This is a genomic window from Massilia brevitalea (genome assembly GCF_030711405.1).
GTDB lineage: Bacteria > Pseudomonadota > Gammaproteobacteria > Burkholderiales > Burkholderiaceae_D > Telluria > Telluria brevitalea.
In genome coordinates, this window is sequence record NZ_JAULSI010000021.1 from 57,672 (window position 1) to 106,525 (window position 48,854).

Annotated in this window: 47 protein-coding genes (1 of these 47 only partly in view); 21 read left to right on the forward strand and 26 right to left on the reverse strand. The window is 63.5% G+C overall.

Going from position 1 to position 48,854, the window contains the following annotated elements:
• The 5 genes from QWL29_RS14785 to QWL29_RS14805 form a co-directional block, all read right to left on the reverse strand.
• On the reverse strand, window positions 1-272 hold the 5' portion of the coding sequence (locus tag QWL29_RS14785; RefSeq protein WP_305823645.1) for a glycosyltransferase family 9 protein. 826 nt of this gene lie to the left of the window's left edge; 272 of the gene's 1,098 nt are visible here — the first part of the coding sequence; it begins with the start codon at window positions 270-272; its stop codon lies beyond the left edge, outside the window.
• Window positions 269-829 carry a D-glycero-alpha-D-manno-heptose-1,7-bisphosphate 7-phosphatase gene (locus QWL29_RS14790; protein WP_305823646.1) on the reverse strand — a complete coding sequence of 187 codons (561 nt, stop codon included), beginning with the start codon at window positions 827-829 and terminating at the stop codon, window positions 269-271. Before QWL29_RS14790 ends, QWL29_RS14785 begins: the two co-directional genes overlap by 4 nt.
• Before the next feature lie 134 nt (window positions 830-963).
• On the reverse strand, window positions 964-1,917 hold the full coding sequence (locus tag QWL29_RS14795; RefSeq protein WP_305823647.1) for a glycosyltransferase family 4 protein: 954 nt from the start codon (window positions 1,915-1,917) through the stop codon (window positions 964-966).
• A 1-nt stretch (window position 1,918) separates the two neighbouring features.
• Complete coding sequence (locus QWL29_RS14800; protein ID WP_305823648.1) at window positions 1,919-2,950, reverse strand: glycosyltransferase family 2 protein; 1,032 nt, start codon at window positions 2,948-2,950, stop codon at window positions 1,919-1,921.
• 379 nt (window positions 2,951-3,329) lie between these two features.
• The gene (locus QWL29_RS14805; RefSeq protein ID WP_305823649.1) at window positions 3,330-4,250 is read right to left on the reverse strand and encodes a hypothetical protein; all 921 of its coding nucleotides are present in this window, start codon (window positions 4,248-4,250) and stop codon (window positions 3,330-3,332) included.
• Window positions 4,251-4,623: 373 nt separating this feature from the next.
• Here QWL29_RS14805 and QWL29_RS14810 point away from each other — a divergent pair, with 373 nt between their 5' ends.
• From QWL29_RS14810 to QWL29_RS14830, 5 genes are all read left to right on the forward strand, one after another.
• Window positions 4,624-4,902 (forward strand): KGG domain-containing protein, encoded by a 279-nt coding sequence (locus tag QWL29_RS14810; protein WP_229438950.1) that lies wholly within the window; start codon window positions 4,624-4,626, stop codon window positions 4,900-4,902.
• A 244-nt stretch (window positions 4,903-5,146) separates the two neighbouring features.
• A complete protein-coding gene (locus tag QWL29_RS14815) occupies window positions 5,147-5,509 on the forward strand; it encodes a hypothetical protein (protein ID WP_305823650.1) in 363 nt (120 codons plus the stop codon).
• A 94-nt stretch (window positions 5,510-5,603) separates the two neighbouring features.
• The gene (locus QWL29_RS14820; protein WP_305823651.1) at window positions 5,604-6,725 is read left to right on the forward strand and encodes a M14 family metallopeptidase; all 1,122 of its coding nucleotides are present in this window, start codon (window positions 5,604-5,606) and stop codon (window positions 6,723-6,725) included.
• 4 nt (window positions 6,726-6,729) lie between these two features.
• Complete coding sequence (locus tag QWL29_RS14825; RefSeq protein ID WP_305823652.1) at window positions 6,730-7,206, forward strand: CYTH domain-containing protein; 477 nt, start codon at window positions 6,730-6,732, stop codon at window positions 7,204-7,206.
• The gene (locus QWL29_RS14830) at window positions 7,203-8,348 is read left to right on the forward strand and encodes a serine hydrolase domain-containing protein (RefSeq protein ID WP_305823653.1); all 1,146 of its coding nucleotides are present in this window, start codon (window positions 7,203-7,205) and stop codon (window positions 8,346-8,348) included. The genes QWL29_RS14825 and QWL29_RS14830 overlap by 4 nt, the downstream gene beginning before the upstream one ends.
• An 82-nt stretch (window positions 8,349-8,430) precedes the next feature.
• Here QWL29_RS14830 and QWL29_RS14835 read toward each other — a convergent pair whose 3' ends face one another.
• Window positions 8,431-9,687 carry a DUF2863 family protein gene (locus QWL29_RS14835; RefSeq protein WP_305823654.1) on the reverse strand — a complete coding sequence of 419 codons (1,257 nt, stop codon included), beginning with the start codon at window positions 9,685-9,687 and terminating at the stop codon, window positions 8,431-8,433.
• Between the two features lie 344 nt (window positions 9,688-10,031).
• Between QWL29_RS14835 and QWL29_RS14840 the strand changes: the two genes are divergently transcribed.
• Together QWL29_RS14840 and QWL29_RS14845 are read left to right on the forward strand one after the other, a co-directional pair.
• Complete coding sequence (locus tag QWL29_RS14840) at window positions 10,032-12,356, forward strand: TonB-dependent receptor (RefSeq protein ID WP_305823655.1); 2,325 nt, start codon at window positions 10,032-10,034, stop codon at window positions 12,354-12,356.
• Between the two features lie 76 nt (window positions 12,357-12,432).
• A complete protein-coding gene (locus QWL29_RS14845) occupies window positions 12,433-13,113 on the forward strand; it encodes a Fe2+-dependent dioxygenase (RefSeq protein ID WP_305823656.1) in 681 nt (226 codons plus the stop codon).
• 87 nt (window positions 13,114-13,200) lie between these two features.
• Here QWL29_RS14845 and QWL29_RS14850 read toward each other — a convergent pair whose 3' ends face one another.
• Window positions 13,201-15,639 carry a TonB-dependent receptor plug domain-containing protein gene (locus tag QWL29_RS14850; RefSeq protein WP_305823657.1) on the reverse strand — a complete coding sequence of 813 codons (2,439 nt, stop codon included), beginning with the start codon at window positions 15,637-15,639 and terminating at the stop codon, window positions 13,201-13,203.
• 419 nt (window positions 15,640-16,058) lie between these two features.
• Here QWL29_RS14850 and QWL29_RS14855 point away from each other — a divergent pair, with 419 nt between their 5' ends.
• Window positions 16,059-17,090 (forward strand): alpha/beta fold hydrolase, encoded by a 1,032-nt coding sequence (locus QWL29_RS14855; RefSeq protein ID WP_305823658.1) that lies wholly within the window; start codon window positions 16,059-16,061, stop codon window positions 17,088-17,090.
• A 71-nt stretch (window positions 17,091-17,161) separates the two neighbouring features.
• On the opposite strand, the gene pepA is transcribed toward QWL29_RS14855, so the two are convergent.
• The 5 genes from pepA to QWL29_RS14880 form a co-directional block, all read right to left on the reverse strand.
• On the reverse strand, window positions 17,162-18,040 hold the full coding sequence (gene pepA, locus QWL29_RS14860) for a flocculation-associated PEP-CTERM protein PepA (RefSeq protein WP_305823659.1): 879 nt from the start codon (window positions 18,038-18,040) through the stop codon (window positions 17,162-17,164).
• A gap of 249 nt (window positions 18,041-18,289) precedes the next feature.
• Window positions 18,290-20,998, reverse strand: a complete 2,709-nt coding sequence (gene acnA / locus QWL29_RS14865; RefSeq protein WP_305823660.1) for an aconitate hydratase AcnA — start codon at window positions 20,996-20,998, stop codon at window positions 18,290-18,292.
• A 91-nt stretch (window positions 20,999-21,089) separates the two neighbouring features.
• Window positions 21,090-21,632 (reverse strand): hypothetical protein, encoded by a 543-nt coding sequence (locus QWL29_RS14870; protein WP_305823661.1) that lies wholly within the window; start codon window positions 21,630-21,632, stop codon window positions 21,090-21,092.
• Window positions 21,632-22,636 carry an HpcH/HpaI aldolase/citrate lyase family protein gene (locus QWL29_RS14875; protein ID WP_305823662.1) on the reverse strand — a complete coding sequence of 335 codons (1,005 nt, stop codon included), beginning with the start codon at window positions 22,634-22,636 and terminating at the stop codon, window positions 21,632-21,634. The genes QWL29_RS14870 and QWL29_RS14875 overlap by 1 nt, the downstream gene beginning before the upstream one ends.
• A 117-nt stretch (window positions 22,637-22,753) precedes the next feature.
• Entirely contained in the window at window positions 22,754-23,743 is a 990-nt protein-coding gene (locus QWL29_RS14880) for a malate dehydrogenase (protein ID WP_305823663.1), read from the reverse strand.
• 326 nt (window positions 23,744-24,069) lie between these two features.
• On the opposite strand from QWL29_RS14880, the gene QWL29_RS14885 reads away from it, so the two are divergent.
• From QWL29_RS14885 to rnk, 8 genes are all read left to right on the forward strand, one after another.
• Complete coding sequence (locus QWL29_RS14885; protein ID WP_305823664.1) at window positions 24,070-24,837, forward strand: GntR family transcriptional regulator; 768 nt, start codon at window positions 24,070-24,072, stop codon at window positions 24,835-24,837.
• Between the two features lie 432 nt (window positions 24,838-25,269).
• Window positions 25,270-25,692, forward strand: a complete 423-nt coding sequence (gene sdhC, locus QWL29_RS14890; protein ID WP_305823665.1) for a succinate dehydrogenase, cytochrome b556 subunit — start codon at window positions 25,270-25,272, stop codon at window positions 25,690-25,692.
• Window positions 25,693-25,694: 2 nt separating this feature from the next.
• Window positions 25,695-26,063, forward strand: coding sequence for a succinate dehydrogenase, hydrophobic membrane anchor protein (gene sdhD / locus QWL29_RS14895; protein ID WP_305823666.1), 369 nt, complete (start codon window positions 25,695-25,697; stop codon window positions 26,061-26,063).
• A 2-nt stretch (window positions 26,064-26,065) separates the two neighbouring features.
• Complete coding sequence (gene sdhA, locus QWL29_RS14900) at window positions 26,066-27,844, forward strand: succinate dehydrogenase flavoprotein subunit (RefSeq protein WP_305823667.1); 1,779 nt, start codon at window positions 26,066-26,068, stop codon at window positions 27,842-27,844.
• A 59-nt stretch (window positions 27,845-27,903) separates the two neighbouring features.
• Window positions 27,904-28,614: a succinate dehydrogenase iron-sulfur subunit gene (locus QWL29_RS14905; RefSeq protein ID WP_305823668.1), complete on the forward strand. Its 711-nt coding sequence runs from the start codon at window positions 27,904-27,906 to the stop codon at window positions 28,612-28,614.
• 337 nt (window positions 28,615-28,951) lie between these two features.
• Window positions 28,952-29,254 (forward strand): FAD assembly factor SdhE, encoded by a 303-nt coding sequence (locus tag QWL29_RS14910; protein WP_305823669.1) that lies wholly within the window; start codon window positions 28,952-28,954, stop codon window positions 29,252-29,254.
• A 55-nt stretch (window positions 29,255-29,309) separates the two neighbouring features.
• Window positions 29,310-30,611, forward strand: coding sequence for a citrate synthase (gene gltA, locus QWL29_RS14915; RefSeq protein WP_290423126.1), 1,302 nt, complete (start codon window positions 29,310-29,312; stop codon window positions 30,609-30,611).
• A 509-nt stretch (window positions 30,612-31,120) separates the two neighbouring features.
• The gene (gene rnk, locus QWL29_RS14920; protein ID WP_305823670.1) at window positions 31,121-31,543 is read left to right on the forward strand and encodes a nucleoside diphosphate kinase regulator; all 423 of its coding nucleotides are present in this window, start codon (window positions 31,121-31,123) and stop codon (window positions 31,541-31,543) included.
• Between the two features lie 14 nt (window positions 31,544-31,557).
• Here rnk and QWL29_RS14925 read toward each other — a convergent pair whose 3' ends face one another.
• Entirely contained in the window at window positions 31,558-31,959 is a 402-nt protein-coding gene (locus tag QWL29_RS14925; protein WP_305823671.1) for a hypothetical protein, read from the reverse strand.
• Window positions 31,960-32,080: 121 nt separating this feature from the next.
• On the opposite strand from QWL29_RS14925, the gene QWL29_RS14930 reads away from it, so the two are divergent.
• The gene (locus tag QWL29_RS14930; protein WP_305823672.1) at window positions 32,081-32,575 is read left to right on the forward strand and encodes a nuclear transport factor 2 family protein; all 495 of its coding nucleotides are present in this window, start codon (window positions 32,081-32,083) and stop codon (window positions 32,573-32,575) included.
• Window positions 32,576-32,627: 52 nt separating this feature from the next.
• The gene (gene gluQRS, locus QWL29_RS14935) at window positions 32,628-33,551 is read left to right on the forward strand and encodes a tRNA glutamyl-Q(34) synthetase GluQRS (protein ID WP_305823673.1); all 924 of its coding nucleotides are present in this window, start codon (window positions 32,628-32,630) and stop codon (window positions 33,549-33,551) included.
• Here the strand turns inward: gluQRS and QWL29_RS14940 are convergent, their stop codons facing one another.
• The 6 genes from QWL29_RS14940 to QWL29_RS14965 all read right to left on the reverse strand — a co-directional run bounded on the left by QWL29_RS14940 (window position 33,552) and on the right by QWL29_RS14965 (window position 40,169).
• The gene (locus tag QWL29_RS14940) at window positions 33,552-34,136 is read right to left on the reverse strand and encodes a CHRD domain-containing protein (RefSeq protein ID WP_305823674.1); all 585 of its coding nucleotides are present in this window, start codon (window positions 34,134-34,136) and stop codon (window positions 33,552-33,554) included. It lies immediately after the preceding gene.
• Between the two features lie 214 nt (window positions 34,137-34,350).
• Window positions 34,351-34,812, reverse strand: coding sequence for a DUF421 domain-containing protein (locus QWL29_RS14945; protein ID WP_305823675.1), 462 nt, complete (start codon window positions 34,810-34,812; stop codon window positions 34,351-34,353).
• 83 nt (window positions 34,813-34,895) lie between these two features.
• A complete protein-coding gene (locus tag QWL29_RS14950) occupies window positions 34,896-35,375 on the reverse strand; it encodes a hypothetical protein (protein ID WP_305823676.1) in 480 nt (159 codons plus the stop codon).
• 78 nt (window positions 35,376-35,453) lie between these two features.
• Window positions 35,454-36,119: a response regulator gene (locus QWL29_RS14955; protein ID WP_305823677.1), complete on the reverse strand. Its 666-nt coding sequence runs from the start codon at window positions 36,117-36,119 to the stop codon at window positions 35,454-35,456.
• A complete protein-coding gene (locus tag QWL29_RS14960) occupies window positions 36,116-37,729 on the reverse strand; it encodes an ATP-binding protein (RefSeq protein ID WP_305823678.1) in 1,614 nt (537 codons plus the stop codon). Before QWL29_RS14960 ends, QWL29_RS14955 begins: the two co-directional genes overlap by 4 nt.
• Window positions 37,730-37,883: 154 nt before the next feature.
• The gene (locus QWL29_RS14965) at window positions 37,884-40,169 is read right to left on the reverse strand and encodes a catecholate siderophore receptor Fiu (protein ID WP_305823679.1); all 2,286 of its coding nucleotides are present in this window, start codon (window positions 40,167-40,169) and stop codon (window positions 37,884-37,886) included.
• A 431-nt stretch (window positions 40,170-40,600) separates the two neighbouring features.
• Here QWL29_RS14965 and QWL29_RS14970 point away from each other — a divergent pair, with 431 nt between their 5' ends.
• Window positions 40,601-41,605, forward strand: a complete 1,005-nt coding sequence (locus tag QWL29_RS14970) for a hypothetical protein (protein WP_305823680.1) — start codon at window positions 40,601-40,603, stop codon at window positions 41,603-41,605.
• Window positions 41,606-41,646: 41 nt separating this feature from the next.
• On the opposite strand, the gene QWL29_RS14975 is transcribed toward QWL29_RS14970, so the two are convergent.
• Window positions 41,647-42,654, reverse strand: a complete 1,008-nt coding sequence (locus QWL29_RS14975; RefSeq protein ID WP_305823681.1) for a serine hydrolase domain-containing protein — start codon at window positions 42,652-42,654, stop codon at window positions 41,647-41,649.
• Between the two features lie 182 nt (window positions 42,655-42,836).
• Between QWL29_RS14975 and QWL29_RS14980 the strand changes: the two genes are divergently transcribed.
• On the forward strand, window positions 42,837-43,061 hold the full coding sequence (locus tag QWL29_RS14980) for a hypothetical protein (protein WP_305823682.1): 225 nt from the start codon (window positions 42,837-42,839) through the stop codon (window positions 43,059-43,061).
• Between the two features lie 113 nt (window positions 43,062-43,174).
• Entirely contained in the window at window positions 43,175-43,630 is a 456-nt protein-coding gene (locus QWL29_RS14985) for a YbbD-related protein (protein ID WP_305823683.1), read from the forward strand.
• On the opposite strand, the gene QWL29_RS14990 is transcribed toward QWL29_RS14985, so the two are convergent.
• The 6 genes from QWL29_RS14990 to QWL29_RS15015 all read right to left on the reverse strand — a co-directional run.
• The gene (locus QWL29_RS14990; protein ID WP_305823684.1) at window positions 43,627-45,186 is read right to left on the reverse strand and encodes a hypothetical protein; all 1,560 of its coding nucleotides are present in this window, start codon (window positions 45,184-45,186) and stop codon (window positions 43,627-43,629) included. The two genes, QWL29_RS14985 and QWL29_RS14990, sit on opposite strands and share 4 nt — an antisense overlap.
• Window positions 45,187-45,340: 154 nt before the next feature.
• The gene (locus QWL29_RS14995; protein WP_305823685.1) at window positions 45,341-46,045 is read right to left on the reverse strand and encodes a hypothetical protein; all 705 of its coding nucleotides are present in this window, start codon (window positions 46,043-46,045) and stop codon (window positions 45,341-45,343) included.
• A gap of 277 nt (window positions 46,046-46,322) precedes the next feature.
• Window positions 46,323-46,577, reverse strand: a complete 255-nt coding sequence (locus tag QWL29_RS15000) for a PAAR domain-containing protein (RefSeq protein WP_305823686.1) — start codon at window positions 46,575-46,577, stop codon at window positions 46,323-46,325.
• Window positions 46,578-46,721: 144 nt separating this feature from the next.
• Window positions 46,722-47,717: a DUF6396 domain-containing protein gene (locus QWL29_RS15005; protein ID WP_308635490.1), complete on the reverse strand. Its 996-nt coding sequence runs from the start codon at window positions 47,715-47,717 to the stop codon at window positions 46,722-46,724.
• A complete protein-coding gene (locus QWL29_RS15010; protein WP_305823687.1) occupies window positions 47,653-48,342 on the reverse strand; it encodes a tetratricopeptide repeat protein in 690 nt (229 codons plus the stop codon). Before QWL29_RS15010 ends, QWL29_RS15005 begins: the two co-directional genes overlap by 65 nt.
• Window positions 48,343-48,345: 3 nt before the next feature.
• The coding region (locus QWL29_RS15015) for a phospholipase D-like domain-containing protein (RefSeq protein WP_305823688.1) at window positions 48,346-48,854 on the reverse strand (509 nt) is incomplete at its 5' end.

Below are 48,854 nucleotides of genomic sequence, written 5' to 3' on the forward strand. Positions count from 1 at the left end.
TCGGCCAGGGTGGCCACGATTGGATCGCGCTGCTGCTCGGGCTGTAATGCAGCGCCGCTTTTCATCCACGGCGCCTCGTAGGCGATGACGGCGTCGACATCGTCGAGGTAGGGCGCAAGCGCCGCGCCGGCGGGCGACGTGAGCAGGGTCAGGCGGCGCTCGGGGTGCTGGGCACGCAGCGCGCGCATGGCCGGCGTACACATCAGCACCTCGCCGAATGCGTCGAGGCGCACGCACAGCACGTGCCGGGCCTGGTTCCAGAGGTGTGTCATTCGTTGTCGTGTCCGGCAATGAGCACGGCGGCCGAGTACAGGTCGGGCGCCATGCGGGTAGGGATGCGGCGCGGTCCGAGCCGCCATTCGCTTTCGTTGCCGTTGTCGAGCAGGATGGTGCGGCAGCCGGCGCGGTTGCCTGCTTCGACGTCGTGCAGGATGTCGCCGATCATCCAGGACGAGCGCAAATCCACGCCGTGCTCGATTGCCGCCTTCAGCAGCAAACCCGGCAGCGGCTTGCGGCAGTGGCATTCGATGGCATACGGCGCCACCGTGCCGCCGGGGTGGTGCGGGCAATAATAAAAACCGTCGAGCATCAGGTTTTCGCGGAACAGCAAATCGGCGATGCGGTCGCCGACCACGTGCATGGCGTCTTCCGGAAAACGGCCCTCGGCAATGCCGGACTGGTTGCTGACCACGAACAGGCGGTAGTCGAGTTTCGCCAGCAGGCGCAGCGCCGGGCCGGCGCCGGCGGCCAGGCGGATGCGGCGCGGTTCCACGTTGTACGGCAGCTTGTCGATCAGCGTGCCGTCCTTGTCGAGAAAGATTGCTTTCATCGTTGAGCATTCTTGCCGCGCAATGCAGTGCTGCCATTCGCCGTCCGAGCGGTTTGCCGCATTCTTGTGTGCCTTGCTGCCATATCTGCTCCTGGAAAAGGGGAAATCCGCTTGTGTCGAAAAGAGTGCCTGGATCAAGTGCCCGTTACCTGGCGCAGGGCGGCATCCCAGTCGGCGCTGAAACGCTCGATCGAGAAGCGTTCCTGGGCGCGGCGCCGGCCGGCCTGGCCGATGTCGCGCGCCAGCGAAGGACTGCGCAGCAGTTCGCGCATGCAGTCGGCCAGGCGCTCGTAGCGGGTGTCGGAATAGCCGTTGGCGCCGTCCTCGATGACGGTGGCCATCTCGGCGGTGGCAAAGGCCACCACGGGAATGCCGGTCATCATGGCCTCGATCACGGCCAGGCTCAGGCTGGCGTAGCGAATCGGGCTGAACAGGAAGCGGTAATGGGATGCAAAGGCCGGCAACTGCGCATGCAGGACTTCGCCGATGCCGCCCAGCTCTTCGGCCGCCATGCCGACCAGGTCGAGCGGCACTTCGGCGCGTGCGCGCAGGAACAGGTCGGCCCCCATGCGCCGCCCGCGCCGGCCCAGGTGGTTGCTGACGGCCAGGCCACGCTCGAGATCGCCGCGGTAGCGCACGTTGTCGGGCACCAGCACGCCGTGCTCGATGACCGCGGTGGGCGTGCGGCCGTTGTCCCACATGAGCGCGTTGAAGGGCGTGACGTGCACCAGCAGCACGTTCGGATCGTCGACCGGATGCGGGGTATCGGTTGGGTGGGCGCGCGGCGGATCGTGCTCGAGGTAGATGCGCGGCAGCGCGCGCTGGGCGGGCGTGAGGAAGGCGTACTGGTCCTTTTCCCATTGGTGGTCGTCCTGGAACAGGATGCAGTCGAACTCCTGGCCGCGCAGCTGCGCCAGCGGCAGGTCGTGCACGTTGTCGCTCCAGGGCATGTGGCCGCAGCGCCCGCCATAGCCGGGCGGGCGGCCCGGCTTGGACAGGACGTAGAAGTCGTGCGGCGCCTGCGACAGGTAGTACAGATAGCTGCCGTGGGTATGCCAGGTCAGGACCTTGAGTCGGCGCATAGACACCTCAGGTGAAGCGGACGCGGTAACGGACGGCTCCGGCCAGGCGCCAGAACACCGCCAGCGGAGGAATCAGGGCCGAGGTGACGATCATCTCGGCGATATGGGATGCGGTTTTCGCGGTGCCGCGCAGGCGCTGCAGGCACAGGCGTGCAGTGAGCACCAGCCAGGCCAGGCCGGCCACGCCGAATACCGGGGCGCTGCCGGCCAGCCAGCCGGCCAGGGCCAGCAGCAGGGCGGCCACGGCCAGGTAATGGTCCCAGCGCGGCGCGGGCTCGACCTTGGCGCGGTACAGGCCGGGATGCTTCTTGTAGAGCAGGGCGTCGAACACGGCGCGCCGCGTGTGCAGCAGGCTTATGCCCCAGGGAGCGGGGCGCAGCGGATGCACCACCAGGGCCTGCGGCGCGCGCACGATGCGGGCCTCGATGCCGAGCAGGCGGAAGTGCAGGTCGGCATTCTCGCGGCAGGGTTCGGTGAAGCGTTCGTCGAAGCCGTCCAGGCGTTCGAGGATGCTCTTGCGGCAGAAGCAGTTGGCGGCCACGAACTCGGCGGTTTCGAGCAGGCGCGCGGTGCGCTGGTAATCGGTGGGCGTGGCCGGCAGCGGCATTTCCACGCGCCCGCAGAGGACGTCGACGTGTTCGCCGAAGGCGGCCAGCCCCTGTGCCAGCCAGGTGGGCGAGGGCACGGTGTCGTCGTCGGTAAAGGCGATGATCGAGGCTTGCGCCGCGCGCCAGCCGAGGTTGCGCGCCGCTGCCGGGCCGTGCTGGCCGGAATTGGCGATGTACACCAGGCGCGGCCCGCGCTCGACGGTGCGGGCGCGCCAGCCCGCCACCAGGTGCAGGGTGTTATGGTTCGGTTCGTCGTCGACGACGATGACTTCGTAGGCGCCAGCCGGCAGGGTCTGGCGGGTAAGGGCGTCGAGGCAGCGGTCGAGCAGGTCCATGCGCCCGCAGGTGGGCACCACGACCGATATGCGTAAGGCAAGCCCGAGCGATGGCCCGAGGCCGGTGCCGGCAATTCCTGCATGCGTTTCCTCCATTGTCGCCTCCCTGTGTCGGCCCACTGCTCGCCGAGGCTCGACGGCAGTGCGCATTCAGGGTGATTCGATTCCAGGACAAACGGTCGAGTTCCTGCGTGATGGCGTGTTCTGAATCTGAATCAAGTGTCGACGTCGTCTCGACACACTTTGCAGGCCGACCAACGCGCGAAAAGGCGTCGAATAATTTCACAATATTTCTTTGATGGAGAAAGATCAGTCCTACATGAAGGACGTGAAAATACGGGCTCAGCATTCATTCAGGCGGCATGAGAGGGGTTGCCGCGCGCATAAAAAAACCGGCTGCCTCGCGGTAGCCGGTCAAGAACCCCGGCCGAAGCCAGGGCTTATGGGAACTGGTGCATGCCGATCCTGATCAGCCTTATTTGCGCGAGAAACCGGTGTCGTCGTCCATCTTGCGGTCGCCGGCCAGGCGGTTGGCGCCGGCCGGGCTCTTCGGATAACCGCCGGCGGCGTCGTTCGACTGGTGCACCGGATTCGGCTCGTCCTTCATGCTGGCGCCCGGTTGCCACTCCTGGTTCTCGGTACGCGGCCCCGCGTTGCCCGGGCTGCGCGGCAAGCCGCCGGCGACGTCGTTCGACTGGTGCACGTCGGCGCCCTGTTCGCGGCCTTGCTCGCCGGTCTGCGAGCCGGCGCGGTCGGTGCTGTCCTGCCTTTCCCGCGCAGGGGAGCGCGGCAAGGCTTCGGCATGCTGGCTATTGCCCTGCTGGGCCGCTTGCATGGCCTGGCCGCCATAGGCCGGCTGCGAGGCAGGTTGCGAGGTGGGCTGCGCAGTAGGCTGCACTACGCCGTGATGATGGCCGAGCGAGCCGCCCTGCAATTCAGGCTGGCGAGGATCCTGGGGATTCATGCTTGCAGCCTGGGCGTTGCCGGAATGCCCACCCTGGTGCGGTGCGACCGATACGCCGCTGCCGGCGGCGCGGTGGCCACCAACTGGCTGCTCCAGCTCGCCCCAGGCTTGCGAATGCTGTTCCATCTGGCGCTGGTGGCTGTCGGTGATGCTTTGCGTCGGGCCGCTGCCGCCGCTCTGCTGGGTTTGCATCGAGCCGCCCGGCAGGTCCCAGCGGCTGCTTTCCTCGGTCCAGGGGCCGGGGCCCACGCCGCTTTGCTGGGTGCCCATCTGGTCGATGCCCTGGCGGCCCTGCTGCTGCGAGGCGCCTTGCGGGTAGGTGTGGTCGAGCGGGGCGTCGGGCGCGGTCTTGCCCTTGGCATTCGCGTTCCACTTTTCGTTGCCGCCATTGTTGGTCTGGTTGTTCATCTCGCTGCGTTGATTCGCGTCCATGACGTTTCCTTTCACAAGACTGGTTGCTGGCGCGGCCGCCCGGCCAGCTGTTGCTGCTCACTGTTGCTGCCCGCTGGCGCCGCCCGATTCTGCCATGATGCGCGCGTCGTCCGATGTCCAGTATAGGAAGACGTTGCGGTAGTGTGTAGGACTACAACTGATGGGCATTTTTTCCTATTGACACTACCTTTCGTAAGTGCATTTTCTCTTGCGTGTCGTCCTACAAAGTCATCTGAAAATGTCCTATACCCTCATCCAATCGCCCTGCCTAAGATGATTCAACCGAACACTCATCGGCGTTGGCGGATGGGACTGGGCGGTAGCCTGCCGCAAGACGCGGCGGTTTCCACAAGTGAACAGGGAGAACACGATCATGGCTTCGAGCAATCAAGGTAACAAGCAGGGCGGCAATCAGTCCAATAGCCAGAGCAGCGGCACCCGCAACCGCGGCTTCGCTTCGATGGATCCGGCACGCCAACGCGAAATCGCCAGCCAGGGTGGCAAGGCAGCCCACCAGAAGGGCACCGCACACGAATTCACTTCGGAAGAAGCACGCCGTGCAGGCAGCATGAGCCACGGCAACCGCCAGTCCGCCAGCGCCGGCTCGGCCAGCGGCTCGCGTACGTCGTCGAAGAGCCGCAGCACGAAGTAAGCGTGCCGCGCCGATGACATTGCGCGCCTCCAGCCGTCGATAGTGCGGTTGGCAAACACATGGGTGATGGAAGGGAACGGGGAGCTGCATGCTCCCTGTTTTCTTTCCGCGATAGTTTCTGAATGCACACAATTCGACGATGGGATCAGGTAGAATCGCTGCGCCCTTTTTCCAATCAAATCAAACCAAGCTGAGGAACCTCGTCGTGAAAGAAGCGGTCATTCGTCAAGTCAAGAGCCTGTCCATGTCCTGCGATCGCGTGGGCAATTCGCTGCTCGCGAAATTTTCCGCACACGGCGCCAGCGATGTCTCCCTGCATATTCCCGCCAGTATCGTGTTCTGGCTGAACAAGCACCTGCCGGTGAACCAGGACCCGACCCTGCAGCCGCCGCCGGCCGCGCCACAGATCACCCAGTTCGACTGGGAAAACCCGAACAACCCGCACGCCATCAGCCTGAATTGCCGCGAGCTGCCGGGCAAGCTGCGCATGCAGTTCAACCTCGACCGCAAGCCCGACCTGGTGCTGGTGCTCGACCGCAGCAACGTCGAGCTGCTGCGCCAGATCCTGATCATGTACAGCCGCGAGCTGATCGACCTCGACGCATAAGCCTTTATCGCTGCTGCTCGGCAGGGAAGGGCATGGCGCTGCCGAATCCAGTATCATGCTTCACTTTGTGAACGGGCCAGAAAAGGGATCAGCCATGCCTATCAAAATCAGCCAGCATTTCGACTCCGGCGCCATCGAGGTGGTCGCCGCCGAGAACGCGAAACAGATCGATGTGAACCTGCGCCGCGACAACAACGCGGACATCCACCAGTGGTTCCACTTCCGCCTGCAAGGCGCGCGCGGCCAGGCCTGCACGATCCGTTTCCTGAATGCCGGACAGGCAACCTACCCGAAGGGCTTCCAGGATTACCAGGTGGCGGCCAGCTACGACACCGAGAACTGGTTCCGCGTGCCGACCAGCTTCGACGGCCAGGTCATGACCGTCAATCACACGCCCGAGCTCGACAGCGTCTACTACGCCTACTTCGAACCCTACACCTGGGAGCGCCACCTGCGCCTGCTGGGCGAAGTGGCCGAGAACCCGATCGCGCGCGTGCTTGATATCGGCACCACGGTCGACGGCCGCGACATGAACCTGGTCGTGATCGGCAATCCTAACGCCGAGAAAAAGATCTGGGTTATCGCGCGCCAGCATCCGGGCGAAACCATGGCCGAGTGGTATGTCGAAGGCATGATGGATGCACTGCTCGACGACGCCAACCCGGTTGCACGCAAGCTGCTGCAGCGCGCCGTGTTCTACATCGTGCCGAACATGAATCCGGACGGATCGGTGCGCGGCAACCTGCGCACGAACGCCGCCGGCGCCAACCTGAACCGCGAATGGATGACGCCGACGCTCGAGCGCAGCCCGGAAGTGCTGTGCGTGAAGAACAAGATCCACGAGACTGGCGTCGACATGTTCTTCGACATCCATGGTGACGAGGCACTGCCGTACAACTTTGTGGCCGGTAACGAGATGCTGTCCGACTTCGGCCCGGAGCGCCAGGCGCGCCAGAACGCCTTCGTCCAGCAGTACATGGCGGCCAGCCCGGACTTCCAGAACGTGTACGGTTACGCGGCCAGCAAGTACAATGAGGAACTGCTGACCCTGGCCTCGAAGTACATCGGCCACACCTTCAAGTGCCTGTCGCTGACCCTGGAGATGCCGTTCAAGGACAACGCCGATTTGCCGAACCCGCACACCGGCTGGAACGGTGCGCGCAGCGCGGCCCTGGGTGCGGCGATCCTGCAGCCTATCCTGCAATCGCTGGACTGAGCCAATGGGCGTCGAGATCGAACGCAAGTTCCTGGTCGATGGCGACGCCTGGCGTACGCTGGGGCAAGCGACCCTGCTGCGCCAGGGTTACCTGAGCACGGATGCAGCGCGCACCGTGCGCGTGCGCATCGATGGCGAGCAGGCTTTTCTTACCATCAAGGGCAAGAGCGTGGGCGCCAGCCGCGGGGAATGGGAATATCCGATTCCCGTGAGCGAGGCTGCCGAACTGCTCGACGGCCTGTGCCAGCAGCCGCTGGTCGAAAAGGTACGGCGCCGCATCGCCATCGGGCCGCACACCTGGGAAGTCGATGAATTCCTGGGCGCGAACGCCGGCCTGGTGGTGGCCGAGATCGAACTGGCTTCCGAGGACGAAGCCTTTGAGAAGCCCGACTGGCTGGGGCGCGAGGTGACGGGCGATGCGCGCTACTTCAATTCCAATCTGATTCGCCAACCATATTCCCAATGGAAGGATCCTGCATGACCTTGATTAGCCGGCGCACCGCGCTTGCCCTTGGACTCGCGTTGTTGCTGCCGGCCGTGGCCGGGGCCGCCGACAAGCCAGCCTACTTTCCACCGGCAGGCGAGTGGACCCACAAGGCGCCTGCCGAACTCGGCATGGACCCGGCCGCACTCAGCGCCGCGATCCAGTATGCCCAGTCGCACGAAACCGAACGCGCACTCGACTTTTCCGACCAGGACAAGACCTTCGGGCAACGCCTGGGTTCGATGCCGACGCGCCGCGCCCACACGAATGGCGTGGTGATCTACAAGGGCTATGTGGTGGCCGAGTTCGGCGACACGCATTTCGTCGATCCGACCTATTCGGTGGCGAAGAGCATGCTGTCGACGGTGGCCGGCGTGGCCGTGCGCGAGGGCCGCATCGGCCCGCTCGACGAGCCGGTGGCCAGGCGCGTGAACGACGGCGGCTATGCCTCGCAGCGCAATGCCCAGGTGACCTGGAAGCAGCACCTGCAACAGGAAACCGAGTGGGAAGGCAGCCTGTGGGGCAAGAACGCGGACTTCGTCGGCAAGGAAGCGTTCGGTGCGGGCGAGCGCAAGCCGCGTACCCTGGCGGCGCCGGGCACGCACTACGAGTACAACGACGTGCGCATCAACCGCTTCGCGCTGTCGCTGCTGCGCGTGTTCGACAAGCCGGTGCCGGAAGTGTTCCAGGAACAGGTCATGGACCCGATCGGCGCCTCGAACACGTGGAAATGGGTGCCTTACACCAACAGCTACGTCGAGCTGAACGGCAAGCTGGCGCCTTCGGTGAGCGGCGGCACGCGCTGGGGCGGCGGCATGTGGATCGATTCCTGGGACATGGCGCGCTTCGGCTACCTGTGGCTGCGCGGCGGCCAGTGGAATGGCCGCGCGATCCTGCCCGCAAGCTACGTCAAGGACGCCTTGACGCCGAGCGCGAACGGACCGGACTACGGTTACCTGTGGTGGCTGAACACCAAGGGCAAGAATTTGCCGGGCCTGCCGGCGAACGCCTATGCAGCGCTGGGTGCGGGCAGCAACACGATCGTCGTCTCGCCCGACCACGACCTGGTGGTGGTGTGGCGCTGGCATGCGGGCAACCCTGCCGAATTCACCAAACGCGTGATCGAGGCGATTCGCTGAGCGATCAACCCGGCACAGAAAAAACATCGCCCGCTACCGCCTTCGAGGCAGTAGCGGGCGATGTCGTTTACGCAGCGGCGTGTTAGTGGAAGTGCTCGCTGCCGGCAGGCGCGTCGTCCGGCATTTCGGCATGCACCAGTTCGCCCGACGGATCGGCGAACAGCGGCGCGCCGCAGTCGTCGCAATACTCGACCACATAGGTTTCGTTGATGCGTTTGACGTGGGTGACGCCGGCTTCGTTCAGGTAAGCGATGATTTCGTTGACCGGAGTCAGCGGAGGCGGCAATGCACCACCGAAACCGCCTTCCAGCGGCGTGCCTTCCTCGTCTTCCTGGCCATACAGCGGCCAGACGATGCCGTACACCACTTCCGGACTCTGGCGCAGCGTGAAGCCGACGCGGTATTCGTCGACCTGGCCATCGGCCGCTTCCTCGCCGAAGCCGGCGATCACGGCGCGCAGGTCGGACGGCTCGAGGTCGAGGGTATTCGTGAGGTAATGGACGGCGGCGCGGATCGACACCGGGCGGATCAGTTTATCGGCTTCGCGGCAGGCCACGTAATACGCCTCCGGCAGCAGCAGCTCGACGCCGCAGCCCGGCAGCAGGCGCACCACGTTGGCGGTGGCCTGGTCGCGCCAGGCGCTCAATGCATTGTTGCGCTCGGCGGCGAAGTTCAGCTGGTGCTGGGCTTCCTGCCAGCGGAACAGCGGAGCGCCGGCCGGGGCGACGATGGCCACCAGCAGGTAGCGCGTGTCGGCCAGGAAGGGTGCGGTTTCCGGCGCACGAACGGCCGGCTTGACGCTGCCGCCCTTGTGCGCGGCAGCGGCCAGCTTGTGGGTCAGGCCATAGGTCTCGGCATGGGTGCGCGGCAGCTGGTCGATGGCGTACAGCGTCGGCGCCATTGCCACGCGCGTGCCCTCGGCCAGCAGGTGGGCCGAGAAGTGGGCCTGCAAGGTCGTCAGCAATTCCGGCGGGATCGTGCCCGAGCCAATCGAAAAGCGGGTCCAGGCCAGGATGGGCGCGGCCACCAGCACGGCTTGCCAGGTGACCTCGGCGCCGTCCTGCTGCTCTATCATCGTCGACGATTCGCTGACCGCCTCGACGCCGTCCATCAGCACGTCGTAGGCGGCAAGCTCGTCCTTGAACAAGGCGTTGAGTGCGGCGTCGATGCTGTCCTGATGATTGGTCTTGAGCAGTTTTTGCAGTTGCGTGTCCAGTTGCTTTTCCCAAATCCGTTCTTCGACGCGGCTGGCGGACTGCACGATGGCCTGGGCAATGCTGGAGAGACGCTGGCTTTCTGCGGAGAGTTTGTTGGATGAATCTTTGGAAGGACGACGCATGGCGCTAGGGAGTCTCTTGTTTAAATGGGTGAGGATCGAAAGTCCAAGGGGTCATGATAAACCCATATCTCCGGTATTGTAGTTGATTCGGCCACATGCCATGAACACAACGGTTCCAGGGCGCCAGATGTTGCGCACGGGTTTGGTATCCCGAGGGTTGTGGCGAAAAGCGCACGTCTTTCCCGGTCGACTAGCGTAGAAATACGGGCAGCCAGTCTCGCTTCTTGCCAAATACAAGAATAAAAATCATAATGCGAATCGTTCTCATTATATTTACGTATATCTCGCAGCAGTTTTTTGTATTTTCGCGACGATTTACCACATAACAAAAACGATCCGACAACATGAACAAGCACACTGCAGCGCCAGTAAGCCAGAACACCACCCCCTTCATCCGCAGCCGCAAGCACGTACGCAACGCTCCCGCCCTCACCGGTTCCGCCCTGGCCGTGCTGGCCACGCTGGGCGCGCCGGCAGCCCTGGCCGATACCGGCCACAAGGACATCGACCCGGCAGTGCCGGTAGTCGAAGTCACCGGCGTCAACCGCCGCGATGTGCAGGCCCCGGTCGCATCGAGCTCGGACAAGTTCACTGCGCCGCTGCTGGACACGCCGAAGTCCGTCACCGTCATCGGCCAGGAAGTGATCGCGCAAACCGCCGCCGTGTCGCTGGCCGACGCGCTGCGCACCGTGTCGGGCATCACCATCGGCGCAGGCGAGGGCGGCAACCCGGTGGGCGATAACGTCTTTATCCGCGGCTACAACGCCCAGACCGACACTTATGTCGACGGTATCCGCGACGCCGGTTCGCAGTCGCGCGAGATATTCAACCTGGAGCAGGTGGAAGTCGTGAAGGGCCCGAACTCGGCCTACGGCGGACGCTCCTCGGCCGGCGGCGGCATCAACCTGGTCAGCAAATCGGCCCAGCTCGAGAATTTCTCGAACGCCACTGTGGGCGTGGGCAGCCACGACTACCGCCGCGTCACCGGCGACCTGAACCGCACGCTCGGCAACGACATTGCCTTCCGCCTGAACGTGATGGCGCACGAAAACAACGTGGCCGGCCGCGACGTGATCGGCGGCGACCGCTGGGGCATCGCGCCGACGGTCACCTTCGGCCTGAACGGTCCGACCAAGGCCATCCTCAGCTATTACCACCTGAAGACGAGCGAGATCCCGGACACCGGCATCCCGTTCAACAACCCGTTCTCGAGCGGCGCCAACGTGCGCCTGAACGGCAACGGCACCCCGATCGATGTCGACCGCTCGACCTTCTACGGCCTGGTGAACCGCGATTTCCGCGACACCGAGACCGACATCGGCACCGTCGACCTGCGCCACGACTTCGGCGGCGGCCTGGTGCTGCGCAACGTCACGCGCTACGGCAAGACGCAGAACGACTATGTCTGGACCCAGCCCGACGATTCGAAGGGCAACATCCTGCTGTACGGCACCGTCTGGCGCCGCACCAATACCCGCATCACCGATACCGAGACCGCGGCGAATGCCACCAGCCTGTCGGGCAAGCTGACCACCGCCGGCATCAAGCACAGCTACAACGTCGGCGTCGAGTTCAGCCGCGAAACGACCGAGCGCGGCAGCTATGTATTCACGCCAGGCACCAACAACCTGCTGACCAACAACACTGTCTGCGCGACTTCGGGCGCGGCCACCGGCTACAACTGCGCGCCGCTGAACAACCCGAACCCCTACGACCCATGGGTAACGACGCGCACCCTGTCGCCGGCCCGCACCGGCATCGAGACCCGCACCCGCGCCGTGTACGGCTTCGACACGGTCGAGTTCAATCCGCAGTGGCTGCTGAACCTGGGCGCGCGCTGGGACGACTTCTCGAGCGAGCTGAACGTGAGCAACGCGCCGGCCTCGCGCGCCCGCGTCGAGAGCAGCTTCGACACCTACCAGGCCGGCCTGGTATTCAAACCGGTGACCAACGGCAGCATCTACCTGTCCTACGCCACCTCGGCCACGCCGCCTGGCAATGACGGCGGCGACGGCCTCGATGGCCTGACGGTCGCGATCCAGAACCTGGAGCCGCAGACCAGCAAGAACTTCGAGCTCGGCACCAAGTGGGAAGTGCTGAACAACCGCCTGTCGCTGAACGCCGCCATCTTCCAGAGCAAGATGAACAACGCGCGCGTCACGGCGCCGGACGGCAGCACGCAGAACGTCGGCAAGAAGGAACTGAAAGGCGTCGAGCTGGGCTTTTCGGGCAAGCTGACTAATGCTTGGCAAGTGTTCGGTGGCTACACCTACCTGGATGCGACGGTCGAGGACAATGGTTTCGTGAATACCGGCACCACTGCCGCGCCGGTCTGGAGCGCCTCGCCCTACAACGGCAACGCCTTCCCGACCACGCCGAAGAATGCGGCCTCGTTGTGGACGTCCTATGCCTTCGGCAAGAACATCACCGCCGGCGTCGGCATGAACTACGTCGACCGCGTGTACGCCAACGTGAACAACACGAAATACGCGCCGAGCTATACCCGCTTCGACGCCATGGCCAGCTACGTGCTGAACAAGAACGTGTCGGTCCAGCTGAACGTGCAGAACCTGGGCGACAAGGTCTATTTCGACCGCGTGTCGTCGCCGCACTACGCGGGCGTAGGCGCTGGCCGTTCGGCAACGCTGACCGCCAACCTGAAATTCTAAGGTCGGCATGGTGCACGCGGCCCTCCCTGCCAGCAGCGGGGAGGGCCGTTTTCTTTTCTAGAAAAGGAATACGAACATGATGGTGCATATCCCCGGCGTCCTGAGCCGGGAGCAGGTGGCGCAAATGCGCAGGCAGCTCGACGAATCCGATTGGGTCGACGGCCGCGCCAGCGTGGGCGCGCAGGGTGCGCAGGTGAAACGCAACCGCCAGCTGGCCGAGGGTTCGCCCCTGGCCATGGAGCTGGGAAACGCGGTCAGCGCGGCGCTGATGGCCAATCCGCTGTTCTTTTCCTCGGTGCTGCCGCTGCGCATCCTGGCGCCGTACTTCAACAGCTACGGCGGCGGCGAGCACTACGGCCTGCACGTGGACGGCGCGATCCGCGCCCAGCGCCCGGGCATGCCGGCCTTGCGCGCGGATGTGTCGACCACGGTGTTCCTGAGCGACCCGGACGAGTACGAAGGCGGCGAGCTGGTGGTGGTCGACGCCTACGGTACGCACGAGGTGAAATTGCCTGCGGGGGATGCGATCGTGTATCCCTCGGGCAGCGTGCACCAGGTATTGCCGGTGACGCGCGGCGAGCGGATTGCTTCTTTTCTCTGGACCCAGAGCATGGTGCGCGATGACCTGAAGCGAGCGATGTTGTTCGAGCTCGATACGCATATCCAGGCGTTGCGCGGCGCGCATGGCGAGTCGGACGCCACGGTGGGTCTGACCGGGCATTATCACAACCTGCTCAGGATGTGGGCGGAAGTCTGAGTCGGCAGTCCCCAGCCACAGTCCATTCGGCACACCGGGCAGGCAGCGCGCCCAACGCTGGCTGCCCGGCCTGCTTACATCGTCACCTTAGAACGAATAATCCACCCGCGCATACATCGAGCGGCCGTTGATGCCGAACGGGCAGGTTTCCCAGCAGTGGGTAAAGCCCATGGACGGGAAGGGATTGGTGTCGGAGGCTTGCCAGCGCGTCGGGTAGGTATCGAACAGGTTGTTGATGCCGGCCGCGACGCTCAGCGCCTTGCTGAACGAATAGCGCGCGGTCAGGTCGACGATCCATTTCGCGTCCCAAGTCTGCACGTCCGGTGTGAAGCCCTGGCCCTGCACCTTGCCGAAGTAGTTGGCGCGGGCGGTCGCGTTCCAGGGGCCGGTCGTGTAGTCGGCCGCCACCACGTGGTGCTGGCGCGGCTGGCCGCGTTCGATCAGGATCACCTGCGCGTTGTCGAACAGCTGTTCGCCCGTCAGCACCGGCGACTGCGAATGGCGGTCCTTCACCCTGGTCTTGTTGAAGCCCAGCTGGCCGGACAGCACCAGGGTCGAGCCGGCGTTGCGCGTGGTGTGCTGGGCCGTCAGGTCGAAGCCGTCGGTGCTGGTGTCGATCGCGTTCGTGAAGAACTGGGCCTGGCCCACGCGCAGCGGCACCAGCAGCGCGCCGATCGGGCAGCGCACCGGATCGATGCAAGTGCCGTTTTCCGCCTGCAGGACGCTGGAGAAGACGATGCGGTCGTCGATGTTGGTCCGGTAGAGGTCGGCCGTGACCGAGAAGTTCTTGCTCGGACGCAGGATGACGCCGACGCTGGCATTCTTCGACTGTTCTTCCTTCAGCGGCGAAATGCCGAAGGCCTGGGTCACGGCGCTGCCTTCGCGTGCGGTCAGCGTTTCGGTCAGCGTGCCGTCCTGGTTCAGGTTGGTCGACACCGAGCTGTAGAATTTCTGCTGCACGCCCGGCGCCCGGAAGCCCGTGGAAACGCTGCCGCGTACGCCGACGGTCGGCGACGGATCCCAGCGCGCGCTCAGCTTGCCCGTGGTGGTCGAGCCGAAGTCGGAATAGCGTTCATGGCGCACGGCCGCGCCGACGTTCACCTGCTCGCCGAACTTGCGCTCCAGGTCCAGGTAGAGCGCAACGTTGTGCCGTGCATCGTCGACCGCATTCGACGGCGTGTAGCCGGGGAAACCCTGGATGCCGGACGCTGCGACGCCGCCGAACCGGTCGAGGATGAGCTTGCCCGGATTGTTGGTGCGGCCGTACTGGTACGAGACCGGATCGCCGGCCACGATCTCGTAGCCGTCGCGGCGCCATTCGAAGCCGGTGGCCACGTACAGTGGCGCGCCACCCACCTGCACCGGCCCCTTGAAGTCGAGATTGAAGGTGGTCTGGTTGAATTTCAGCGCGCCGGTATCGGCCTCGAGCGGCGACTCGCGCCGGTTGTCTTCGTAGTAGTAGCTGACGTTGATCGAGTTGCGTTCGTGGAAGCCGAGTTCGCTGCGGCCATGGTTCACGCTCGCATCCATGCTCCACTCATTGCCCAGCTCGTGCCGGTAGCCGAGCGCCAGCGAAGCATCCTTGACCGTGGTGACAATGTTCGGCAGGAAGCCGTTCGGATAGATCTCGGGCACGGTGCGCGCATCTTCGGCAGGGCGGAAGAAGCCGCCGGAGTCGCCCTTGCGTTTCGAGGCGCCGCCGAACACGTAGAACTCGCCGCCGTTCGAGCGCACCGGCAGCGCCGCGTTCAGCCACAAATAGGCGTCCTTGGCATTGCTGTCGCCGATGCGCTGGGTCACGCGCGGCGGGTCGACGCGCAGGGTGTCGACGCCGGCGCGGTTGGTTTCGTTGCGCTTGCGCCCTTCCAGCGACAGGTTCAGGTAGCCGCCGTCGGCGCCGAGCGCGAAGCCCTTGTGGATGCTGGCCGAATAGGTGTCGCCGTCGCCCTCGCTTGTCGTGCCGACGTTGGCGCTGAACTGGCCGAGGTCGGCGCCCTTCTTGAGGATGATGTTGATGACGCCGGCAATCGCATCCGAGCCGTACTGGGCCGCGGCGCCGTCGCGCAGCACCTCGATGCTCTGGATGGCGGACAGGGGGATGGCGTTGATGTCGGTGCCGGCCGAGCCGCGCCCGATGGTTTGCTGCACGTTTACCAGCGCCTGCTGGTGGCGGCGCTTGCCGTTGATCAGGACCAGCAACTGGTCGGGGCCGAGGCCGCGCAGCGTGGCAGGACGGATGATGTCGGTGCCGTCGCTGATGAAGGTGGTGGTGAAGTTGAACGACGGATCGAGGTCCTGCAGCACCTTGCCCAGTTCCTGCATGCCGGTCGACTGCATGTCCTTCAAATTCACCAGGCCGACCGGTACCGAGGTATCGAGCGCGGTCTTGGCCTGGGCGCGCGAACCGAGCACGATCACCTGTTGCAGCGGTTCATCCGTTTGCTCCTGCGCCCGGGCTTGCGCCGGTGCGAAAGCGGCAAGGATGGCAGAAGCCAGCAGCGCGCGTTGCAGCGTTTGTTTCTTCATTATTCTCGTCCCTTGAATGTTCGTTACGCTATCGAATGCAGCGGTATGTCATGTGTACTGACAAATCCATCATAACTAAACGTTATCTCTTGGCAAGCTTTACTTATGCTGCATTGAAAACGTGGACGGCGTGACACACTCGGCAATGTTGCTTGACAAGGGGGACGGGCGAGGCTAGGCGGATGAGCGCCTGGATCGAAGCGGATTGCGGGTAGAGAACCCGGCCTCAGCGCCGCAACAGCAGCGCCCGCGTGTACACGAAGCGCACGCCAAGGTGGATGACGGCGCCCGCGCCGGCGATGATGGTGGCGGCAATCATTATTTTTCAATCAAATCGGATATGCCTGCCGGCGCATATTCGTTGCTTTTATGCAAAGCCATGGGTAGGATGGCCATTCCCGTTCCTGCCGGAGTTGCCGATGCCTCGCCTCGTGAAGCTGCTGTCCGCCCTGTTCCTGTCGCTCCCCATCCTTGCCGGCGCGGCCTGCGAAGACCCCGCCAAACCAATCGACGAACAGGGCTTCGTCGCCATCAACGGCATCGAACAATGGGTCACGATCAAGGGCGAGCGCTGCGGCAACCCTGTGGTGCTGTTGGTGCACGGCGGCCCCGGCAATCCGCTCACGCCTTACGCCCGGAATGTCTTCGGCGCCTGGGAAAAGGACTTCACCCTGGTGCACTGGGACCAGCGCGGATCGGGCATGACCTACGGCCGCAACCGCCCGGCCGAAGACGAAGCGCTAACGATGGAGCTGCTGGTTGCAGACGGCATCGGCGTGGCCGACTACGCCACCCGCCACCTCGGCAAGCGCAAGCTGCTGTTGTGGGGCAGTTCCTGGGGCTCGATGCTGGGCATCCAGATAGCGCATGCGAAGCCTGCGCTGTTCGACGCCTATATTGGCGCGGTGCAAGTGATTTCGTACAAGGAAAACGAGACGGCGATGTACGGCAAGCTGTTGCAGCTGGCACGCGCCGCGGACGACAAGGATGCCATCGGCAAGCTTGAAGCGCTGGGCGTGCCGCCCTGGACCAATCCGCGCGCCTTTGGCATTGCGCGCCGCATCGACCGCAAGTACGAAGCAAAAGTCACCGATCCGGCGCCAGGCTGGTGGTGGAAGCCGGCGCCGCTATATGCAACGCCGAAGTACGAGGCCGACTACGAAGCCGGCGAAGATTATTCTTTCCTGCAGTTCGTCGGCCTGCAGGGCGACGGCATGTTCTCGCGCTACGATTCATATCGGATGGGAACCCGGTTCGCATTGCCGGTGTTCTTCGTCATGGGCCAGGAAGACATCCTGTCGGCGCCCGAAGTGGCGCGGCGCTACTTCGAGCGCATCGAGGCGCCGCACAAACGCTTCGTGGTGGTGCCGCGCGCCGGCCACGACCCGAATGAGCCGATGATGGCCGCCCAGCTCCAGGTCTTGCGCGAAGCGGCTGCTTTGCTGCGCTGAGCAATTGTTCAGGGTATTGGAATGAGCAAGAGCGGGCGAGCCCGCTCTCCCATGGCGCGTCGAATCACGCATCAAGCCTTGCGGGCGCGTTTGCGCGCCACCACGCCGGCGCCCAGCATCGCAATACCGAACAGGGCCAGTGAACCCGGCTCCGGTACTTCCGCATCGACTTCGCTCAGCTTGAACTGGCCATTGCTGCTGATGAAGAAATAATCACCCGGGACGTTCGCATAAGCGTCGCCGTTGTTCGGGCATCCCGTGCCCGTGAATCCGGCAAACTGGCAGGCCACTTCTTCCACCAGGCGGGCTGTTGGATCGCCGATCGTGTTTGCGTTGGTGAAGGCAAAGGACAGGATGGCTTCTTCGGACAGGTCGTCGCCGTTCGCCCGGAAGAAATAGCCAGGCGCGAGAGAGCCGGCATCGGCCTGGGCAAACACGCTGACCTGGCCATTGTCGGTGGGGTCGCCGTTGCCATCGACCATGCCGCCGCCGCGTGCCAGCACGTTGAAGCTCGCGATCAGGTTACCCAGGTCGGCGCCATAGATACCTTCGGTGCCGCCATACTGGTTGGTCGCATTCTGGTACATGCGAATGGTGCCGCCGGTAAAGGCGAACGAACCGCCGAACGTACCGGTGCCGGTGGCTTCGAAAATCGCGGAAATATTCCCGCCTGCGTAGTTATCGTCGAAATCCTGGCCGTTCGAATCGGCCTGCTTGATATTGAAGACAGCATGTTCGGTGAAGGTGAAGCTGTTCGGTCCGGTCCGGTTCAGGTTGATGAAGGCATTGCCGTTCACATCGAGGTATTCATTGATTTCTTGTCCACTATCAAAGCCGCCGCCGATGGGATTGAACACCCAGTTGTTCAAGACATCCTGCGACTGCGCCTGGGCCGCGCCCATCGACACTGCCAATGCCGTTCCCAGGGCCAGTTTCTTCAGAAGTTTCATGATCACATCCTCTTCAAGGTTGAGCGGTGCCCCCACCGCAAAACAAGCGAAGCAAACACCGTTCCAGTGTATTGACACGATGTGAAATCAAGGACTTGGCGCAGTATTTATTAAATGAAAAACGTGAAATGTAAAGAAATCCGATCTCAGCAGCAATAGAGATTGCTGCTCATCCATTCGATACTGGCCGCGCCCGAAAAAAAACCGGCCCCTCGCGGAGCCGGTTTGCAGGGGACTACGGTTGACGATTTACGCAGCCAGCAGCTGGCGCAGCACGAACGGCAGGATGCCGCCATGCTTGTAGTAGTCGACTTCGATCGGGGTGTCGATACGCAGCAGAACCTGCACTTCCTGCGATTCGCCGTTTTCACGATGAATGACGAGGGTGGCTTGTTGCTGTGGCTTGATCTCGCCTTCCAGGCCCTTCAGGTCGTAGGTTTCCTTGCCGGTGATGCCCAGGGTCTCGACGCTGTCGGTACCGATGAACTGCAGCGGCAGCACGCCCATGCCGACCAGGTTCGAGCGGTGGATACGCTCGAACGAACGGACGATAACGGCCTTCACGCCCAGCAGCTGGGTGCCCTTGGCTGCCCAGTCGCGCGACGAGCCGGTGCCGTATTCTTCGCCGCCGAACACCATGGTCGGGGTGCCTTCGGCCACGTACTTCATGGCCGCGTCGTAGATCGACATCTGTTCGCCGGTCGGCTGGTGGAGCGTGATGCCGCCTTCGACCGCGGAACCGTCGGCCTTCGCCGGGATCATGCGGTTCTTGATACGCACGTTGGCGAAGGTGCCGCGCATCATGATTTCGTGGTTGCCGCGACGCGAGCCGTAGGAGTTGAAGTCAGCCTTCAGCACGCCGTGGTCCTTCAGCCATTTACCTGCAGGACCGTCTTCCTTGATCGAACCGGCCGGGGAGATGTGGTCGGTGGTGATCGAGTCGCCGAACACGCCCAGTGCGCGCGCGCCCTGGATGCCGGTGGCGGCCGCTTTCGGGGTCATCTCGAAGTCGCTGAAGAACGGCGGTTCGGCGATGTAGGTCGACTCCGGCCAGTTGTAGACCTGGCCTTCGGTGGTCGACACGCGTTCCCACAGTGCGCCTGGGTTGCCCTTGACGTCTGCGTAGTTCTTCTTGAACACGTCCGAGTTCATCGCGAAGCGCATCAGTTCGCCGATTTCCTGCGAGGTCGGCCAGATGTCGCCCAGGTAGACGTCGACGCCGTCGGCGCCTTTGCCGACCGGTTCGGTCATCAGGTCGCGCGTCATGTTGCCGGCGATCGCGTAGGCGACGACCAGCGGTGGCGAGGCCAGGAAGTTCGAACGGATGTTCGGGTGGATACGTGCTTCGAAGTTACGGTTGCCCGACAGGACGGCCGAGGCGACGATGTCGTTCTGGACGATCGCGGCGTTCAGTTCCGGGGTCAGGTCGCCGGCATTGCCGATGCAGGTGGTGCAGCCGTAGGCGGTCACGCCGAAGCCCAGCTTTTCCAGGTAAGGCAGCAGGCCGGCGGCGGTCAGGTACTCGGTGACCACGCGCGAGCCAGGGGCCAGCGAGGACTTGATGTGCGGCGCCACGGTCAGGCCGCGCTCGACGGCTTTCTTGGCCAGCAGGCCGGCAGCCAGCAGCACGCTCGGGTTCGAGGTGTTGGTGCACGAGGTGATGGCGGCGATCAGGACGTCGCCGTTCTTCACGCGCACGCCGTTGGTGGTCTCGTAGACTTTCGACAGGTCGTCAGCCAGCTTGTTGAAGCCGTTTTCGGTGGTCGGTTTGCTGAACAGTTCGGTGAAGTTGTTCTTCACGTTGCCCAGTTCGATACGGTCTTGCGGACGCTTCGGACCCGCCAGCGAAGGCGTGACGGTCGACAGATCCAGGGTGACGACGCGGGTGTACTCGATCTCGCCTTCCTGCGGGATGCCGAACATGCCCTGGGCCTTGTAGTAGTTCTCGAAGGCAACCAGTTCTTCTTCGGTACGGCCGGTGCCGCGGAAGTAGTCGACGGTGGCTTCATCGACCGGGAAGAAGCCCATGGTTGCGCCGTATTCCGGCGCCATGTTGCCGATGGTGGCGCGGTCGGTGGTCGACAGCGAACGGGTGCCTTCGCCGAAGAACTCGACGAACTTGCCGACGACTTTTTCCTTGCGCAGCAGTTCGGTGATGGTCAGCACCAGGTCGGTTGCGGTGCAGCCTTCGCGCAGCTTGCCCTTCAGGTTGACGCCGATGACGTCCGGGGTCAGGAAGTACACCGGCTGGCCCAGCATGCCGGCTTCGGCTTCGATACCGCCCACGCCCCAGCCGACTACGCCAACGCCGTTGATCATGGTGGTGTGCGAGTCGGTGCCGACCAGGGTGTCGGGGTAGAAGGTGTCGCCCTGCTTCATGACGCCGCGCGCCAGGTATTCCAGGTTGACCTGGTGGACGATGCCGAAGCCCGGTGGCACGACGCCGAAGGTGTCGAAGGCCTGCATGCCCCACTTCATGAACTGGTAGCGCTCGTTATTGCGCTGGAATTCCAGTTTCATGTTCAGGTCGAGCGCGCCCGGTTCGCGGAAGTGGTCGATGGTGACCGAGTGGTCGACCACCAGGTCGACCGGCACCAGCGGCTCGATCTTCTTGGCATCGACACCCATTTTATTGGCGACGTTGCGCATCGCGGCCAGGTCGGCCAGCAGCGGCACGCCGGTAAAGTCCTGCAGCACGACGCGGGCCACGACGAAAGGAATCTCGTCGGTACGCTCGGCGGTCGCGCCCCAGTTCGCCAGCTGGCGAACGTGCTCTTCGGTGACCTTCTTGCCGTCGCAGTTACGCAGCACGGATTCGAGGACGATACGGATCGACACCGGCAGGCGCGACAGGTTCACGCCCAGGCTTTCGCCCAGTGCCGGCAGCGAGTAGAACTGGCCCGACTGGCCATCCGCAAGCGGGAAGTCCTTCAGCGTGTTCAGGGTGTTGCGAGACATAAGCTCTCCTTCAGTAGGGTCTCTTGTTATTGCTACTAAATAAATCGTCAGCCAGGGCGACGCGCAGTGTTCCTTGCGTCACCTTTTTGCATCAGCTTTTCTTGTCGTCCAGGGCAGCGGTCACCAGCGGCTTCGACTGCTCGGCGTTCTTGCATTCGTTGGCCAGCTGGCGGTTCAGCTTCGAGTCGAGCAGGATGCCCTTGGCCGGGATACCGATCCAGATCAGGCCATAGTTCTTGTTCTCGAAGCGCAGCGCGCCGGTGGTCGTGCCCACGCGCTCCAGGCGGTGCAGGCGCTTTTTCCAGCGCAGCGCGATGTGGGCGTCGTCTTTTTCATTGGTGTAGATCGTGATCGCATTGCCCAGCTCGCAGGCGTAGTCGGTGACCTTGGTGTCGGTAATGTCCGGTTCCGCTTCATCGACGGTGGCCGCGACAGCGGCCCCGGCGGCGCCTGCGGCCACGACCGCAGCGGCTTTCTTGCCTTTGGAAGATTTTTTGGTTTGCGCCTTTTTTACAACATCGGCGGCTTTCGGATGGTTCTTTTCCGGGGCAGCGGACGCTGGGGCGGCGCACAGACCGAGGGCCGCGAGCATGAAAGTGCCGGCGGCGAGTAGGTGTTTGACTGGGGTGGCCATTAGTGGGGTTCCGTTTGGTTGACGATTGCCGCCGCGGATTCAGGCAGCGCCAGGCCGGCCAGCTTCGCGCGCTGCAAAACGGTCCAATAATATCGGTAGCTGGCGCGGTCGTGCAAGCGCCCATGCTGAGCGATCGGTCCCCAATTCGCCGCCATCGCTTCCTGCAGGATGTTGGTGGCTTCGTTCACCTCCGACAGCCTTGGCGTAAACGCCTTGATGATCGGCTTGATCTGGTCCGGATGGATGCTCCACATGCGCGTGAAGCCGAATTCGGCCCCAGCGCGCTGTGCGTCGTTCGCCACAACCGCGCTGTCCTTGATTTCGGTCGTCACATTATGCGAGGCGACCTTGCCGTGCGCATGACATGCCGCAACCATCTCCAGCTTGGCGCGGACAACCAACGGGTGCGAAAACTGTCCCGGCGTGCGCATCGCGTTCGCGGGAATCGCGCCGTAGTGCGAGGAGACGAAGTCCATGATGCCGAACGACAGGCACTCGACCTGGGGCAGGGCGGCGATGTCCCAGGCCTCGCGCAGGGCGCCATGGGTCTCGACCAGCACGTGCACCGGCAGCGCGGCCGGTGCCGCGTTCGGACGGCCGGCGGGAATTGCCACGCGGTTGATGATTTCCAGTGCGCGGCGCACATCGGCCACGCCGTTCGGCTTCGGCAGCACCACGTAGGCCAGGTTATTCGCCGCGGCGCCGACGATAGCCGTCACGTCGCTTTCAAAAAACGGGCTGTCGATGTCGTGCAGGCGCGCGCCGATGCGCTTGTGGCGGTTGTCCTCGCTGTTGATGAGGTCGGCCACCAGCTGGGCGTGCGCGGCTTCGTTGCCGGCGGCGGCGCCGTCTTCGCAATCGAAGGTGATGTCGAAGACGGGACCAAGCTCTTGTTGCAGGGCCATCGACTTGCGCATCAGTTTCTCCGAGCCGCAATAGTGATCGCAGGCGGGAAGAAGGAGCGGCTGGCGTTTGCCCTGGAATAAAACCTCGGAAGGATGCATGTGTGTTTCGTTAGAAGTGCTTGTAGAAAATGAAGAAGCCGCCGGCCCCTTTCCAGGGGTGCGGCGGCTGCGGCGCACGGTCGGCTTGGCCGGGTCCATGGCGCCGCGCTCGGAAGCTTAGGCCAGCAGGTGGGCCACGCCTTCGCGTTCTTCGGTCAGTTCTTTCAGGGTCAGGTCGATGCGCTCTTGCGAGAAGGCGTCGATTTCCAGGCCTTGCACGATGCTGTACTCGCCGTTTTCGATGGTGACCGGGAAGCCGAACATGGTGCCTTCCGGGATGCCGTACGAACCGTCCGACGGGATGCCCATGGTGGTCCACTTGCCGTTGGTGCCGACGTGCCAGTCGTGCATGTGGTCGATGGCGGCGTTGGCTGCCGACGCTGCCGACGACAGGCCACGTGCTTCGATGATGGCGGCGCCGCGCTTGCCGACGGTCGGCAGGAAGGTGTCGCGGTTCCAGACGTCGTCGTTGATCAGCTCTTTCACCGACTGGCCGTCGATGGTGGCGAAGCGGTAATCGGCGTACATGGTTGGCGAGTGGTTACCCCAGACGGCCAGCTTCTCGATCGAGGCGACCGGCTTGCCGGTTTTCGATGCGACTTGCGACAGGGCGCGGTTGTGGTCCAGGCGCAGCATGGCGGTGAAGTTTTTCGACGGCAGCGATGGGGCCGACTTCATGGCGATGTAGGCATTGGTGTTGGCCGGGTTGCCGACCACCAGCACCTTGACGTTGCGCGAAGCGACGGCGTCGAGCGCCTTGCCTTGCACGGTGAAGATCTGGGCATTCGCTTCCAGCAGGTCCTTGCGTTCCATGCCTGGGCCACGTGGACGTGCGCCAACCAGCAGGGCGTAGTCGACGTCCTTGAAGGCGGTCATCGGGTCGCTGTGGGCGGTCATGCCGGCCAGCAGCGGGAATGCGCAGTCGTCGATTTCCATCATGACGCCTTTCAGCGCCTTCTGTGCTTTTTCGTTGTCGATTTCCAGCAGTTGCAGGATGACCGGCTGGTCTTTGCCCAGCATGTCGCCATTGGCGATGCGGAACAGCAGGGAATAGCCGATCTGGCCGGCCGCGCCGGTAACGGCAACGCGCAGTGGGGTTTTAGCCATGATGAATCTCCAAAAGTGGGAATGAAAACGGTCGACGCCGAGAATACGCCTGTTTGGGAAAACTGCAATGATACCAAAAGCGGCAAGTATTCAAGTGGATGCCTGCAGCAGAGCGGAGCCTCGAAACGGTGTCAAGACGCTGTCGAGACCTTGTCGAGGCGCTGTCTAAACGAGGCGGGCCGCGGGGCGGCAAGCTTCCAATCGACCGCGAGTGTATTCCTCGCCACTTCCACCTGTCAATTGATATCATATGTCTTATATAAGACACATGTCATTGCCATGCGTACACTGGACGGAGCAGGGCTTTCGTGGTGAAATAGCGGTCTATGAATCCCCATTCGTCCAACCCGAGCAACGACGGCACAGGCGGCAACGGCTCGCCGTCGTTCCGGCCGCTGTACCAGCAGATCAAGGCGCTCATCACCCACAGCCTGCAGGCCGGCGAATGGAAGCCGGGCGAACTGATGCCAAGCGAGGTCGAACTGGCGGCGCGCTTCAAGGTCAGCCAGGGCACGGTGCGCAAGGCCATCGACGAGCTGGCGGCCGAGAACCTGGTCGTGCGCCGGCAAGGGAAGGGGACGTTTGTCGCCACCCACCACGAAGAACGCGCCCACTTCCGCTTTCTGAAACTGATGCCCGACGAGGGCGTGCCCCACCATCCCGACAACCGCGTCATCGAGGTCAAGCGCATCCGCGCGCCGGCCGAGGTCGCCCGTTTGCTGGAGTTGAAGGCGGGCGACGCGGTCGTCTACATCAAGCGCGTGCAGTCGTTCGATGGCGCGCCGACGATTTTGGAAGAACTCTGGCTGCCGGGGCAGTTATTCAAGGGGCTGACGGCCGAGCGGCTGGTGGAATACAAGGGGCCGATGTATGGCCTGTTCGAATCGGAATTCGGCACGCGCATGATCCGCGCGACCGAGAAGATCCGCGCGGTCGGCGCCGACAGCGCGGCGGCGGAATATTTGCAGGTGCAGGAAGGCACGCCGCTGCTGTGCGCGGAGCGGGTGTCGTTTACCTATGGCGACAAGGCGGTGGAATTGCGGCGCGGGCTGTATTCGACGGCGAAGCATCATTACCAGAACGCGTTGTCGTAGCAGGGAGAGTTGTGGCGGCATCGCAGACGATGTTGGCCGTGAACGTAAGGTGGGTACCCCGTGCCCACGCGGATGCATGCACAGCGGCGGCTCTCTTCGACGCGGATCACATGATCATCGGCTAACGTCCGCCCGAGCGTTTCGTTGGCGCGACATTCCGCGTGGGCACGGGGTGCCCACCGTACGAGAAACGGCCCGGGCCGCGTTTTGAGGCGCCCGTGTATGCGGTGTTTTGAAGGAATTTGCTAGGCCCAGGCCGGGCCCAGCAACAATCGCTTCATGCGATTAAAATATGTTGGTTTGGAGAATGCGCCGAACAAAACCCTGTTCCCCGCGCGACTGGCCGATAAACTGGAAACGGTTATTGGTGCGGATCAAAAAATCGGCGAAAATTAAGGGTTAATCACATTTTGTCAGTCAAGGAGGTGTTGTATGTCCGAAGCCATAACAAAGCAGCAAAAGAGGGGACAGCCTATTCGTAATGTCAACATTACCGACATTACGATGAACTATCGCCAGCCGCCGTCGGCGATTGTGTCGATCCTGCACCGTATCAGCGGGTTCGGCATGTTCCTGATGCTGCCTTTCCTGCTCTACCTGCTGCAGGAAAGCCTGCGCTCGGAGATTTCGTTCGCCCATTTCGCCGGGATCGTCAGCGGCCTGTTCGTCAAGATTATCCTGCTCGGTCTGTCGTGGGCTTACCTGCACCACTTCACCGCCGGCATCCGCCACCTGTTCATGGACAACCACCTGGCCCTGGACAAGGACGCAGCACAGAAAACCGCACGCTGGGTGCTGGTGATCAGCCTGGCCCTGACCGTCGTCGTCGGCCTGAAACTGTTTGGAGTCTTTTAATCATGGCAAGCAAGAATAATATTGGCCAGCGTCGCCTCGTCGTCGGCGCGCACTACGGCGTGCGCGACTGGCTGGCCCAGCGCATCACCGCGATCCTGATGGTGGTCTACACCGTCATCCTGCTCGGCACCTTCCTGACCGCACAAAATTTCACCTACGAAGGCTGGGCATCGCTGTTCTCGCGCCAGTGGTTCAAGCTGTTCTCGGCAGTCACCTTCTTCGGCCTGTTCTACCACGCCTGGGTCGGCCTGCGTGACATCTGGATGGACTATGTCAAGAACGCCGGCATCAAGCTGTTCCTGCAATGCGCCACGGTGCTTGCGCTGCTGGCCTACGTTGTGTGGACCGTGCAAATTCTCTGGAGTGTTTAATCGTGGCAGCATTTAATTCTGCAATCCCTACCCGCCAATTCGACGTCGTCATCGTCGGCGCCGGCGGTTCCGGCCTGCGCGCCGCACTGCAACTGACCGAAGCCGGCCTGAACGTCGCCGTGCTGTCGAAAGTCTTCCCGACCCGCTCGCACACCGTGGCGGCCCAGGGCGGCATCGGCGCCTCGCTCGGCAACATGAGCGAAGACGACTGGTACTGGCACATGTTCGACACCGTCAAGGGCTCGGACTACCTGGGCGACCAGGACGCGATCGAATTCATGTGCCGCGAAGCACCGAAGGTCGTGTACGAGCTCGAACACTTCGGCATGCCGTTCGACCGCAATCCTGACGGCACGATCTACCAGCGTCCGTTCGGCGGCCACACCGCCAACTTCGGCGAAAAGCCGGTGCAGCGCGCCTGCGCCGCGGCCGACCGTACCGGTCACGCCCTGCTGCACACCCTGTACCAGCGCAACGTCCGCTCGCGCACCCACTTCTTCGTCGAATGGCAAGCCCTCGACCTGGTCCGTAACAGCGACGGCGACGTGCTCGGCGTGGTGGCCCTGGAAATGGAAACCGGCGACGTCATGATGCTCCAAGCGAAGACCACCATCTTCGCCACCGGCGGCGCCGGCCGTATCTTCGCCGCGTCGACCAACGCCTTCATCAACACCGGCGACGGCCTGGGCATGGCGGCACGCGCCGGCCTGCCGCTGCAGGACATGGAGTTCTGGCAGTTCCACCCGACCGGCGTGGCCGGCGCGGGCGTGCTGATCACCGAAGGCGTGCGCGGCGAGGGCGGTATCCTGATCAACTCGAACGGCGAACGCTTCATGGAGCGCTATGCGCCAACCCTGAAGGACCTGGCGCCGCGCGACTTCGTGTCGCGTTCGATGGACCAGGAAATCAAGGAAGGCCGCGGCGTCGGCCCGAACAAGGACCACGTGCTGCTGGACCTGCGCCACATCGGCGCCGACACCATCAAGAAGCGCCTGCCGTCGATTCTCGAGATTGGCCATAAGTTCGCCAACGTCGACGCGACCAAGGAACCGATTCCTGTCGTCCCGACCATCCACTACCAGATGGGCGGCATCCCGACCAACATCCACGGCCAGGTGGTCGCACCCGATGGCACCGGTGGACAGAAAATCGTCAACGGTCTGTATGCAATCGGCGAATGCTCCTGCGTGTCGGTCCACGGCGCGAACCGCCTGGGCACCAACTCGCTGCTCGACCTGGTGGTCTTCGGCCGCGCGGCCGGCAACCACATCGTCGGCCAGAACCTGAAGGCGCAGGGCAACCGCGCGCTGCCGAAGGACTTCGCGGACTACGCGCTGGGCCGCCTGAACAGCCTCGAGACCTCGACCGGTGGCGAGCGCGTGCAGGACGTCGCCAACGACATCCGCGCCACGATGCAGAAGCACTGCGGCGTGTTCCGTACCCAGGCCCTGATGGACGAAGGCGTGCGCGAGATCATGAAGCTGGACGAGCGCCGCAAGCACATCTCGTTCAAGGACAAGTCGAAGGTCTTCAACACCGCGCGTATCGAAGCGATCGAACTCGACAACCTGATCGAAGTGGCCAAGGCAACCGTGGTCTCGGCAGCGGCCCGTAAAGAATCGCGCGGCGCCCACGCGCACAGCGATTTCGAGCAGCGCGACGACGAAAACTGGATGAAGCACACGCTGTTCTTCTCGGAAGGCAACCGCCTGGACTACAAGCCAGTCGTGACCAAGCCGCTGACGGTCGATACCTTCAAACCGAAGCCACGCACTTTTTAAACAAATACAGCTACAGGACCTCGAAAAACGTTTGCGAGGTCCTAACCGAAAGGTAAAAAATGGCACGAACAGTCCAACTGAAGATCTACCGCTACGATCCGGACAAGGATACGAAGCCTTACATGCAAGACGTCACCGTCGAACTGAAAGACACCGACAAGATGCTGCTCGACGCGCTGCAGCGCATCAAGTCGGACGTCGACGATTCGCTGGCCCTGCGCCGCTCGTGCCGCGAAGGCGTGTGCGGTTCGGACGCGATGAACATCAACGGCAAGAACGGCCTGGCCTGCACCACCAACCTGAACGAGCTGACCCAGCCGATCGTGCTGCGTCCCCTCCCGGGCCTGCCGGTGGTACGCGACCTGGTGGTCGACATGACCAACTTCTTCAAGCAGTACCACTCGATCAAGCCGTTCCTGATCAACGAGTCGATCAAGCCTGAAAAGGAACGCCTGCAATCGCCGGAAGAGCGCGAAGAGCTCGACGGCCTGTACGAGTGCATCCTGTGCGCGTGCTGCTCGACCTCGTGCCCATCGTTCTGGTGGAATCCGGACAAGTTCGTCGGTCCGGCCGGCCTGCTGCAAGCCTACCGCTTCATCGCCGACTCGCGCGACGAAGCCACCAACGAGCGCCTGGACAACCTGGAAGACCCGTACCGCCTGTTCCGCTGCCACTCGATCATGAATTGCACGGACGTGTGCCCGAAGGGCCTGAATCCGAACAAGGCGATTGGCAAGATCAAGGAAATGCTGGTTCGCCGGGCGATCTAAGGTTTGCTTGTTTTGATGGTGGGTACGAGTACCCACCCTACGGTTGTAGGGTGGACGGATTCTCCGTCCACGCGTTCAAGAAACGGTTGAACACGTAGGGCGGGTTCTCGAACCCACCACACCCCCCGCATGCGCACCGATAACGCATGCAAAACCGGACACATCCGTCCGCGTAGGTAACACCCGGAACGAACAACTGACCGTCCGTCCCGTGTCGCAAAAATCGGATATCCTCCGCCTGATTGCGTCCAAAGTATTGCAATAAATACAGTAAAAGTACGGTACTGCCGAAGTCCGGCAGCCGGAGTATAGTGTTGACCCAACAACGGACTCTAGTGTGGAAAATCAGCACAACCAGCAGCAACCCGCGCAGCAATTCGCGCATCAAGCCGACCCCGCCAACCGTGCCCGCCTGCGCTGGCGCGCACGCCGGGGCCTGCTCGAAAATGACCTGATCCTCACGCGCTTCCTGGATGCGCACGAGGAAACCTTGAGCGATGAAGAAGTCGATGCGCTGACCCGCCTGCTCGACCTGGCGGACAATCCGCTGATGGACCTGCTGCTGGGCCGCGCCGAGCCCGAGGGTGAAACCGACTTGCCGCACGTGCGCGCCCTGGTGGCGCGCCTGCGCCTAGCGTAAGCGAATTTCGTATTCGTTTTATATTTTGTAGATCCACTCCCAAGAAGGAAGTGCCATGAATATCTCTGATACCAAAGCCACCCTGTCGTTCTCCGACGGCAGCCCATCGGTCGACATGCCGATTTACAAGGGCACGATCGGCCCGGACGTCATCGACATCCGCAAGCTGTATGGCCAGACTGGCAAATTCACGTACGACCCGGGCTTCATGTCGACTGCCTCGTGCAACTCGAGCATCACCTACATCGATGGCGACAAGGGCGAGCTGCTGTACCGCGGCTACCCGATCGAGCAACTGGCAGTCAACTGCGACTTCCTGGAAACCTGCTACCTGCTGCTGAACGGCGAACTGCCGAACGCAGAACAAAAGGCCAAGTTCGAGAACACCGTGACCCGTCACACGATGATCCACGAGCAGATGAACTTCTTCTTCCGTGGCTTCCGCCGCGACGCGCACCCGATGTCGGTCCTGGTCGGCACCGTCGGCGCGCTGGCCTCGTTCTACCACGACTCGCTCGACATCAACGATCCGGAACAGCGTGAAATCTCCGCCATCCGCCTGATCGCCAAGATGCCGACCCTGGTCGCCATGGCCTACAAATACTCGGTCGGCCAGCCGTTCGTGTACCCACGCAACGACCTGTCGTACAGCGCGAACTTCATGCACATGATGTTCTCTAATCCATGTGAAGAGTACAAGGTCAACGACGTTCTCGTTCGCGCCCTGGACCGCATCCTGATCCTGCACGCCGACCACGAGCAGAACGCATCGACCTCGACCGTGCGCCTGGCCGGCTCGTCGGGCGCGAACCCGTTCGCGTGTATCGCTGCCGGTATCGCCTGCCTGTGGGGCCCTGCCCACGGCGGCGCCAACGAAGCGGCCCTGACCATGCTGAAGGAAATCGGCTCGGTCGAGAACATCCCGGCCTTCATCGAGAAGGTCAAGGACAAGAACTCGGGCGTCAAGCTGATGGGCTTCGGTCACCGCGTATACAAGAACTTCGACCCGCGCGCCAAGCTGATGCGCGAAACGTGCCACGAAGTGCTGGAAGAACTGGGCCTGCAGGACGACCCGCTGTTCAAGCTGGCCATGGAACTGGAACGCATCGCCCTGGAAGACGAGTACTTCGTGTCGCGCAAGCTGTACCCGAACGTCGACTTCTACTCGGGCATCGTGCAGTCGGCGCTGGGCATCCCGGTCTCGCTGTTCACCGGTATCTTCGCAATGGCCCGTACGATTGGTTGGATTGCGCAGTGGAACGAAATGATTGCCGATCCAGAACAGAAGATCGGCCGTCCGCGCCAGCTGTTCGTTGGCTCGCCGGTGCGCGACGTGCCGTCGATCGACAAGCGTTAATCAGGTTTTCGAAGTACACAAGAGCGAGCCTGCGGGCTCGCTTTTTTATGGGCGGCCGCTGCGCGTTGACGGAACGGGCAGGGTGGTTATACTGGACGGGCACGCCGGTTTCCGTACGGTGGTTCTTGAACCCACCGTATACGAACTGGACGGCGCGCTTCTTTTCGTAGGGTGGGTTCTCGAACCCACCATGCACGAACATAGGCCAATACGCATCGATCGAGACAGACCGGTGGGTTCGAGAACCCACCCTACGCCTAATGAACTTAACCAGCAAACGCCAGCGCCGTGATGCATCCTTCATCGAAGGAGGCTTTCATGCGCCTGTGCGTTTCGCCATCACCCTGTCCGCGCGAGATTCCGCCTGGCTCTCCTGGGCTCGGTGAGGACCACCCGGCGCCAAGCCAGCCAATCCTCTCCGAGCCTCTCCATCGTTTCGACCATCGCCAGATAGCATGGGCGGGTTCATTCATTGGCTGCATTCGCGGCCACAGACATTGGAGTACAACATGAGCATCAATATCGCGAGACCACACATCGTCGTCTCATCGCTGGACATGGAGCGCCTCGAAGCGCTGATCGATTCGCTGCCGGCCGCCCAGGCCGACAACTGCGCCGCCTTGCTGGAAGAGCTGGCGCGCGCCGAGCTGGTGGAACCCGAGGCCATGCCGCCGGACGTGGTAAGCATGAATTCGCGCGTGCGCTTCGTGCTCGACAACGCGCCTGAGGCCATCGAAATGACGCTGGCCTACCCGAAGGACGTGAACGGCGCAGCCGACAAGCTGTCGGTGCTCACCCCGATCGGCAATGCGCTGCTCGGACTGAAGGCCGGCGACAGCATCGCCTGGACGCGGCCGGACGGCGCCTCCTGCCAGGTGCGGGTGGTCGAGGTGGTGTACCAGCCCGAGCGCGCGGGGGAACTGCACCGCTAGGCTTGGTTGGACTTTTAATTGCACTTGCCGCGTAGCTTGGCCACGGCAATGAAGGGCAGGGCCAGCGCGCCGCCCAGGAAGAAGGTCGGCTGCCGCTTCAGGCCGTCCGCGTGCAGGCAGTCCGGCACCCTGGCTTCCGAGAACTCGCGCCCGAAACTGTCGTAGGGCGTGGCGGACATCGTGTCGTTCTCGTAGCGGCGCGGGTTTTCCCAGGTGGTGTCCAGCGTTTCCTTGACCGCCTTGCGGATGGCATCGTCGCTGATGCGGCTGCGCAGCGTGGCGCCCGGCGGTTGCAACGCGGGTGCAGCCGGTGCCGCAGCTTGTGGCACGGGCAGCAATTCAGACTGGACCACGGGCAGCGGTTCGGCTCGCGCCGTCAGAGAAAGGCAGAGCAGGCAGATAGCGAAATGGCGCATGAACAGCTCAATGGACGTGATGTTGCCTAATGTACACGAACTCTGTCGGCCGTAACGAATTGGCAATCCAGCACGCATATGGCTGTGTACAATCAATACTTTCAGTCAACGGAACATTGCCATGAAACGCCTGCTGCTCGTCTTCTGTTTGCTGTTCTGCTCCCTGGCCGCGCAAGCGGATGCAGCCCTGAAACGCCAGGTCGACGCCTTTGTCGACCGCTGGCACGACGACGCAGCCCATGCCCGTCCGGTCTACTTCGACAAGATCGCGAAAGACGGCATCTACATCGGCACCGACAAGACCGAGCGCTGGCGCCGCGACGAATTCAAGGCCTGGGCCAGGCCTTACTTCAAGGGCAAATCGGCCTGGGCCTTCAAGGCCATCAAGCGCCATGTCTACGCATCAGGCGACGGTTCCATGGTCTGGTTCGACGAATTGCTCGATACGCAAATGGGCGTGTGCCAGGCCAGCGGCATCATGCGCCGCAAGGGCGACAGCTTCGAGATCGTGCATTACCAACTGTCGATGGCGGTGCCGAACGAAGTGGGCGGACAGGTGACGCGCCTGATCAAGGACTTCGAGGCCAAGGATGGCTGGAAGGCCAGCAAACGCTGAAAGCGCCATGTGGTAAGGTGATGCCCCCGATGAAACGCACCCGGCATCACCCGTGAGCACTACCATTTCTACTCCCGCGTCCACTTCTTACGTCGGCCGCTTCGCCCCGTCGCCCACCGGCCCGCTGCACGCCGGCTCGCTGGTGGCGGCGCTGGCCAGCTACCTCGATGCGCGTGCCCACCACGGCGAGTGGCTGGTGCGCATCGAGGACATCGACGAAGGCCGCAGCGTGGCCGGCGCCGACATGGCGATCCTGGCCTTGCTGGAGTCGCTCGGCATGGTGTCGGACCGCGAAGTGGTGTGGCAAAGCCGGCGCAAATCCTTGTACGAAGCCGCCGCGCAGCAGCTTGGCCAGCACGCCTATCCCTGCGGCTGCAATCGCCGCGAAATCCTCGACTCGCGCCTGGGCGTGGCGCCGGACGGCGCGGCGATCTATCCCGGCACCTGCCGCCACGGCCTGGCGCCGGGCCGCACGATGCGCAGCCTGCGCCTGCGCGTGCCTGAAGGGGGAGCGGATGACGTTACCTTCACCGACCGCTTCATGGGTACGCTGACCCAGCACCTGGCGCTTGACTCCGGCGACTTCGTCCTGAAGCGCGCCGACGGATACTGGGCTTATCAGCTGGCGGTGGTGGTCGACGATGCCGACCAGGGCGTGACCGACATCGTGCGCGGCGCGGACCTGATCGATTCGACCGCGCGCCAGATCTACCTGCAAACCCTGCTCGGGGCGCCGACGCCGCGTTACCTGCACGTGCCGGTGGTGCGCAATGCCGCGGGTGAAAAACTGTCGAAACAGACCGGCGCGCTTGCCGTGCTGCCGGGCGACGAGCCGGCCGCGATTGCTGCCCTGCTCGATGCCGCGCGCTTCCTCGGCCTGCCGCTGGAGCGCCCCGGCACGCTCGCCAGCTTCTGGCGTGCGGCGATACCCGCCTGGTCAGCCATGCTGGCGGAGCGGGAGGGGCGGCAACGCTAGTCAGGCGCGGCGGCGGCGCGCCATCATCCCCAGGCCGGCCAGGCCCATCCCCAGCATGCCCCAGGTGGCCGGTTCCGGAATCGGCGCCGCCACCAGGAAGCCGCGGATTTCGCCGGCCGGATAGCGCGCGGTGTGGATGTTGAGGTAAGCCTCGTTCGACGCGATGGCGTCGATCAGCGCGGCGCCGGCCGAGGCCGGGGTGCCGCCAAAGGCCGCCAGGAAGGCCGGATCGTAGATGGTGGCGTCGCTCAGGTCGAACGATGCGCTATAGCTGCCCGACGTGACTCCCAGAGGAAAATCGGTGAAGGGAATCGCGATCGGCGCCACGCCGGTAAAGGCGGCTGTCGTGCAGCAGTGGATGTGCGCCATCGTGGTCCCTGTCAGCAAGTCCTGGAAGGGCACGTCGGCGGTCATGATATCGCCGTCGAGCGTGAAGGTGGCGACACTGGAGCCGGGCGAGCCGTTCGGCGGGCTTTCGGCCGGTCCGCTGGCGACGGCCCGGATGACACTCGTCTGGGCCTGCGCCAGCGCGGGAGCGCAAGCCGCGGCAACGGCCAGCGCCAGGATGGATAAACTGCGTTTCATGGTATACCTCCTGATCAGGAAAGAAACCAACGCGCCACGACGTGGCGCTGCGCAAAAAATTAGCATGTTGGCTGCAGGGGTAACACACGGTACGGATGGGCAAAGGCTGCTGAGCAATTAGCTCGTGCGGAAGGGGAGAATTCCGTTGGATATGATTCGATTGCGGGGCATGTGGCCCTGAAATTGAATCATTTCTACAACACGAGCGGGAACCTTATTTTTTCGTCTGGATCGTGATCTCGCCGTCGGCTTCGAGGAAAGCGCACTGCATGTCCGAGCGTTCGCAATCGGCGGCGCGCAAGGCCTGGTCCAGGTCTTCGGCCGTGATGCGGCAATGGCGCACCACCTTGTCGAAGAAGACGCCGTCGCGGCCGATCAGCACCGCCGTGCCGTCGAGCAGGACCGACATGCGGCGGCTATAGGCGGAAACCATCGCCACCGCCGTATTCAGCGCGATCAGGGTGGCGGCGATGATCAGGCCGCCCGAGAGGGAATCGTCGCCGCCGGAGAGCGAGTTCGACACCGCTTCCGACAGCAGCATCACCACCAGCAAGTCGAAAGGCGTGAACTGCCCCACGGTGCGCCGGCCCGAGATGCGCACCATCACCAGCAGGACCAGGTAGACCACCGCCCCGCGCACGATGAATTCCCACCACGGCAAATCCATGTCGAACATCGCTTCCCCCGAATGCACGCTGATGGGGCGATTCTAATCATTTTGTTAACATGGTGCCGTTCGGTTCGGCAGGGCAGGGCGCGTTACTCGCGGTGGTAGCTGCGCATGCGGAACACCATCGTCCCTTTGCTGCGCTCGCAGAAGCCGCTCATGGTTTCGCCTGGCGACAGTGTCCGGCTCAGGCGGGCGCCGGGCTTCTCGTTGGCACAGGCGGCATGCAGCTCGTCGGGGATGGCCGGCAGGGGCGGCGGTGCTGGTGGCGCGGGTGGCGCCGGGACGGCTGGTGCCGCAGGTGCGGCGGGAGCGGCGGGAGCGGCGGGTGCAGGCGGTGGGGCCGGGGGCAGGGGGACCATGGCGAGCGCATGGGCGTGCGCATTGGCGTGCGGAGGCGGCGGCGGTGCGGGCCTGGCCGGCGGCGCGGGTGGGGCGGGGGGAGCTGGCGGCGCCGGCATCTCGGCACAGGGGCCGCTCCTGGCCCGCTGGCATTCGATGTGGACGCCGGCCTGGCTGGCGCCGGCGGCGCAGAGCAGGAAGAGCAGGGTGATCGCGCGTGGCTGGAACATGGATTTCTCCTGAGGTGGTTAGCGACCACCTCATCCCGCCTGCGCAATGTGGAGAAAAAATGGAGCCTGCCGTGCCGCCTACAGATCGTAGCGGTAGCCCAGCCCGTAGATCGAGCGGATCGCTTCCAGGCCCGGCGCGGCGGCGTCGATCTTGCGGCGCAGGTTCTTCACGTGGCTGTCGATGGCGCGCTCGGTCACGTCCAGGTCGTCCTGGCGCAGCAGGTCCAGCAACTGCGCGCGCGTGAACACCTGGCCCGGGCGCCGCGCCAGCGCCGCCAGCACCTCGAATTCGCTCGGCGTCAGGGCCAGCGCCTGGCCGTGCAGCAGCGCGCGCCGCGCAGCGCCGTCGATGTGCAGGACCGGCGCCGGCGCGCAGGTAGACATGGCTGCGCGGCGCAGGATGGCCTTGATGCGGGCCACCAGTTCGCGCGGGCTGAAGGGCTTGCACAGGTAGTCGTCGGCTCCCGTTTCCAGTCCCAGCAGGCGGTCGATTTCTTCCACGCGCGCGGTGACCATGATGACCGGCACCGTGGAGAACGCGCGCAGTGCGCGGCACAGCGCCAGGCCGTCGAGGCCGGGCAGCATCAGGTCGAGCACCACCAGGGCGGGCGGCGCACGGCGGATCGCGTCCAGCGCTTCTGCGCCGTCGTGGAAGACCTCGGGCTGGTCGCCGGCGGCGCGCACATAGTCGGCGACCAGCGCCGCCAGTTCCGGCTCGTCCTCGACGATGCAGATGCGGTTCATGCGGACACCAAAGGCATCGATACAGCCACACGCAGGCCGCCGAGCGGCGAGTGAGCAAAGGCGAGCGTGCCGCACTGCGCTTCGACCAGGCGCCGGCACAAGGCCAGGCCCAGGCCCGCGCCGCCGCCGGCACGGCTGCGCGAGGCATCGACCCGGTAGAAGCGCTCGCCTAAACGTGCCAGCGCCTCGTCGGGCACGCCGGGCGCGCTGTCGTCGACGGCGAGCACCAGACGGCTGCCGAGCGCCTGTGCGGAGAGCAGCACGCGGCCGCCGGCGCTTGTATAGCGCAGGCTGTTTTCCAGCAGGTTGCGCAGCACCTGGCGCATGCGGTCGGGGTCGGCCACTACGGGCGTGTTCGACGGCGGCGGCTGCAGCTCGAGCGCCAGGCCGGCAGCGGCGAAGCGGCTGCCGAAGCCGGCGGCTTCTTCCTCGGCCAGCGCCCACACATCCACACGCTCCTGCCTGCATTCGAGGGCGCCGACGTCGGCCCGCGCCAGCGCATACAGTTCGTCGATCAGGCGGTTCAGGGCCAGCACCTGGCGCAGCATGGCCGCGACATGCTCCGGGTCGGCCTGGCGCACACCGTCCTGGATCGCTTCCAGCTGCGCGCGCAGAACGGCCAGCGGCGTGCGCAGTTCGTGCGAGGTGTCGGCTACCCACTGGCGGCGCGAACGCTCGGCGTCGTCCAGGCGCGCCGCCAGCAGGTTGAAGTGGTGGGCCAGTTCGCCCAGTTCGTCGCTGCGTTCGACCGGCAGGCGCGTGTCGAAGCGGCCGTCGGCCAGCGCCTGCGCGCCGAGCGCCAGGCGGCCGATCGGGCGCCGGAAGTGCAGCGCCAGCAGGCTGGCCGCCAGGGCGCTGAGCAGCACGCCCGCGCCGACGATGGGCCACAGGCTGGCGCTCAGGCCTTCCAGGAAAGCGTAGGCCAGGGCGTCGGTCGGCCCTTGGCTGCGCGCGACCGCCAGGTAGCCGACCGTACGGCCATCGGCCAGGATGGGGCGGCGCACGAGCGGAAGCGCGCCGGGAGGACGGCCTGCCAGCCAGGCGCCGCTGGCGTCGAGCAGGGTGACGCGACCGTGCAGGCTGGCGCCAGCGCTGCCGGGTGCCGGCGGCGGCAGGGGCGGGAGCGGCACGGCAGGCGGCGAGGGCGGTGCTGGTGGTGCTAAAGGGGCCGGAGAAGGAGGCGAGGGCGGAGACGCCGGCAATATGGAAGATGCCGGAGACACCGGAGACGCAGCGGCGGCTGGCAAGGCGGGAGCGGCAGGTGCAGCCGGCAAGGCAGGTGAAGCCGGCAAGGCAGGTGAGGCCGGCAAGGCAGGAGCGGCTGGCGCGACGGCGCCGCTGCGCTCCACCTGCAAACGCGCCAGCTCGTCGCGCAGCCAGGCGCGGCGCGCCGTATCGCGGCGCGGCACGAAGCGCCAGCCGCCGGCGTCGGCATAGCGGCGCGCCAGGTGGTTCGACAAGCCTTCCAGCCGGTCGAGTTCGATCTGTACCGCGTAATCGCCGAAGCCCTCCAGCACGGTCTGGCGCAGCAGCCAGACGGCGCTCGCGGTCACCGCCAGGATGGCCAGCAGGACCGAGAGGAACAGACGCAGGCCGATCGATATCTTCAAGGCGGAACCGGATGAGAACTGGAAGCGAGCCATTCTAGGCCATAGTCCGGGCGGCCAACAAAAAAAACGCTCTGCGCCGCGAGGGCGAGGGCGTCAAACCAGCAAGGAGGTTGCTGTTCTTGTGAAGCGTGAAGCTGACTCTAAAGCGGAACGCTTAGAAGCGGAAGTTCGCCGTCAGGCTGGCCGAGCGCGGCGTGCCTGGGGTATAGCGGTAGCCGCTCTTGTTGATGTTGGCCACATACTCCTCGTCGCCCAGGTTGTACACGTTCAAACGCAGGTCGATGTTGTTGGTGATGGCGTACGAGGCCATGGCATCGAAGACCCAGTAGGACTTGGTATAGGCCGGGGTGCCAACGGCGCCGTCGGTGCCGCGCAGCAGCCCGTCGTTGAAGCGCGCGCCGCCGCCGATCTTGACGCCCATCGGCAACTGGTACGAGGTCCACAGGTTGAACGACTGCTTCGGCGTGTAGGTCAGCGCGTTGTCGCCATTGGCGGTGAGCAGGCGGCCCGACTCGATGCTGGTGTCCATGTAGGTGTAGCCCGCGCTGACCAGCCAGTTGCGCGCCAGTTCGCCGGTCACGCCCAGCTCCACGCCCTGCACCTGCTTCTTGCCGGTCTGCGACCAGGTCAGGTCGACCGGATCCTGCTCGACCTCGTTCTTCACTTCGGTGCGGTACAGGGCCGCCGACAGGCCCAGCTTGCCCTTGAACAGATCGAGCTTGCCGCCGAGTTCATAGGTCAGGGTTTCCTGCGGATCGTAGATCGGGTTCTGGGCGCTGTTGACGTTGCCCGAGACGGTGAAGTTCGAGCCTGGCGGCAGCTTCGAGCTGGCGGCCAGCGCGTACACGCTGCTCCAGGCGGTCGGCTTGTACAGCACCGACAGCTTGCCGTTGTAGACCGTGTCGCCGATGCTGAAGTGGGTCGGCGTGAGCGTGGTCACGTTGTTCGCCGTGGCCGCCGTCACCGCGGTATAGTCGCCGCTGAAGTGGTCGGCGCGGATGCCGCCGTTGACGATCCAGTTCTCGCCGATCTTGATGGTGTCGAAGACGTAGGCGCTTTGCGTGTCGATCTCGCCTTCGTTGAAGGCGCCGGTGCGGCGCGGCGCCAGGGCGGTGACGGCGACGCCGGCGTCCGGGTTGTACAGGTTCGCGGCCGGCAGGGTGCCCAGGCCGGTCAGGCCGTAGGTGATCTGCTTTTCGCTGGTGAACTCGATGCCGGTCACCAGGGTGTGGCGCAGCGAACCGGTGTCGAACATCGAGGTCAGCGCGGTCTGGTTGGTCAGAATCTTGTTTTCCTGGTCCTTCACGGTACGGGTGTTGCGCACCAGGGTCCAGGTGGACGGATCGGTGCGGTTCACCAGGGTGATGTTGGCGCCGCTGGCCAGGAAGGCCGACAGCAGGTAGTCCTGGCTGGTGCGGCCATAGCGCGAGATGTTGTGCAGCTTGAGGTTCGGCGAGAAGTCGTGCTCGACGCGCACGGTCGCCATGTCGGCCTTGACCTTGTCGTAGTCGCTGTTCGAGCCGTAGAAGTTCTTCGGATCGACGGCCGGGGCGGTCGACAGTTCCGGTTTGTTGACGCGGTCCGGGCTGGTGTAGCCGGGCAGGCCGACGGTCGGCACGCCGCCGTCCGGGATGTTGTCCTGGTTGACGTGCAGGTAGTCGAGGACCACGCGGGTCGGGCCGTTCAGGCCGAAGCCGATGCTCGGCGCCACCGCCCAGCGCTTGTCGGTGACCACGTCGCGCGCGGCGCGGCCCGAATCCTGGGCCATCACGTTGATGCGCGCCGCGATGCCGCGCTCGGCGTTGATGACGCGGTTGACGTCGGCCGTCACGCGCTTCTGCTTGGCGCTGCCGCCGGTGAGCGAGGCGCTCGAGATGTCGTCGAGGCGGGCTTTTTTCGTGACCAGGTTGACCGAACCGGTTGGCGAGCTGCGGCCGTTGTCGGTGCCGGCCGGGCCCTTTACGACATCGATCTGTTCCAGGTTGAAGACGTCGCGCGAGATCGAGCCGACGTCGCGCACGCCGTCCACGTAGATGCTGCCCGAGCTGTCGAAGCCGCGCATGAAGATGGCGTCGCCGGTGTTGGTGTTGCCGTTCTCGCCGAGGAAGAAGGCGCCGACGCCGGGGGTATTGCGCAGCGCTTCGGTCAGGGTCAGGGCGCCTTGCTGTTCGATCAGTTCCTTCTTGATGACCTGCACGGTCTGCGCGGTGTCGACCAGCTTTTCGGTGTATTTCGGCGACGAGGCACGTTCGGCCTTGAAGTCGTTTTCGGTCTTGCCGACGATTTCCACCTTCGATACGGGACCGGTGACTTCGTCCGGCGCCGGCGGCACGGTGTCGGCAGCCTGGGCCGCGAGCGGCAGCAGCATGGTCGCCAGCGCGGCACTCATGTGTTGTTGGAAACGGCTGTGCCCGTGCTTGCGGCTCTTGATTGCTTGCATGTCTTTACCTGTTGTTCTCTCAATTTTTTAGGAAGCGCCGTCAGCAGGCTGAAGCGCGGTTTTGTGCACTGGTCAACATTCTAGTAAGCATTTTTATGTTTGTAAATGAGAATTGTTATCATTCGCGTTCTTATGCTTGAGTATTTACCCGGTATGGGTGAAAAGCGTTGTGTCTGGACAGGAGCGAAGCGAAATGCAGGGGTGACTCGTGGTAAAAATGCAACGGCAGTGCCGGCCGCTCCCAGGTTCGATAAGGATTTCCACCGAAGCCCGGCCAGGCTGCCTGCCCGATATCGAATTTGTCAGAGGAGCAACAATTTCGTACACTCAGCCGTGCAGTCACTCGCAAAGGCATTCGCCGGCGCCAGACCATCGAGAATGACGACATACACCATGACATCGAACCGACAAGCACCCAGGCAGGCCAGCGCATGATGATCGTCCCCAGCTTCTGGGCCGAGGCACGGGCCCAATATCGCCGCAAAGGCAGGCAGATCACGGTCAGGCGTTTCGGCTGGTCCGACGCCAGCCAGGAGGATGCGCAACAAAATGCCCAGCTGCGTGTCGGCGAGGCGCTGGCGCGTGCTGTTTCTGGCGAGCCCTTGCCGCGCCGCGAGCGCAAGGTGCCCTACAACGGCGGCGACGGGCTACCGATCCGGGAGGAAGTGGTCGACCGCATCGGCGAGACCGTCATCACCCGCAATGGCTACGGCGCACGCTGCATGAATACGCCCAACGTGCTGTTCGTCGATATCGATTTCAATGATGGCCCTGGCAAGCGCATGATCTGGGGCACCGCACTGTTCCTGCTCGCAGCCGGTGCAGTGATGCTGGTGCTGATGGCGGCGGCCGGCAAGGGCATCGGCAGATTGTTGGCAGTGGCTGCGGTCGGCGTGCTGCTGACCCTGGTGCTGTCGGCCCCCATTGCGCAACTTGTCCATCGCATGGTCGTCCGCGCCCAGGGTGGACCGGAGGCAATCGCCCGCAAGAACATTCTGCGTTTCATGGCCACGCGTCCCGACTGGCTGGTCCATCTCTACCGTACGCCCGCGGGCTTCCGCCTGCTCGCCACCCACCGCCTGTTCGATCCGCTCGACGCCGAAGTGGCCGAGTGCTTCGATGCGTTGGCTACCGATCCTGTGTACGCGGCCATGTGTCTGAACCAGCACTGCTTCCGGGCACGGGTATCGGCTAAACCCTGGCGCATCGGCATCGAGGACCATATCAGGCCACGGCCCGGCACCTGGCCGGTCTTGCCCGAGCGGCTGCCGGCACGGCGCGCGTGGCTGGAGCGCTATGACCGGGCAGCCGCAGGGTTTGCCGCCTGCCGCTTCGTCGAGTCGATCGGCAAGGGCGCCAGCAATCCGGCGGCGCAAGCAGTAAAACAGTTGCACGATGAACTGAGCCGGGCGCACTCCACGCTGCCGATTGCCTGAGCGGGCGTGTTGCATCGGCTGACCAGCCGATTTTTCGGCTTCTACGCGAGGGCGGCAGCGAGTATCCGATCCATGTCTGGTCCGGCCTCTTCGCAATTGGCCAGGTGGATGATCGACGTGCGGCTTTGCGGAAGCCGGACAATCAGCATGTTGAATCCCCACAGGCCACCGCCATGGAACACGACGTCCTGGCCATGTCTGTGCGTTAGCTCCAGGCCGAATCGATAGTCATGGACTGTGCCGTTCAGGAAGGGAGATGGCTGCAGCATTGCATGCAGCAGGCTCGATTTGTCGGACCACTGGCGATGCCATTCCGCTTCCCAACGCAACAGATCGGCGATGCTGCCGTACATGCCGCCATCGCCGACCGTGTTGGCGTTGCCCAGGTGTTGCTTGAATCCGAGCGGCCGTGACGCATCGGCTTCGTAACTGAAGACGCGGTGTTCAATGACGTTGAAACGGTCGTCATCGAAGCCCAGGCGATGGATGCCGAGCGGCTCGAACAGGAACGTTTTGGCGTACTTCGTCAGCGACATGCCGCTCAGGCGTTCAACCAGCGCGGCAAGCAGGATGTAGTTGCTGTTGCTGTAGCGGTGCACGGTCTGTGTCGGGCACTCGACCGTGTCCATGCGGGCAATCAGTCTGAGGATGGTGTCGTTGTTGAAGTAGTCGGCTTCGTGGCGGCCCAGTTGGCATTGCAGGAAGGGGAAATAGTCCGGGATGCCGCTGCTGTGATTCAGCAAGCTTCGCAACGGGAAGGCCTGTTCGAATTGCGCCAGCTCGGGCAGGTGAGGGCAGACGTCGTCATTGAGGCCGGTAAGCCCGTCACGCACCAGGGCCATCACACAGGCCGCTGTGAATTGCTTCGATTCCGATGCCAGGTAATAGGCCGAGTCGCGCGACAGTGGCACGTTCAGTTCGAGCGACGCCAGCCCGTGGTGGCGTTCGAACACCGTTTCTGCATCGCGCAGGACTGCGGCGCTGAAGCCCGGACCGCGTGGCGGCAAGCACGCTGCCAACTGTCCATAATAATTCCAGAGTTCTTGCACAAGGCCTCGGTTTTGCTGGGTAAGTAAAGCGGGGATTGTATGCGGCAAATGCGCACGTAGTATCAAAAATGCCAGCCCACCAACAACCGCTTTGGGTGAGGCGCTACAATCGTCAGGAATCGACTAATCGCCATCGTCTGCCGGGCGGTTGGCGCCACGCAAGCAAGAAAGAAAGGAACAGGATGGATCTTTCAACTGCACGGCAACTCATGTCGGTGTACGAGCGCATCGGCAAAAGCATCCAGGAGGCGGACGAACTTGTTCGTTACTTGCCGGAAGCCGAGCGGTCTACGCATCTGCGCGCCCTGGCCGGCATGGTCGACTACGTCTGGCTACACCTCCAGGCGCCGATTGTCCGCGAACATCGGGACTTGGACCCCGATGCCGGCTATTTTCAGGGCAAATAATCTGCGCGGTGCGTTCGGCGCCAGGCCATTCGACGAGGCTTTCAGCATGGCTCGAACGGCCGCTCAGGAATATCCAGAGAAACTCAAGCGGATAGTCAACGAAAGTTCGAAACATGCGGCGTTTCCTGAAAATCTCATTGATATGTGGCGCTGGTGTTATCGTCCTGCTCGCCTCCCTTCTGCTGGCATTGCTGATCATCGTCCCATCGAGTGTCGTCGAAAACGACTTCGCAACCTACGATGCGGCCTTAAAGGCAGACGCATTCGCGCTCCAGCGTCTTCCTGATCTATTGCCCAGATCGGCTACCAACATCTCGTCGTCCAGGAACCTGGACCTCAACGACGAAGTGGTGACCTTCCACTATGGTCCGGATTTCGATGCGTTCATCGCGGCGCAGGAGCAGGCCCCTGCGCGGACGGCGGAATCGCTGGGACTACGCTTGCGCGACGATCGTTTCATGCATCCCGGTGAGCTGGCCTATATGCCGAAAGTATTGTTGTACAAGGAATCCCGGCCGGGGACGCTGCTGGTCAACCGCGTCGACCGGGTTGCGGTGTATTTCGATTAGCGCCCGTGCGGCCGCGCAGGCGCTGCGCGTGGCGCCGGCGCCTTCCAGTAGCCGATCAGGCTCTCCATGTATTGCACGGTGCTCCTGCCGGTCGAATCGGTCACGCGGACGATGATGTTGCGTGCGCCAAGCGTGGTGTAGGTATGCTGCGCGCTGACCTCGCCGCTGCCGCGCGATTCGCGCACCGTGGCCGGCTGCGGCCCCTGGCCATCGCCCCAATCGACGGTTGCCTTGTGGCGGTCGCCGACGTTGCGGTCGCGGAAGGAGAGGGTAAGCGGCAGCGGGCGGTTCAGGGCCGTCTCGGGGAAGTTGATCGGCCCCAGCACCGGCGCATCGGTGCCGCCGCCGCGGCGCAGCAACACCAGGCCGGCGCTCGATTCGGCAACGATGTCGCCATTCGTCGCAATCGCGAGCGCGGAGGCGAGCTGCAGTCCTGCCGGCGGATTGAGCAGGCGCGTGTTCAGGTCGACCGCGGCGCCCGTGCGCGACCAGCGGTAGGCGCGGCGCCCGCCTTCGCTGCCCCAGGCAACGCCGACGCTGACCCCGGCATCGTTCAGGCTGTTCACTTCGGACACCAGCAGGGATGCGGGGTGGAGATCGACCAGCCCGCGTGCGCGCGAGTACAGGAAGGCGCGCGAGCCGCCGGCCGGGTCGATGATGCGGCCGGCGATTTCTCCTGCTTCGTTCAGGCCGACCACCACCGCGTTCGGCCCCGGGGTCGCCACGCCGCGTGCCGGGCTCCACAGGAATGCCCGTGCATCCGGCGTGCCGCCATCGAGCATCCCGGCGACGTCGCCGCGTTCGTTGTTGTACATGGCAATGGCGCCGCGTCCGCCGAGGGTGCCGAGCACGGTTGGCCGGTTGGCGCTGTCCCAGCGTATGGCGTGATTGGCGTCGCCGGCATCGGTAACGCTGCCGACGCTGACGTTGCGCTCGTTGATATCGACGGCATAGCCGGGACCGAAGCCGGGAGGGCTGGTCAGCATGCTCAGGCGGTTGGCCGCGCTCCAACGCACGCCGCGTCCGGTGGCAGGATCGGAGCCTGCGTACGAGGTCCCGACGACGATGCCGTTGTTATTGATGGCGGGAATCCAGCTGTCGCCACCGGCGCCGAGCGAGGGCAGGCTGGCCAGTCCCCGCGCCGCCGACCAGCGATACGGTTGCAGGTTCGTCGACCAGGGCGCGGCGGGGTCGACCTGGCGCGACACGAAGGCCAGTTCGCCGCGGTCGTTCAGGGCGCCAAGAAACGAGACGGTGTTGCTGGGCGTGATCGGGTGGATGACGCGCTGTCCATCGAAGAAGCCGACATGGGCGTTGTAGTCGAGCCCGATGTACTCGAAGGCAGCCTGGCCGCTGGCGTTGATGTGGGTGACCAGCGCCTGGAAGGGCACCAGGTTGACGATGCCGTACACGTCGGCAGGGGCCTTGGACGCATGTGCGTCCTGCGCGCCGTTCGCCGGCTGCGCGGCCCGGGTCCCATCGTCGAATCCCGCCAGGTGTGCGGCGAGCACCAGTCCGCCTGCCGCGCGAAGCGTCTTGTTTCTCAGGAGTTGCATGTGAGCCTCTCATGGTGTTCGCGCATGCGCGATGCATGGCGTTCGACCAATGTAGGCAGTCGCCTGGCCGCAGAAGACGAGCTGTATCAAGGACGAGGCGGAATCGGAGTCTTCCGGCTGCATGCTCGGAAGGCGCCGTGCAGCGCGGGCAAGTTCAGTCCGTAGCCGGCTCCTTGTCCGGGGCCTTTGCGTAGGTGCCGCGCAGGCCCATCGGATTGTCGTCGATGCTCAGCCGGCCCTCCTTGGACGACAGACTCAAGGACTTGAACGGCGCCGCCTGCAGTTCGCCGGGATTGAGCACCACGAAGCCGGCGATGCGCTTGCTGGCGCGCTCGGCCGGCACGTCGAACCAGGTCCACTCGTCCTTGCTGTCGGCACGGCGCAGGCCGGCGCGCTTCCAGGTTTCGCTGGCGGGCATCTGGGCGATGGCGTCGCCGTTCGGACCGCTCACCGCGCTGGCCTTGCGTCCGGAAGCGCTTTCGAACTGCACCTCGATGCCGGCCACCGGGCCTGTCGACGGCACGCCGACGATGGCTACCCAGATGCCCTGGCGCGGGTCTTTCTTGATGGTGAGTTCGGCTTCCGTGAACAGCCGGAACTTGCCGGGCCGCGGTACGTGCGGCGTGAGGACGATGCGCTTGCCGTCGCGCTTCCAGGTGCCGTGCGCCACCATGTCGGTGGCGCCGTACGCCAGCATCCAGTCGAACTCGCCCGACTTTTTCAGCACCAGTTCGGAGCCGACTTCGGTCATGCCGCTCAGGTAGTAGTGGCCTGTGGGACCGGTGGTGTCGGCGGCATTGGCGGACAGGCTGCCGAACAGGCAGCTGCTGGCCAGGACGAGTTTCGAAAGAAAATGCATGGACTCCTCACGGCAGGTTGAATTAACACTAGGATACGACCTTTGCTCAAAACGACTCTTCGTTACGAGCTCAGCCATACTATGCCGCAGCATAGGCTTCGGTGTCGCCATGCTGGAATGGCACTGTCAAGGGCCAAGTTCTTCACAGAAACTGTGGATAAAGTTGTGCGTCACTACTAATCTGATGAATTAACTAATTGATTTTAAAAGTTCTTTTCTCAGAGCCCCAGAATTGGGCAGCCTGACTTTTTGGTCGACATACCACCTTCATGGTTCTTCAGGTAGAGGAAAGCAACTTCGCACCACAGGCGGTGAGATCGTTGTCGTAAGCATAGGGCCGCCCTTTGTGCCTGGCACCGGCACCATCCGGTTCGATGGGAAATGTTCCTTTGCATTTGGGGCAGAAGGTCATGTCATCCGCTAGAGCTGCTTCAGTACCCATTACAACGGTGCCGGATGAAACCGAGATAACCTGACCACCGTGATCCGTCTTGTCATTCATCCGAATTACGCCACGTCCTTCATGCTTCATGTTCGTTAGCCTTTCAGTGTCAAATGACGGGCCAGCCTGCTATGGTTCTTTGTCCACCAAAGCAATTATCTTGATGTTGAAACTCACACTGAGCAAGGAACAGCGATGCGCGCCAAATAACGCTCTCCGGCGCGCTTGCACAGACTATTTTCGCTCCGGCGTATCCGCCTCCAACAGATGCCATTTCAATTCCGCACTGTCCAGCGGCAGCATCCAGTCGCGCTTCGGGTCAGGGAAGGGCTGGCCAGCGGTCAGCCAGCGCTGCCGCCATTCCTGATTGACTTCCTGTTCGAGCGGGTGGCCTGGCGCAAGCCATGGCTGCCACGTGCCGGTAATGGCGCAGTTTTTGTTTCCGTCGCATTCGACGTGCTTTAACGGCCGTGCAACTTCCCGCGACAACCTGAGCGCTGTGCGCGGCGCGACGGCACCGCCGTTGTTGCGCACGGTAAGCACCCGCTGCCAGACGATGCCGGACGTGGTGTTTGTTTCGATGCCGTTCGGAATGCGCGGCTGCTCGAACGGTTCCCCCTTGCCGTAGAGGCCGGGCACGATGCTGGCCAGGAAGGCCTGTACCTCGGCTGATCCTTGTGGTGCCTTAGGCTGCCAGTAGCCGGCAACGGGCGCCTGCAGCGCATCGGTTGTCTCCGCTATTGGCCTGAACGCATAGGCGCTGTCGAGGAAGTAGCGGCCTTTCCTGAGCGAGGCCTCCGTTGATACCGGGGCAGCTGGTTCGGGCACGACGGCCATGGCCGCTGCGAGCAGACTTTCGCGCTTGCCGTCCCACGGCGGCAGCGGGGCCGGTGGCAATGGCAGGATTCTGTCGAGGTTAGGGAAGCGGCGCTCAGGGTTGAAGCGGAGTGCATTACCAAGCATGTGATAGCGTTGGCCGCGTGCCTTGTCGATGAACGGCACGAACATGGTCTCCAGATCGCGTGGGCGGTCGAACTCGCTCCCCAGATTGTCCGCGCAGTATTGGCATCCGCCCTTCACACCCTCGTGCACGACGCGCATCACGCGATCAAGGGTTTCCCTAGTTCTTCTTCCAAGTTCTCTTCCATCCGGCGCCCTGGGAACCTCATACATGTATTCGAGTTCCTGTGCCGCCGGGCCGTATCCTTGGGCGAGGGCACATTCGAACATCTTGATCGCAATCGGGATGTTGCCCCAATAGCCCCGCTTGAGACCGTCCGCACCTGCATCCATTTTCTCGCCAAGGAAGGTCATCGCCTGCGGATTGCCCATAGCGGCTGCCTTCTGGAAAAAAGCATAGGCCCGGTCGGTATCGCCCCCCCACGCCTGTGCCGTTGAGGTAATAGGTGCCCATCCTGTCGTAGGCGGCCGGGATGCCCAATTCGATGGCTGTCGAAACCAGCGTCACCGCCTCGATTTCCCCATTGGGCGGATCATGTTTTTCCAGGTACAGGCTTGCAAGGTTCAGCATTGCCTTCCAATGATGCCGTTCAGCGGCTTGGCGGGTAAGTCGTAAAACCTTTTTATAATCCACATCATCAACGTAGGTCGTACCGTCTTCGAGCGCGCGCGCTTCCAGGAACCAGTCGTCGGCCTGAGCATCAATCGGCGGCACCTTGCTTGCTTCGGTGTGACATTCGAAGGAGGCGATGTGTGGATCGAAGGGTGGCAGTTCTTGCATGTATGCGGGGGGCTTAGTCTTGTCCATGTCGCAGGCAGTCAGAAAAGTAAATGTAATCAGTAAGGTTGCCAACTGGCGGCAACGTGACGAGGAAGAGGCGGTAAGGGTATGCATGAGTCAACCAAATCGCATGGTCGAGCTTCGTTTATCGTCCAGGGTGACGATGAAACCCTCCATCATTTTTGCTGCTGGATCGGTTGACAAAGCCTTTTGCCTCGCCTTGTTTCGATTCATGAGCTTTACCCAATCACCGAAGGTTTTCTCGATTTCTTTTGGTGTACCGTTTCCGCCATTATTCTCGTCAGTCGCGAGCTGCGACCAGACCCGTTTGCGCAATGTAGTCGCATGGTGCGGATCGTTCGTGGCGAGGTTGATCTCACTGTCCACCACCATGCTGCGTTGATTCAGATTGGCGCTGCCAAGCGTGAAAAAACCGTCGTCGACCAGCAACAATTTGGAATGAATGTAGATCTCTCGATAGCGCCACTGACGCTGTGCCTGATTGAATTCGCAAGCGTTGAGTACAGCGACGCACACCCGCAGGCCATAGGTGTTCTTAAGGATCAGCTCCGAAGGCTTGTTGTAGTGGTCAAGTAATTTCGGACACGACGATAAGTTCTTTCTCT

Coding starts and splice junctions, on each gene's coding strand:
- rnk (WP_305823670.1), top strand. CDS start 31,121: ATGAGCATCAATATCGCGAGACCACACATCGTCGTCTCATCGCTGGAC.
- pepA (WP_305823659.1), bottom strand. CDS start 18,040: ATGAAACTTCTGAAGAAACTGGCCCTGGGAACGGCATTGGCAGTGTCG.
- acnA (WP_305823660.1), bottom strand. CDS start 20,998: ATGTCTCGCAACACCCTGAACACGCTGAAGGACTTCCCGCTTGCGGAT.
- QWL29_RS14880 (WP_305823663.1), bottom strand. CDS start 23,743: ATGGCTAAAACCCCACTGCGCGTTGCCGTTACCGGCGCGGCCGGCCAG.
- QWL29_RS14955 (WP_305823677.1), bottom strand. CDS start 36,119: ATGAACCGCATCTGCATCGTCGAGGACGAGCCGGAACTGGCGGCGCTG.
- QWL29_RS14950 (WP_305823676.1), bottom strand. CDS start 35,375: ATGTTCCAGCCACGCGCGATCACCCTGCTCTTCCTGCTCTGCGCCGCC.
- QWL29_RS14930 (WP_305823672.1), top strand. CDS start 32,081: ATGAAACGCCTGCTGCTCGTCTTCTGTTTGCTGTTCTGCTCCCTGGCC.
- sdhD (WP_305823666.1), top strand. CDS start 25,695: ATGGCAAGCAAGAATAATATTGGCCAGCGTCGCCTCGTCGTCGGCGCG.
- QWL29_RS14850 (WP_305823657.1), bottom strand. CDS start 15,639: ATGAAGAAACAAACGCTGCAACGCGCGCTGCTGGCTTCTGCCATCCTT.
- QWL29_RS14845 (WP_305823656.1), top strand. CDS start 12,433: ATGATGGTGCATATCCCCGGCGTCCTGAGCCGGGAGCAGGTGGCGCAA.
- QWL29_RS14945 (WP_305823675.1), bottom strand. CDS start 34,812: ATGTTCGACATGGATTTGCCGTGGTGGGAATTCATCGTGCGCGGGGCG.
- QWL29_RS14840 (WP_305823655.1), top strand. CDS start 10,032: ATGAACAAGCACACTGCAGCGCCAGTAAGCCAGAACACCACCCCCTTC.
- QWL29_RS14985 (WP_305823683.1), top strand. CDS start 43,175: ATGCGGCGTTTCCTGAAAATCTCATTGATATGTGGCGCTGGTGTTATC.
- QWL29_RS14800 (WP_305823648.1), bottom strand. CDS start 2,950: ATGGAGGAAACGCATGCAGGAATTGCCGGCACCGGCCTCGGGCCATCG.
- sdhC (WP_305823665.1), top strand. CDS start 25,270: ATGTCCGAAGCCATAACAAAGCAGCAAAAGAGGGGACAGCCTATTCGT.
- QWL29_RS14820 (WP_305823651.1), top strand. CDS start 5,604: ATGCCTATCAAAATCAGCCAGCATTTCGACTCCGGCGCCATCGAGGTG.
- QWL29_RS14790 (WP_305823646.1), bottom strand. CDS start 829: ATGAAAGCAATCTTTCTCGACAAGGACGGCACGCTGATCGACAAGCTG.
- QWL29_RS14855 (WP_305823658.1), top strand. CDS start 16,059: ATGCCTCGCCTCGTGAAGCTGCTGTCCGCCCTGTTCCTGTCGCTCCCC.
- QWL29_RS14830 (WP_305823653.1), top strand. CDS start 7,203: ATGACCTTGATTAGCCGGCGCACCGCGCTTGCCCTTGGACTCGCGTTG.
- QWL29_RS14835 (WP_305823654.1), bottom strand. CDS start 9,687: ATGCGTCGTCCTTCCAAAGATTCATCCAACAAACTCTCCGCAGAAAGC.
- QWL29_RS14970 (WP_305823680.1), top strand. CDS start 40,601: ATGATGATCGTCCCCAGCTTCTGGGCCGAGGCACGGGCCCAATATCGC.
- QWL29_RS15005 (WP_308635490.1), bottom strand. CDS start 47,717: ATGTTCGAATGTGCCCTCGCCCAAGGATACGGCCCGGCGGCACAGGAA.
- QWL29_RS14925 (WP_305823671.1), bottom strand. CDS start 31,959: ATGCGCCATTTCGCTATCTGCCTGCTCTGCCTTTCTCTGACGGCGCGA.
- QWL29_RS14995 (WP_305823685.1), bottom strand. CDS start 46,045: ATGCATTTTCTTTCGAAACTCGTCCTGGCCAGCAGCTGCCTGTTCGGC.
- QWL29_RS14940 (WP_305823674.1), bottom strand. CDS start 34,136: ATGAAACGCAGTTTATCCATCCTGGCGCTGGCCGTTGCCGCGGCTTGC.
- QWL29_RS15000 (WP_305823686.1), bottom strand. CDS start 46,577: ATGAAGCATGAAGGACGTGGCGTAATTCGGATGAATGACAAGACGGAT.
- QWL29_RS14885 (WP_305823664.1), top strand. CDS start 24,070: ATGAATCCCCATTCGTCCAACCCGAGCAACGACGGCACAGGCGGCAAC.
- QWL29_RS14825 (WP_305823652.1), top strand. CDS start 6,730: ATGGGCGTCGAGATCGAACGCAAGTTCCTGGTCGATGGCGACGCCTGG.
- QWL29_RS14965 (WP_305823679.1), bottom strand. CDS start 40,169: ATGCAAGCAATCAAGAGCCGCAAGCACGGGCACAGCCGTTTCCAACAA.
- QWL29_RS14980 (WP_305823682.1), top strand. CDS start 42,837: ATGGATCTTTCAACTGCACGGCAACTCATGTCGGTGTACGAGCGCATC.
- QWL29_RS14875 (WP_305823662.1), bottom strand. CDS start 22,636: ATGCATCCTTCCGAGGTTTTATTCCAGGGCAAACGCCAGCCGCTCCTT.
- gltA (WP_290423126.1), top strand. CDS start 29,310: ATGAATATCTCTGATACCAAAGCCACCCTGTCGTTCTCCGACGGCAGC.
- QWL29_RS14990 (WP_305823684.1), bottom strand. CDS start 45,186: ATGCAACTCCTGAGAAACAAGACGCTTCGCGCGGCAGGCGGACTGGTG.
- QWL29_RS14810 (WP_229438950.1), top strand. CDS start 4,624: ATGGCTTCGAGCAATCAAGGTAACAAGCAGGGCGGCAATCAGTCCAAT.
- QWL29_RS14905 (WP_305823668.1), top strand. CDS start 27,904: ATGGCACGAACAGTCCAACTGAAGATCTACCGCTACGATCCGGACAAG.
- QWL29_RS14815 (WP_305823650.1), top strand. CDS start 5,147: ATGTCCTGCGATCGCGTGGGCAATTCGCTGCTCGCGAAATTTTCCGCA.
- QWL29_RS15010 (WP_305823687.1), bottom strand. CDS start 48,342: ATGCATACCCTTACCGCCTCTTCCTCGTCACGTTGCCGCCAGTTGGCA.
- QWL29_RS14805 (WP_305823649.1), bottom strand. CDS start 4,250: ATGGACGCGAATCAACGCAGCGAGATGAACAACCAGACCAACAATGGC.
- QWL29_RS14870 (WP_305823661.1), bottom strand. CDS start 21,632: ATGGCCACCCCAGTCAAACACCTACTCGCCGCCGGCACTTTCATGCTC.